Source organism: Stakelama flava (assembly GCF_019351405.1).
Taxonomy (GTDB): domain Bacteria; phylum Pseudomonadota; class Alphaproteobacteria; order Sphingomonadales; family Sphingomonadaceae; genus Sphingomonas; species Sphingomonas flava_A.
Genome location: NZ_JAHWZX010000011.1, coordinates 1 through 57,671 on the forward strand (window position 1 = coordinate 1; position 57,671 = coordinate 57,671).

Here is a 57,671-nt window from a genome sequence, read left to right on the forward strand (position 1 = left end):
CGTCTTGCGCCGCTCATCACCCAACAGGCCATCAAGGAACAGATTGGCCGATGCCGCTACCCGAGCCTGTGTGAACAGGCTGCCCATCCGCGCCTTCACATCGCGCAAAGACGTTGCCCATAGCTCCAGTGTCGTCTCGATTGATGCGCCCGTCATCCACGGCCCCCTCACCATGGAAACCTATTGATTCAGAGTTCCAATCAATATGCAACTGTAATGATAGATCAGCATCCGGATGCTGAAGGATATCCACACAGCCACCCATCCGGGGTGACCGATCGGCAAGCGCCGGCATGATGGCGGAGCGGACGATGCCGGCGATGAACGCGCCGCGCTGCTCGCCAGGCTCAATGAAGAGGCGGCTGAGGAAGAAGGTTAGGCCAGCACCTTCAGGCCATGCTTCTCAACGACAGACAGCAGCTTTAACGCCATGCCGCTGGGTCGCTTGGCACCGGTCTCCCACTTCTCGACCGTGGACTCGCTGGTGTTGAGATAGCGCGCGAATACGGGTTGGCTGACCTTGTTCGCCTCTCTCAGCCGCTGAATATCGCGCGGCGCGAAGGCGTGAACGGGAGCGAGGCAAGCCTCATCGAACTCGCGCATGGTCGCCTTGCCGATGGCCCCGACGCGGTGCAGCGCAGCTGCCGAACCGTGGATCGCCTCGAAGGCGTCGCTCTTGTAGACCTGCTTGCTCATCGTGCCGTCTCCGCTCGCGTGAAAACCTTGTCCTTGCATATCTCAATCCAGTCCTTGCCCTCGACCAGCGCCGCGACCTGTTCGTCGGTGAGGTCGGCATAGCTCTTGGCCAGCTTGCGGAAGGCCTTCAGCTCGTCGTCCTCGATGTTATCGCGGTCCTGCTTGGCGAAAAGGAACGCATAGACCCACCAGGTGCCACCGCGCGCCAGCACGATCGAACGATACTGGTTGTTCGACAGCCGCTTCTTGTAGACGCCGCCACCCAGATCGTCGGCCTGACCCTTCATCACCTGCTCGATCGCCTTGCCACAGCGCGGCATCGGTGATCTTGGCCTTCCTCGCGGCCTTGGCGAACCAGGCAGACTTGAAGGCACGAGGGTGAACCGGATCGGACATACCAAAATATAGCACTGGGTGCTATGATAATCAAGATAGGGCATCGTCTGCTGGCGCTCCACGCGCCCGCGCGCTACCCCTTGCGCCTATGACCACCGGGCACGCCCTTGCGATCGAGCCGCGCCGCATCATGGCGAACGCGACCTCGCGCCCAAAACCCGCCTCTGGGGGTCTTCGGCCTATCCTCCATCGCCGTCTCAGCCGCTGGCGCCTGCAAGGCGCTGGTGCGCCAGGGAAAATGCGACCAGGCTACGATCGAGCGCGATGGGTGAACCGCGCCGGGTTTGTCGGAGGCCTGAACTCCTGAGAGTAAGGGGCTATGACAAGCAAGACGACGAACAAGTTTTCACCTGAGGTCCGCGCCCGGGCGGTGCGGATGGTGCTGGAGCACGAGAAGGACCACCCGTCGCGCTGGGCAGCGTTAGTGTCGATCGCAGCGAAGATCGGCTGTGCAGCGTCTGCGCTGCACGAGTGGGTGAAGAAGGCGGAGGTCGATAGTGGCGCCCGCGCCGGCGTGCCGAGCGATGTCGCGGCGCAGTTGAAGGCCCTGGAACGCGAGAACCGCGAGTTGCGCCAGGCGAACGAGATTCTGCGCAAGGCGTCGGCATATTTTGCTCAGGCGGAGCGAGCCAGAGACCATTGGCGCCCGTTCAAGCGATGATCGCGTTCATCGACGATCAGCGTGCTGTTCATGGGGTCGAGCCGATCTGTAAGGTGCTGCCGATCGCCCCATCAACCTACCACGCCCATGTCGCGCAGCGACGGGATCCACTGCGCCTGTCGGCGCGGGCGCGTCGCGATGCTGCGCTCAGGATCGAGGTGCGGCGCGTGTTCGAGGCCAACTTCCGGGTCTATGGTGTCCGCAAGGTCTGGCGGCAGTTGCAGCGCGAGGGGTTCGATGTCGCCCGCTGCACGGTCGCGCGGCTGATGCGTACGATGGGACTGGCGGGCGTGATCCGCGGCAAGCCGATGCGCACCACGGTCGGCGATCGATCAGCACCTTGTCCGCTCGACCGCGTCAACCGGCAGTTCCGCGCGCCGGCGCCGAACATGCTCTGGGTCTCGGACTTCACCTATGTCGCGACCTGGGCCGGGTTCGTCTACGTCGCCTTCGTCATCGATACGTTCGCCAGGCGGATCGTCGGATGGCGAGCGAGCCGAACCGCCCATGTTGGCTTCGTTCTCGACGCCCTCGAGCAGGCACTTTACGATCGCCGACCGGCGCGTAGCGGCGGTCTCATCCATCACTCCGATCGCGGTAGCCAATACGTCTCGATTAAATACAGTGAACGGCTTGCCGAAGCCGGGATCGAGCCGTCGGTCGGCAGTGTCGGCGACAGCTATGACAATGCTTTGGCCGAGACGATCAACGGACTCTACAAGGCTGAGGTGATCCACCGGCGTGGCCCGTGGCGCAGCTTCGAAGCCGTCGAATACGCGACGCTCGAGTGGGTCGATTGGTTCAACCATCGCCGCTTGCTCGAGCCCATCGGCAACATCCCGCCCGCCGAAGCCGAAGAACAATATTATGCTGCCGCGGACAACATCGATATGGCAGCGTGACTCACATCCAATGGCCTCCGGCAAACCCGGCGCGGTTCAGTCCGCTACTGGCCGGTCGACAATGCGCCCCAATATCGGTCGTTCGGCGGCTACGCGGACCGTCCTGGAAGTTGCCTTTCGTTCATTTGCCAGTGGCGGCCAACGCGAACGGCCGACATTCAGGACTTACAGCTGTTCCGCCTCCAGAGGGCAGACTCTTGGCTCTGACACAGCCGGGCCTGGCATCGCCTTCCGACTGTTGCGAATCCGCAGTCACGATTTTCACTGGTAGGTGAGGGCCAATGCGCGCTTATTCACGCGATGTGATATTGGCATCGGCAGGAGGTGGCGTGACCTTCATTGATTTCCTTCAAGAATTGAAGGGCTGGCAACCTCTCATTGGAACCGTGCTCGGTTTTGGCGCCCTTACATGGGGTGCCCTCTATAACTATCGACTCGGGCGGAAGCGGGATGACGCCATACGGGAGAGGGAGGCTCTCGCCGTTGCGCTGGCTCTATACAGCGAGATCGGCTTGATTATTAACGAACTGGCGAGGCTCGCCAATGCAGTTGGCGGTTGGTATCTTCGGTTTGGCCCATCGGGCGATAATGTCCCGGCACACTTCTCCGACAGTTTTGTATTTCCCGAGCCGACCTTGTTCAAAGCGCTTGCTCCGAAAACCGGAATGTTGTCGCCTGACGTTTTACTGCTAGTCACTCGATTCTACGGTTATTACGGCGAGACCGTTGGTCATTTCCCCCATTCTCGAGGACAAGGAGCGGACGATCAATTACGGCGTGGAATGGGTCTTGGGCCCGGCGATCAGCGCCATCGATAAGGTCCAGCCGGCTCTGCGCGAGATCGAGCGTATCGCCGGCATCTTGCCGCGGGAATCCGGACCTGACCTCGCAAAGGCGCGAAAAGCGAAGGCATTGGAAGAAGATATGCGACCGGACTAGGGCCCGGAGCGGCAACAGACGCGTCGCCACCGAACATCTCAACTTGGTGCCGGAGCGGCGCGCTATCGAAAGGAGGGCAATGTGCCCGCCGTGAACGACGCAAACCTGCTGGCTTTTGGGAAGATCGTCCACCTCTATGCGGAGATCGAATGGGGCGTTCGATGCGTGCTCGCCGGCATATTGGAAATTCCGCTGGTCGAGGCGTTGGTTGCAAGTGACCCATATTCGGCGTCGACGCTGAAGAACGTCGTGAAGAGCGCGACGAAACTCTCGCGGCTCTCGAAGGGCGAACAGGAAGAGATCATCCAGATTGTGGGGAATTGGGGGGCGTTTGCTGGCCTGCGCAACGCCATCGCACATAGGCGTTGGGAGGCCGGGACGAGACCCGACTCCATCCGGCCCGTGGGTGTCCATATTCGCTCTGGCAAGCCGGTGATGATCGGCGACACGGAGGATCGCGATTGGATCGAAGCCGAACTGGTAGCTGAGGCCCAGAAACTGTATGAACTCAACCAGCGCGCGCTAGCCTTCTATCACGGCTCGGGCATGGCGGATGTGGTCGGCGCGCGGAACAAGGAGCGCGAAAATACGGCTACCTAGGTGCGATGCGGACCGTGACGGCACGCGGAGGCGACAATAACGATTGAAAAGGTGGCGACTTGGGCGCGGAGCCGAGCCGGAAGATGTGGTGGATGTGCCGCGGTCGGACGGCTGGGAGAGCTGTGGCAAAGGGGCGCACGTGATCGCCAATCTGCTGCTCAAACGGCAACTGCTGGAATGGTTCGGAGCTGCCAATGCTGGAGCATTGCCGACGGGCGGCAGCTATCGCCATTCTTGTTTTTGGCTACTGCGAGTTCGCTAACGGCTCACGGGCGTCGGAAGGCCCTCGAATCGGAGGCTTGTTCCTGCAAGGGAATGCGAAATCTGTCCGATGGGATGCCACGCGATGCCACTAGAGCCACGAAAATGTGTGGGACGAAAAGTGGGCACGGGTTTCGCCAAATTGCCCAAAAGGGCATAGTTCCGCCATTTTCCGCTTGACGATGGTGACCCCTACGGGAATCGAACCCGTGTTTCAGCCGTGAAAGGGCCGCGTCCTAGACCGCTAGACGAAGGGGCCATGCCGAAGCGTGGAAGCGGCGAACTAGATAAATGGAGCGGTTCGGTCAACCACCCGGCGAAGAAAAATTTCAATCGGCCCATGCCGCGTCATCGACGTGCAACTCCGCGGCGGGGCGGGGGCCCCAGTCATCGATTCGTGCGCGGCCGGCCAGCCACAATTTGCGATGTTTCGGCGCGCCCAGCAGTGCGAGGCCAAGCGGCGTTTCCGCCTGGCGAAAGGCCATTGCCTTGATGCTGCGCCCGTCATCGCCCGAAACGATCGCGCGGACATGATCCGATCCGACCACATCGGCTTTTATGATGCGTACCGGCCCGGCGGCGACGCGCGGGGAGGGCCAGCCCATGCCATAGGGACCGCCGGAGTCCATCGCCTCCACCAGCGCGGGGTTGACCCCGCCGGGAGCAAGCACGGCGTCGAGCAGCAGCGCCCGGTCACGCATCGCGCCTTTAACCGCATCGGCCAGCCAGTCGTTGAGGAAGCGCGTAAAATCGTCGATTGCGTCTGCCGCGATGGTAATGCCTGCCGCCATGGCATGGCCGCCGCCGGCGATAAGCAGGCCGCTATCCTTTGCCGCAAGGATTGCCGCGCCCAGATCGACACCGGGAATCGAGCGGCCCGATCCCTTGCCGATGCCGTTTTCATCGATTGCGATGACGATCGCAGGACGACCGAACTTCTCTTTCAATCGGCCGGCGACGATGCCGATAACGCCGGCGTGCCACCCCTTGGCGGCGACCACGGCTACCGCATGCTCGCCTGCCGCCACGCACAGGGCCTCTGCGCCTTCCTGAACCATCGCCTCGATCGCGCGGCGTTCTTCGTTCAGCCGATCGAGTTCGGTGGCGATCGAACGCGCTTCTTCGGGATCGCGGGTGGTGAGCAGCCGAACGCCCAGGTCCGATTTACCCACCCGGCCGCCCGCATTGATACGCGGTCCCAGTGCGAACCCCAGATCGGTTGCGGTTGGCGCGCGGGTGAGGCGCGATGCTTCGATCAGCGCATTCATGCCGATATTGCGTCGCTGCGCCATGACCTTCAGCCCCTGCGCGACAAAAGCGCGATTAAGGCCTTTGAGCGAAGCGACATCGGCCACTGTCCCCAGTGCGACGAGATCGAGCAGATCGAGCAGGCGCGGCTCTTTGTGGGCCGCAAAAAATCCGCGTCCCCGTAACTCGCGCAGCAATGCTGCCCCCAGCAGGAAGGCGACCCCGACCGCGGCCAGATGCCCGTGCGCACGCCCATCGGTTTCGTCCAGCCGGTTTGGGTTGACCAGGGCATGGGCATAGGGAAGCGCGGTCGCGCATTTGTGGTGGTCGACGACGATCACTTCCACCCCCGCATCGCGCGCCATATCAAGCGCTTCGAACGCCTGCGCTCCGCAATCGACGGTGATAACAAGGTCCGATCCCTGTTCTTTAAGGCGGACCAGCGCCTCGCCCGATGGGCCATAGCCCTCCATCAGCCGATCGGGGATGTAGTACCCCGCCTCCACGCCCAGATCGCGCAACAGGCGGATCATGAGCGCGGCTGAAGTGGCCCCGTCGACGTCATAATCTCCGAAAACGGTGATCGTTTCGGAAGCGGCGATGGCGTCGGCGATGCGCACGGCCGCACGGTCCATATCGCGAAAGATCGAGGGGTCCGGCATAAATCCGCGAATGCTGGGCATGCGATGCGCATCGAGTTCTTCGCGCGGGCAGCCGCGCGACAAAAGCAACTGAGTCACCAGATCGTCGGGCGCAAAACCGGGATCACGCGCATCAGCCGCCAGCCCGCGCCACGCCCAGCGCTGCCCCAGAATCGACGCCGAAATGTTGAGAACGCTGTCCATGCGCTATCCTAGGACAAAGCAAGGAAAAGACCCAGCGATTTGCCTGCCCCTGATCGGGTCAGCGAATCCACGCACCTTCGCGAAACCACTTGGTGACAATATATTTGGTCCCCTTGGTCACCGACACGCCTTCGTGAAGCGTGTTTTCGTTGGGACTGCCGTCCAGCGCCATATTGTTCCAGATGAGAAGCAGGCCGCGCTCCGGCTTCACCCGGATGCCCGCCTGCGGGAACCATGTCGATCCGCCCTCTTCGACATCGTTGAGATAGATCATCGCGGTCCAGGTGCGCTGACCGCCCTGCGCCTTCATCGCTTCCCAATAGCTTTGCGATTCGTGGAAGAAATCGTGATGGGCGCGGAACTGCTGGCCGGGGGAATAGCGCTGCCCCTGGATCGTCTCGCCATTTTCGGCCGGAATGCCGAGCAGCATCGACAGGCGTTCGTCGATCGCATGAATGTCGGGAGACCAGCGGTCGAGGTCACAACTGTCGCTGGTGCGAAAATCGGGATCGGAACTGTCGGAAAGCAACGTCGAGCGGCGGCTTCCCTCATCCATCTTCGTCATCAGCATGTCGCAGTCGCGATCGCTGAGATAGCCGGGGATGTAATAAATCTGTGCGCCGCTGACCTTTGCCTTTTTGGCTGCGGGGTTGTTGTCCAGCCGTTCGGCGACCTGACGCCCGATACGGGCGCGAAGCGGGGAGGGGGTGCCGTGGCGGCGCGTGCGGGGGGAAGCTGTCGTACTCACGCGCAACAATCTGCAAAGACTGCGCACAATTGCAAGAGGCCCGGTACCGGCAAACGGCACCGGGCGTTGCGCAAGAACGGTTACCAGAAGATATCGTACACGACGTCGACGACGATGCCGCTGCGAATATCGACCAGTAGCGCATCGTTATAATAGCGCACCCAGCGATATGGGCCATAGGCGGGCGGCAGGCGATAATAACCCGGATCGCCGATCCAGTAATTCTGTCCGAACAATACCGAACCCAGCGTCACGCCGATTGAAAAGCGACGATATCCGTAATTCCATCCGCGCGGCGAATAATAACGCGGCAGATGATAGGCATAGCGGTTGCGCGCGCGGTAATCGCGCCAGTCATAGCGATTGTCGTGACGCCAGCCATTGTCCCAGCGGCCGCGATCGCCCCGATTGCCCCGATCGCCCTGCCATCCATATCGGTCGCCGCGGCGGTCGCCGTTCCAGCCATAGCGCTGCCCCTGACGGTCGTTACGAATGTTGCGGTTGTCGTCATCGCGATATCCGCGTTGGCTGTCGCGCCGATCATCGCGACGGTCGCGATAGTCCGCGCGCTCGCTGCGGCTGCGCGTATCAGGCGTCGTATCGCGCCGGTCGGGGCGCTGGGTGTACCGGTTGTCCTGCGCGCCGCGGTCGGTTTGCCTGTATGCCGCTCGCGGATCGCGCTGCACCTCTACCCGGTCGGCGCTGGGACGACGGTTGGCGGAGGGCGGGGCGCGATGGGTGGCGCCGCGTTCCCTGTCGCCACGAGTCTGGGCGGTTTGCGCAGGGGCACCGCGATCGGATCGCTCCCGCGCGGAAACGGCGACCGGCGCCAGCGCCGTGGCTGCGATCAGGGCCACAAAAATATGCTTCTTCATTTCGTGCTCTCCGCTGACCGGCGCATGCCGGTGTAAGTAAAGACGGGTATGCGCCTGCGGGGCTGAGCCGTGGCTGAATTGCGTTGAAAGCTGTCAGTCAGCTTTGTCGACGTCTTCTCTCTGTCCGGCACGCATTGCGGGGACGCTGCGTGCCGCCCCGCTTTCGTCGGTTCCGGGCCGGGGCGGCGGTTCGACCCGTTCGTCGCCGCGTGCGATCCGTGCCGCCCGACGGATCGCATCGGTAAGCCGGGGATAGATGCCGCAGCGGCAAAGGTTCGAAATGGCCTCGGCAATCTCCGTTTCGCCCGGATCGTGCTTTTCCCGCAGCAATGCTGACGCCGCCATGACGATACCGGGGATGCAATAGCCGCATTGCGAAACGTTCGAAGCGATCAGCGCCTGCTGGACCGGATGGCTGCGATCGCGCGACAGTCCTTCGATCGTCGTGACGAACGTGCCCTCGATCGCGCCGATCGTTACCTGGCAGGACCGGACGGCCTTGCCGTCGATATCGACGGTGCACGCGCCGCATTCCCCCGTGCCGCAGCCATATTTGGTGCCGGTAAGGTTGGATGCGTCGCGCAGCGCCCATAAGAGTGGCGTTTCCGGGTCCATGTCATAGGCAACCGGCTGATTGTTGACCGTAAAGCGCGTCATCCCGCCCGTTTAGCGCGAGCGGGCGGCAAGGCAAAGCGGATGCGATATCGTCAATTGCGCCAGCCGGTATCCGTCCGGTCGACCAGGCGAACCATTGCATCGAAATCGGCCTTACCCGGCCCGCCGGGAACTTGCGCCTTGAACAGATCGCGCTGATGCACCGCGACAACATCGTCCGAAACCTGAAGCGGGGTGCCCATTGCGGCGGTGGCAAGCTGAATTTCGCATGCGCGTTGCAGCGCCCAATGCTTGATGAACGCCTCCGGCACGGTGCGCCCCATCACCAGTATGCCATGGTTGCGAAGAAGCATGATGCGGCGATCGCCCAGATTGGCGATCAGCCGCTGGCCTTCCTCGGTGCGGACCGTCACGCCTTCGAAATCGTGATAGGCGATCTGACCGGCGAAATTGCAGGCGTAGAAATTGATCGGCTTCAGTCCGCCTTCCACCGAACTTACCGCCATGCCCGCGGTGGTGTGGGTGTGCGCGATGCAATGGGCGTCCGGCAAGTGCCGGTGAAAGACCGAATGCTGGGTGAAGCCGGCGAGATTGACCGGGTAGGGATTGTCGTCCAGCTTGTTCCCGTCGATGTCGATCTTGACGAGGTTTGATGCGCAAACTTCGCTGAAATGCAATCCGAACGGGTTGATCAGGAACGCGCCTTCCTCACCCGGCACTTTCAGCGTGATATGATTATAGATCATTTCGGACCAGCCGAGCATGTCGAATACCCGATAGCAGGCGGCGAGTTGCTGACGCGCCTCCCACTCGGCTTCGTGCATGCCGGTCTTTTGCACAGCGGCGGTCGCCATTATCCTCTCCATTCGTATAGATATTTTATAGATGACAAAGTATCGCAGATCGCTGAGAGGACGGCAAACCAATGAATGACGATCCGATTTTGCTGCGCGAACACCATGAAGACGTGCTGGTGTTGACGTTGAACCGCCCGGATCGGCTGAATGCTGCGCCACCCGCGATGTTCGACCGGCTGCGTGAGGCGCTGGGCGAACTCGATGGCGCGCGCGCCGTGGTTGTTCAGGGATCGGGGCGCGCATTTTGCTCGGGTGCCGATATCGGCGACGGCAGCGCAGGCACAGATGATCCGCAGGCTGCGGTTCGCAACGCGCTCAACGATCATTACAATCCGGCCATTCAGGCGATTTTCGATCTGGATGTGCCGGTGGTGACGGCGGTGCAGGGTGCGGCTGCGGGTATCGGGTGCAGCCTCGCGCTTGCAGGCGATTTCTGCATTGCCGCCAGTTCGGCGTATTTCCTGCAGGCATTCGTGAATATCGGGTTGGTACCCGATGGCGGGGCGAGCTGGATGCTGCCGCGGCTGGTGGGGCGATCACGCGCAATAGAGATGATGATGCTGGGGGAACGCATACCGGCGGAGCGGGCGCTTGATTGGGGAATGATCCATCGCATGGTGTCCAGCGATGTCCTTGAACAGGAAGCGCTTGCCTTTGCCCAGCGGCTGGCGGCCGGCCCGACGGTCGCGCTTGGCCTGATGCGGCGTGATATCAGCTACGCCATGGACCATTCGCTGACCGAGGCAATGGCGCATGAGGCGGAAAGCCAAGGCATCGCGCGCGGAACCGCGGATTCGGCCGAGGGTGCACAGGCTTTCATCGAAAAGCGCAAGCCTGATTTTCGCGGTAAATAAGCCATTTCTCTATTGTGAACGCGCGCGTTTCGGATTATCGGGCGGCCATGCTGCGGCGCAAAATCGGCCTGGTTCGTGGATATCGGATGGCTTGGGCGGCGCGGCCCGTATATTTGTTCAACGCCGCGGCTGGTGGCCGGCTTCGCTGAAAAGGGACTTTCTTCCTTGCAACGCAATCGCTCCTCGCTCGGATATTTTCCGATTCGCCGCGTGGTCCGGCTGACGGCCCCTGTTCTTGCCTGCGCGCTGCTCGCTTCTTGCGGTTCGTCGGACGATCAGGCGGGGCAAGCCGGTCAAGGGCAGGGACAAGGCGGAGCGCCGGTTCCTGTGGGCGTCGTGACCGTCAAACAGGCCAATGTTCCGCTGATCACCGATCTTGCCGGGCGCACCAGCGCGTATGAAAGCTCCGAAGTGCGGCCGCAGGTGTCGGGAGTCATCCGCAAACGGTTGTTTACCCAAGGGTCGATCGTGCGCGCCGGGCAGACCTTGTACCGGATTGATCCCGCGCCTTACGAAGCTGATGTGCAGCAGGCGCAGGCCAATCTGCAAAGCGCGCAGGCGACGCTGAAAGCGGCGAAAGTGAAGGCCGACCGATACGAACCGCTCGCGAAGATGCAGGCGATCAGCCAGCAGGATTATACCGATGCGCAGGCGCAGGCGAATGAAGCCGCAGCCTCCGTCGCACAGGCCAAGGCAGCGTTGCGCACCGCCAAAATCAACCTCAACCGTACCACTGTTCCCGCGCCGATAACGGGACGGATCGGCCGGTCGGTGGCAACGGTGGGTGCGTTGGTGACCGAGAACCAGTCAGACGCGCTGACGACCATCCAGCGGCTCGATCCGATCTATGTCGATATCCGGCAATCGAGCGGCGACATATTGGCGCTGCGCCGTGCGCTGGGGAAGGGCGACACCGTGGCGTCCAAAGCGAATGTTCGCCTGACGCTTGAAGATGGCGAGGATTACGGCAGGGTCGGCACTGTCGATTTCGCTGAACCCACTGTCGATGAAAGCACCGGCACGGTAACGCTGCGCGCGACCTTCCCCAATCCCGAAGGGCTGTTGCTTCCGGGCATGTACGTCACCGCGCATATCGCACAGGCGATCCAGCGCGATGCCATCCTTGTCCCGCAACAGGGCGTGACCCGCGATCCGAAGGGCAACGCGACGGTGCTGGTCGTGGGCGATGGCAACAAGGTGGTTTCGCGCTCCGTGAAGGCGCCGCGCACGCAAGGTGCCTATTGGGTGGTGACCAGCGGTCTCAATCCCGGCGACAAGGTGATCGTGCAGGGCACTGCCAAGGTGCGGCCGGGGCAGCCGGTTAAGCCCGTCCCTGCCGATACGCCGCAAAAACTGACCACTGGCACAAAGGGTGCGGGCGGCGGCGGCAATTCCAGCGCCGGGGCCGGGAGCTGACGCCGCCATGTTATCGCGTGTATTCATCGAACGGCCGATTTTCGCCTGGGTCGTCGCCATCATCGTCATGCTGCTTGGCGCGGGTGCGATCTATACGCTGCCGATCGCACAATATCCGGATGTTGCGCCGCCGCAGGTGAACATCCGCGCCACCTATCCCGGCGCTTCGGCGGAAACGCTCGAAAACAGCGTAACCCAGGTGATCGAACAGCAACTGACCGGCATTGACGGGCTGATCTATTTCAGTTCCTCGTCCAGTTCGCGCGGACAGGCGACGATCACGGCCACGTTCGAAAAGGGTACCGATCCCGACATTGCGCAGGTGCAGGTGCAGAACAAGGTACAGCAGGCGGTGCCGCGCTTGCCGCAGCAGGTTCAGCAACAAGGGCTGACGGTTACCAAATCGAACCCCGACTTCCTGTTGATCATCGCGGTGTATGACAAGACCGACCAGCGCACCAATCAGGATGTCTCGGATTATCTGGTTTCGAATCTTCAGGACCCGCTTGCCCGCGTAAGCGGTGTGGGAGAAACCCAGGTTTTTGGTTCGCAATATGCCATGCGCATCTGGCTCGATCCGGCCAAGCTGAACAGCTACAGCCTGGTTCCGGGCGATGTCATATCAGCGATTCAGGCGCAGAATGCCGAGGTCGCGGCGGGTGAGATCGGCGGTCAGCCGATGCCCGACAGTCAGATGCTGAACGCCACGGTGACCGCGCAATCGCGCCTCCAGACGCCGGAACAGTTCGCCAACATCATCGTAAAGACCGAGCAGACCGGCGCGACGGTGAAGCTGAGCGATGTCGCCCGCGTCGAACTGGGTTCGGAAAGCTATGGTGTTACCAGCCGGGTCAACGGGCACCCGGGCGCGGGCATTGCCATATCGCTTGCTCCCGGCGCGGATGCGCTGAGCACCGCCGCAGCGGTGAAGGATAAGGTGTCCGAACTGGCCAAGGGGTTCCCGCAGGGACTGGAAGTCGCATATCCGCGCGACAGCACGACCTTTATCAAGCTTTCCATCGAAGAAGTCGTCAAAACGCTGATCGAGGCGATCATCCTCGTCATCATCGTAATGTTCGTCTTCCTGCAGAACTGGCGGGCGACGTTGATCCCGTCGATCGCGGTGCCGGTGGTGCTGCTCGGCACCTTCGCGATCCTTGCCGGGTTCGGATTTTCGATCAACACCATGACATTGTTCGGGCTGGTGCTGGCGATCGGCCTTCTGGTCGACGACGCAATCGTCGTGGTCGAAAATGTCGAACGATTGATGGATGAAAATCCCGATCTTACCCCGCGTGAGGCGACGATCGAATCGATGCGCGAGATACAGGTCGCGCTGGTGGCAATCGCGCTGGTATTGTCGGCGGTGTTTCTGCCGATGGCGTTTTTCGGCGGGTCGACGGGCGTTATCTATCGCCAGTTTTCGGTGACCATCGTCTCGGCGATGGCGCTGTCGGTCGCGGTCGCGCTGATCCTGACGCCTGCGCTGACCGCCACGATGCTGAAGCGCAGGACTGACGAGGACGAACGCGGCAGCTGGCTGGACCGCCACGTTCCGGCGGTGAGCCGCCGAATGCATGCCTTTCATGCATGGTTCAACAACGGGTTCGAAACGCTGAGCGACAAGTACAGCAATTCGGTCCGCACCGTGGTCGACCGCAAATTCATCTTCCTCGTCATCTACGCGCTGGTCGTTGGCCTGCTGGTCATCCTGTTCATGCGCCTTCCCACCGGCTTTCTGCCGACCGAGGATCAGGGCAGCGCGTTCATCCAGTATCGCCTGCCGCCGGGCGCCACCGCCGCGCGCAGCGACGAGGTTGCCCGCGCGATAGAGAAATATATGCAGGAGGAGGAGGCCGATAATATCGACACCTTCTTCACCGCGACCGGTTTCGGCGGTGGTGGTGGGTCGGGCGGCCAGAATATCGGTATCGCCTATATGGCGCTTGCCGACTGGTCCGATCGCAAGGGTTCCGAAAACAGCGCTTCGGCTATTGTCGGTCGCGCCGGCAAGGCGTTGGCCGGCATTCGCGACGCGCAGGTATTCGCACTGGTGCCGCCGGCGATCCGTGGGCTTGGCGACAGCAGCGGCTTCACGATGGAGCTTCAGAACACCAGCGGGATGAGCCACGACGCATTCAACGCGGCCCGCGACAAATTGCTGGGCGCGGCGAATCAGGATCCGAAACTCGTCGGCGTGCGCCCCAGCGAATTGCCCGACGTCCCCACGCTGCATGTCGATATGGACCAGCAGAAGCTGAACGTGCTTGGCCTGGACCAGTCCAGCGTGAATACCACGCTGTCGACCGCCTGGGGCGGCACATATGTCAACGATTTCATCGATCGCGGCCGGGTGAAGCGGGTATATGTTCAGGGCGATGCGCCGTATCGCGATGACCCAAGCGATCTGTACCAATGGTATGCCCGCGCGTCCGATGGACAGATGGCGCCGTTTTCTTCCTTCGCGAAGACCTCGTGGGATCAGGCGCCGACCGCATTGTCCCGCTTTGAGGGGCAGCCTTCGTTCGAAATTCAGGGTTCGGCAGCGCCGGGCGTGAGTTCGGGCGATGCGATGGCGGAGATTTCCAAGCTCGCGGCCAAGATACCCGGAACCTCGATCGCATGGTCGGGCATCAGCTATCAGGAGCGCCTGTCCTCCGGTCAGGCCCCGCTGCTGTACGGCATGTCACTGCTCGTCGTTTTCCTGTGCCTTGCCGCGCTGTATGAAAGCTGGTCGATTCCCGTGGCGGTGCTGCTCGTCATCCCGCTCGGGCTGGTGGGCGCGGTCTTCGCGGTAACGCTGCGCGGGCTGGAGAATGACGTATATATGCAGATCGGCCTGCTGACGACGATGGGCCTTGCCGCCAAAAACGCGATTTTGATGATCGAATTCGCCGAACAGGCGGAAAAACAGGGCAAGCGCGTGATCGACGCCGCTTTGGAAGCAGCGCGCATCCGGCTTCGTCCTATCCTGATGACCAGCTTCGCCTTTATCTTCGGTGTGCTGCCGCTGGCGATTTCCACCGGCGCGGGTGCCGAAAGCCGGGTGGAAATCGGTACGGCGGTGATCGGCGGTATGCTCACGGCAACGATCCTCGCCATCTTCTACATCCCGCTCTTCTTCGTACTGGTCCGGCGCGGCGTGCGCGACGGACTGAAGGCGCTGCGTGAAGGCGGTCATCGTACCGACAGCGAGGCGAATACATGAAACGGCTAATCGCATTCCTGACCGCCGGATCGCTGCTGGCCGGCTGTTCGATGGAGCCGAGCTATGTCCGCCCCGATGCGCCGATCCCCGCATCCTGGCCACAAGGGGACGCCTATCTGAAGCAGTCGGAGCGTGGCCTCGCCTCGGTCGATTTCGAACAGGTGTTCGCCGATCCGCGCCTGCAATCGCTGATCGGGCAGGCGCTGATCAACAATCGCGACCTTCGCGAAGCGGCGGCGAACATCGCTTCGGCACGTGCGCAATATCGGATTCAGCGCGCCGACCTGCTGCCCACGATCAGCGCCTCGGCGGGATCGACCACCTCCAACGGCTCTACCAGCAGCTATGCAACCAGCGGCAACGGTACGGGAACGGGCTCGGTCACGGCCGATAATGGCGGTGACGACACGCAAACCTATTACACCGCCAATGTCGGAACGACATCGTTCGAAATCGACCTGTTCGGCCGCGTGCGCTCGTTGAGCGACGCCGCGCTGAATCAGTATTTCGCAACCGAGGCGGCTGCCCGTTCGACGCGTCTGGCGCTGGTCGGCGACATCGCGACCGGCTGGGTCACCTATGGTGCGGATAAAAGCCTGCTCGCCATCGCGCAGGATACGCTGGAGAGCGCGCAGAAGAGCGTCGAACTGACGCGTGCGCGCCTGCAGGGCGGGGTCGCGCCGCGCACCGATCTGCGTCAGGCCGAAACGGTCGCTGAACAGGCGCGGGCCGACCTTGCGCAACAGCGCACGGCGCTGGCGCAGGACATCAACCGGTTGCGGCTGCTGATCGGCGCGGATTTCGATACCGATGCCTTGCCCGGTTCGATCGACGATGCGACGGCAAAGCTGGGTGATGTGCCTGCGGGACTGGATTCCAGCGTGCTGCTGCGCCGGCCCGATGTGGTTCAGGCCGAATATCAGTTGCGGTCGATGAATGGTCAGATCGGCGCTGCGCGCGCTGCGCTGTTTCCCACCATTTCGCTGACCGCGCTGGTCGGGATCGCGAGCGATTCGCTGTCGGGCCTTTTCGATGGCGACAACTTCACCTGGCAGGTTTCGCCCAGCGCTACCTATTCGATTTTCCAGGCAGGGGCCGCGCGCGCAAATGTCGCGCAGGCGGAAGCGGAACAGCAGGCTGCGCTCGCAACCTATGAAAAGACCATCCAGACCGCGTTTCGCGAAGTCGCCGACGCGCTGGCCCGGCGCGGCACGATCGACGATCAGGTCGCGGCGGTTCGTGCGTTGACCGACGCGACCCAGGATACCTACAATCTGGCATTTGCCCGGTACAGGGGCGGCATTGACACCTTTCTGGCGACGCTCGACGCGCAGCGGTCGCTATACTCCGCACGGCAATCGCTGGTGCAGGTGAAACTCACCCGCGCGACCAATCTTGCCACGCTGTATCAGGCGCTTGGCGGCGATTCGACGCTGGTCGCAACGGCCAACGGCCCGGTCGCCCCCGAAACAGCCGGGGATGCAGCTGGCGCATCAGGCGAGCAGCAATAATCGCATCAGCCATAGCGGGCGGGGCGCATCATCGGCAGGTGCCGGGCGTTCGCGGACCGGCCGCTTTTCGCTCAACACTACGCTGCCCACGCTTTGCAGTGCCGATTGCGCCGGCCGCCTGCGCCGCTTGCCACCGATCATCGGAAGCCGCCGACCAAAGTCGCTGGGCACCGCATGGCGGCGATATCCGGTGGCCCACACAACGCGATAGCCATGCGGCACCCTGCGCCATGGCCCTTCCTGCCGGATGACATCATGGCCGCAGCGCGTGCAGGTGGAGAAATAATAGCCCTCGTTCCAGGTGATGAACGTCGATGGCGTATGCCCCGTCAGCATGCAGCGCAGGGTCATGACTGATCCTCCGCAGCGTCGATGGTCATCGCCGACCGGGCGAGAGCGCGAAGCGTTTCATCCGGAGAATCCATGGCTTCCTCGATCGCCCACACTTCGAACGTCTCGCCGGTGCCCACGAACAATGCGGTTTCCCGAATTCCGGTGATCGTGCGCCCCCAGCCGGGCAGGGTTACGAAGCCATCGGGTCGGTGAAATTCCTCGCAAAAGCCGAAAAGGCGGCGCGCGGTCTTGGGCGGCGGTGCATCGACCGGGCGCTCGGACGGCAGGAAGCGATGCGTGTCGAGCGTCAGGGTAAGGCGCTGCCACCATAACAGGCTGGAGCCGATCAGGCAGTTATTGTCGCCGTGCATGCCCAGGAACAGGCCAGTTCCTTTTACATCCGAATTGCGGCGAACGAACCAGGGGAGGCGAACCGTACCATTTGACTTTACCCTTGCCAGGCAATGGCCGACATACGGGGCGGCCCCGCCCAGCGGAACCGAATGTTCGAAACCTTCGGGACGACGCGAGAGAAGAAATTTGGAAACGGCGCTGGAAAAACTGCCGGGGCAATCGTCCTGCGCGTTCGGGATGGGCCATGGCATGACGGCGCTACGCAAGGTTCCTTCAAGCACGATCGGGCTCCTTTACTCACCAGTTAAGAGTGAAGGATCATCGAAACTTGGTTAATCGCCAATATGTGGATTCTACCCACCGCGTTTTTACAGCAGGCAATTAGGGGTTAATACGGTAAAGATTGCGAGGGCAGGGGGCATGTCGCCTGGCCGACAATGTTATTGCACTGACGGTACGGCATCCGCAGTAAAGAAGTCATATACTATCCGATTGCGATAGATCGATCCGGGATCGAGCCGCGCAGAGGGAAAGTCGGGCTGGTTGGGGCTATCGGGGAAAAGCTGCGGTTCGAAGGCAATGCCATCGCCCTGACGATACAGGGTGCCGCCTTTCCCGACGATCGTCCCGTCGAGGAAATTACCCGAATAGAATTGCATTCCCGGTGCTGTAGTCGAAAGTTCGACCACTCGGCCTGATTGCGGGTCTTCCAGCCGCGCCGCGCGGCGAAGCGTTCCGGCTTCTCCACTCAGCACCATATTCTGGTCATATCCGCGCGCGATCCGGAGTTGTTCGCAGCCGGCATCGCGCACACGGGCGGCCGGTCGCACCCCGGCGCGAAAGTCGAACGGCGTGTCTTCCACGCGGCGAATCTCCCCGGTCGGGATCAGCGTTTCATCGACGGGAGTGAAATAATCGGCGTCGAGCGTGAGCAGCGATTCAAGTGCGCTTCTGTCGGCATCCGCCCCGGCGAGGTTGAAATAGCTGTGATTGGTAAGGCTGACGATCGTTGGCGCATCGGTAGCCGCTTCATATTCGATGGCCAGCCGCCCCTGATCGTCGAGCGAATAGGTCGCAGTGATATCCAGATTGCCGGGAAAACCCTGATCGCCATCCACGCTGCGATAATGCAGAACGACGCTTGCGGGCGGGCCGTCGCTCATCGATTTGATGGCCCAGACGCGTTTGTCGAACCCATTCCCCCCGTGCAGGCAATTCGGGTCGTCATTCACCGGAAGCTGATATCGTTTCCCGTCCAGCATAAATGTGCCGCCCGCGATGCGATTGGCGTAGCGCCCGATGCTGCCGCCGAAAAAGCAGGAACCGGACATATATTCCAATGGCGTATCGTGGCCGAGTACGACATCCGCGAACAGGCCGTCACGATCGGGGAGCAGGAGCGATTGAAGCGCCGCGCCCAATGTGATCACCTTTGCGGTGATGCCTGCCCGATTTTTCAGCGTGACCATCTCGATAGCGGTACCATCCTCCAAGATGCCGAACTGTTCACGCGTTGCTTCCATGATTGCCGTTCCCGTCTTCTGTTCCTGCGGTGCTATAGGCCTGACCCGGTGGCTGAACCACCAGCAATATACGTGCATGCGAGCATAGCGGAGGCTGCAAGACATATCGGTATTCCGATCAGCGCTTGTGCTGTTATAGCCGCGGCAGATCGGAAGCATGGAGCAGGGCATGGCGAATCTCGCCCTATTGAACAGCGTCGACCATCATGACCTGTATATCCGCACCGGCCATTCGGCGGAACTGGGCGATGCGATATCGCAGGTGCAGGTCTTCCCCACCGAATTCGAAGCGATAAGTCGCGAATATCCCATTTTCTTTCGCAAGGATGCGGCCGACACGTTTCAGGCGGTGGCGCTGCTCGGCCTTGAACCGAAAGAAAATCTTTTCCTTACCGACACCGGTTGGGACGCGCGCTATATTCCGGCGATTCAGCAGCGCGGCCCGTTCTCGATCGGGCTTCACCGGGCGGAAGCAGGCGACGGGCCGGGCGAACCGATGATTCAGATCGACCTTGATCATCCGCGTGTCAGTCTGGACGATGGCATGCCGATTTTTGCCGAAGCGGGCGAGGACAGCCCGTTGCTCGAAGGAATTACGGCTGCGCTGAGGCGGCTGTATATCGGCCTTGAACATACCCGGCCGATGTTCGACGCCTTTGTCGAGAACGAGTTGATCGAACCGGTTTCGCTGGACGGTATCGTGCGCGGGGAAGAGCGGGACGGTCTTTCGGGCTATTATACCATCGGCGAGGAACGGTTCGCCACACTGGATGGAGATGCGCTGGCCCGATTGAACGCGGAGGGGTTTTTGCGCCCCGCCGTCTGGGCGATGTCGTCGATCGGCAATGTCGAACAGCTTATCGAACGCAAAAATCGCCGGGATCAGGAAGAGTGATCGTACCTGTCACAGGCGGCGGCAGGCAGTGGCGGGCGGACGTGTAAAGCATTGGCATAGCGGTTTCGATAGCGCTATCATCGAAAAAATTTAGGGAGGATTGATGCTGAAGATTTCGCTAGGGCTTGCGGCAACCGCGCTGCTCGCCACCACCACCGCCACGCCCGCGCAGACGCCGCCTCAGGCAACCGCGCATCCGGACCAATGGCCGAAGATCAGCGTGCCGCAAACGATCGTCCCGACAGTCGAAGCCCGGATCGACAAGATCATGGCGCGCATGTCGATTTCCGACAAGGTCGGTCAGCTTATTCAGGCCGACATCGCGACGGTGAAGCCCGAAGACCTTGTCACCTACAAGCTGGGATCGGTGCTGAACGGCGGCAATTCCTCGCCCGGCAATGACGAACTCGCGCCGCCTTCGGAATGGTTGAAGACGGCCGACGCCTATTATGATGCGTCGATGAAGCGTTCCGACGGGCACCCGAAAATCCCCATGATCTGGGGCACAGACGCGGTGCACGGGAACAACAACCTGATCGGTGCGACGCTGTTTCCGCATAATATCGGCCTCGGCGCTGCCCGCGACCCTGAACTGATGCAGGAAATCGGGCAGGTGACGGCGGCGGAAACCGCCGCTGCCGGTCTCGACTGGAGCTTCGCCCCGACCCTTGCCGTGGTTCAGGACGATCGTTGGGGTCGGACCTATGAAAGCTATTCAGAAGATCCGGCCATCGTAGCCGACTATGCCGGGCGGGTCGTAACCGGACTGCAGGGCAAGCTGGGGACGAAGGCATTCATGGCACCGGGGCATGTCATCGCGACGGCCAAGCATTTTCTGGGCGATGGCGGAACCGGCGGCAAGGATCAGGGCGATGCCCGCGTTTCGGAAGAGGTGCTGCGCGATATCCACAATGCCGGCTACCCCCCGGCGATAAAAGCCGGGGCGCTGACCATCATGACCAGTTTTTCCAGCTGGAACGGTGAAAAGATGGTCGCGAACAAAAGCCTGGTCACCGATGTGTTGAAAAAACAGATGGGCTTCAATGGCTTTGTCGTGGGCGACTGGAATGCGCATGCGCAGGTGCCGGGATGTTCGGTTACCGATTGCCCGGAAGCGATCAATGCCGGGCTGGACATGTTCATGGTCTCCGGCGACTGGAAAACGCTGTACAAGAACACGCTGGCAGAGGCGAAATCGGGCAAGATTCCTATGACGCGCCTGAACGATGCGGTTCGCCGCATCCTGCGTGTGAAAATGCTGGCCGGTGTGTTCGATGCGGGACGGCCTTCCTCTCGCCCCTATGCCGGCAAGTTCGATTTGATCGGCGCGCCCGAACATCGCGCGATCGCACGCAAGGCGGTGCGCGAATCGCTGGTGCTGCTGAAAAACAACGGCAACATCCTGCCACTCAATCCGACCGGGAATATACTGGTCGCGGGTGAGGGTGCGAATGATATCGCGCAGCAATCGGGCGGCTGGTCGATCAGCTGGCAGGGCACCGATGTTCCTCCGCGCGGCTTTCCCAATGCCCAATCGATCTGGAGCGGATTGAAGCAAGAGATTGAGAGCGCTGGAGGTCATGCGCAATATTCGGCGGACGGAAGCTTCACGACAAAGCCTGATGCGGCGATCGTGGTGTTCGGCGAAAAGCCCTATGCCGAATTTATGGGTGACCGACCCAATCTGGAATTCAGCCCCGGCGACAAATCATCGCTGGCGCTTCTGAAGAAGTTGAAAGGAGAGGGCATACCGGTGGTCGCCGTATTTCTCTCCGGCCGGCCGATGTGGGTAAATGCCGAGATGAACGCATCGGATGCATTTGTCGCGGCATTCCTGCCGGGGAGCGAAGGCGGCGGCGTCGCCGATGTGCTGTTGGCGAAAAAGGACGGCGCGCCGCACTATGATTTTACCGGCAAGCTATCCTTTTCCTGGCCCAAGCGCCCTGACCAATATGTGCTGAACCGGCGCGATGCCAATTACGATCCGCTGTTCGCGTTCGGCTATGGCCTGACCTATGCCGATCATCGCAGCGTGCCGCAGCTTGATGAAACCAGGCCTGTGGGTATGGACATGGGCGCGTCAGGTCCGTTCTTCACAAAGGGACGGGTGCCGATGAACTGGACCCTGTCGCTGATGTCGGATGGGAACGCCCAGGCGGTGACGGGTAACGACGCGCGAACCGCGAATGGTGCGCTGGTTATGACAGGCGTCGATCGCAACGCGCAGGAGGATTCGCGCCGATTCACGTGGAGCGGACCTGCCACCGTGCGCATCGCCTCCCCCAAGCCGCTCGACCTGCGTCGTCAGACCAATGGCGAACTGAGCCTTGTCGTCGATTATCGCGTTGACAGCACACCGACCGGCAAGGTCGTGATCGGCATGGGGGCAGCGGGGGGCACGACCAGCATGGTGCCGGTTACCGGCGCGCTGAAAGCCGCTAAGCCGGGGCAATGGTCCAGTCTGGCCATCCCGCTGCGCTGTTTTGAAAACGCCACCATGACGATGGCCGATGTGAATGCGCCGGTGCTGCTGACCAGCCAGGGCACGCTTACGCTATCGGTATCGAAGATTGAACTGGCGAGCGCACAGGTGCCGATGAACGCCTGCGGCGGAGAATAGGTAAAAAAAGCGCCGGACCGGGCCAGTTGATTGCCCGATCCGGCGCTTTGCTTTCAACCTTGGTGCGTTTCTCAAACTCGCTTCGGACGCGCGATTCTAATACCGCAGGTGGAAGAGAGGGCCGTGTCAGCCCTCGACTTCACCATCGACGGTGCGCGGCAGGCCCAGCGGATTGCCATGCTTCACCGCCTTGGGCAGGATCGCGTCGGGCAGGTCCTGATAGCAGACCGGACGGAGATACCGTTCGATAGCCGCCGTACCGACAGATGTCGTTCGCGGATCGGACGTGGCGGGGAAGGGGCCGCCATGGACCATCGCGTAGGAAACCTCGACCCCCGTGGGCCAGCCATTGGCCAGAATCCGTCCCGCCTTCCGCTCGGCGATCGGCAGCACGGCCTTGGCCGCGTCCATATCGGCGTCGTCCATCTGGAAAGTAATGGTAAGTTGCCCTTCCATTTCGGACAGTACGCGCTTCAGTTCGTCCATGTCGGCGCATTTGACGATGATCGACGCGGCGCCGAACACTTCCTCCGCCAGATTGGGGTTGGCAAGGAATGCCTTGCCGCTGGTGGCGAACAGCGCCGCCTGACCGCGGTTGCAGCCGGTACCCTCCGCGCCGCGCGCCAGAGTCTCGACGTCCGCTTCGCCGGTTAGTTTCTCGACGCCTTTGTCGTAATTGGCATGGATGCCGCTGGTCAGCATCACCTGCGGCTGGGCTTCGGCCAGCGCATCGGCCGCGGTCTTCGCGAACGCATCAAGGTCAGGCCCGTCAATGCCGAGAACGACACCGGGATTGGTGCAGAACTGCCCCGCGCCCATGGTTAGCGAACCGACATACGCCTTGCCCAGATCGGTCCCGCGCGCCTTCAATGCTTCGGGGAACAGCAGCACCGGATTCACCGCCGACATTTCGGCGTATACCGGGATCGGCTCGGGACGCGCCTGGGCAAGCTTCATCAGCGCCAGTCCGCCACCGCGCGAACCGGTGAAGCCGACGGCTTTGATCCGCGGATCCTCGACCAGCGCCTTGCCCAGATCGTTGCTCGGCCCCTGGATCAGGGAGAAGACACCTTCATGCAGGCCACATTTCTTAATCGCGTTGCGGATTGCCTGACCGACCAGCACCGACGTGCCGGGATGGGCGGGGTGGCCCTTGCAGACGACCGGGCACCCGGCGGCGAGCGCGCTGGCGGTGTCGCCGCCTGCTACCGAAAAGGCGAGGGGGAAGTTGGACGCACCGAATACCGCAACCGGTCCGACGGCTATACGGCGCTGACGCAGATCGGCGCGCGGCAATGGCTGGCGGTCGGGCATGGCGTTGTCGACAACGACATTTTCCCACCGCCCCTGCCGCAACAGCTTGGCGAAGAGGCGAAGCTGGCCACAAGTCCTGCCGCGCTCACCGGTCAGCCGGCCCTCGGGGAGGCCGCTTTCCGCCATGGCGCGCTCAACCAGCCCGTCAGTGGCCTCGATTTCATCCGCCACCGTTTCCAGGAAAACCGCGCGTGTTTCAGGATCGAGTTCGCGGAAGCTGTCAAAGGCGGCATCGGCCAGCTTGCACGCCTCGGCGACATGGCCGGTGGTGGAAACGGCGAAATCGGTGTCCAGCGCTTCGTCGGTTGCGGGGTTCATTGCGCGAAACGTGTTGTCCGTGGTTTCGCTTTTCGACCCGATCAGAAAGCTTCCGTCCATATTACTCGATCTCCCTCATGTTAGCGTTCGTCAGACTAGGTAAGCGGTGGCGGAACGCATTCAACCGTCATGCCGGGCGGGGCGGGGCGGATATTCGGTGGTCGGAGAGATCGGCCAGCCTCGTGTGACGCTTTGATAGCGCTGCCGGAATTGGCCAGGCCGCTTCTGTACGAAGGCGGTCCACACTGGACGGGAAGCGCGTTCCTGTTGCATGGCGTGTGATCTGTCCTGCCGTGCAGGGCTGCGTTGTGTAAGGGGGAATGCGCCATGGCCACGACAAGACAGCGGCGACGCGGGAGCGGGGCGAATGGCGCTCCGACCATAGCCGATGTCGCGCGTGTCGCCGGGGTGTCGGCGATGACGGTGTCGCGGGTCATAAACGCCGAAACCAATGTACGCGCGTCTACTCGAGAAGCGGTGAAGGCGGCGATTGCGCAGCTTAATTATCAGCCCAATTCGGCGGCGCGGACGCTGGCCGGAGCGATGAAACGCCGCATCGGCCTGCTCTACAGCAACCCCAGCGCCAATTATCTGAGCGAATTTCTGGTCGGCAGCCTTGAACAGGCAAGCCGAAGCGATGTCCAACTGGTCGTCGAAAAATGCGAACTGGGGGACCATGAACTTGAGGTCGCCCGGCATTTGATCAACAGCGGGATCGACGCGCTGCTGCTGCCGCCGCCATTGTGCGATTCGCCCGCGCTTCTGGAATTGGTGCAGGCGCGTGGTATTCCCTTCGTCCTGGTGGGGACGGGGCAGCCGGACGGCGCGCTGAACACGGTGCGTATCGACGACTTCGCGGCGGCGCGCGCGATGACCGATCACATCTTGGCGCTGGGCCATCGGCGGATCGGGTTCATCAAGGGAAATTCGGCGCTTTCAGTCAGCGCCCTGCGGCTGGAGGGATATTGCGCCGCGCTTGAGGCTGCCGGGGTGGCGCGCGATGAATCGCTGATCGTGCAGGGGCATTTCACTTATCGGTCCGGCCTTGATGGGGCCGAAGAACTGCTGGACGCCGACAATCCGCCAACCGCGATCTTCGCGGGAAATGACGATATGGCGGCAGCGACCGTGGCGGTGGCGCATCGCCGCGGGCTGGACGTGCCGGGCGACCTTACCGTGTGCGGGTTCGACGATACGACGCTCGCCACCGCGATCTGGCCGGAACTGACAACCATTTGTCAGCCCATTGCCGAAATGGCGCGCGCTGCGGTCGACCTGCTGGTGCGCATGCTGGGCGGCAATGGCGACGATACCCAAGGCAACAAGCTGCAGCTGAATTTCGATCTGATCCGGCGTCAGTCGGATGCCGCGCCGCGCCGTCGCCCGTCCTCCGGGCGGTCGCGCTGAACAGAGCGAATATATTACCGCTACGATAAGCCTCGGAACGCGGCGACGGGCAGCCGTCGCCGCGCCCGAACGAGATTATCCCTCCATTTCCTCCAGTTCGCGTCCGCGGGTTTCATTGACCATCGCGCGAACGAAGAAAAAGGACAGGAACGCCGCCGTCGCGTAAAAGCCATAGGTCACCGGCAGGCCGACACCGGCGGCCAGCGCGGGGAAGCTGACGCTGATCAGGAAATTTGCCGCCCATTGAGCAAAGCCCGCGACGGCAAGGCCCGACCCGCGGATCTGATTGGGGAACATTTCGCCCAGCATCACCCACATCACCGGCCCCCAGCTGCCGTTGAAGAAAATGACGTACAAATTGGCCGCGATCAGCGCGACGGTGCCGTTCGCATCTGAAAGATGCAGCGACCCGTCGACGAAACTGCCGGTCGAAAACATCGCCGCGACTACGGCCAGCGTGACCGTCATCCCCGCCGAACCGATCAGCAGCAACGGTTTGCGCCCGATCTTGTCGACCGTGAAAACCGTGAAGAGACATGCCAGAATGGAAAGCGCGCCGGACAGGATGTTGATGAGCAGCGAATCGTTTTCGCTGAAGCCCACCGACTGCCAAAGCACCGATCCGTAATAGAAAACGATGTTGATGCCGACGAATTGCTGGAAAATGGCAAGGCCGATTCCCGCCCACACGATCTTGCGAACGCGACCGCTGTTCCTGTCGATCAGGTCCGACATTCGCGGGCGGTGCTGATCCTTCGACAGCGATGCGCGGATTTCGTCCGTTTTCTGTTTTGCAACGCCGAAGCCCAGAATTCGGCCCAGAACCTGTTCCGCTTCGGCATATCTGCCGCGCATCACCAGAAAGCGCGGACTGTCCGGTATCAGGAACAGCGTAAGCAGATAGATTCCGGCGGGAATAACCTGTGCCCAGAACATCCAGCGCCAGGCCGGATAGCCCCACCAGAAGATTGCGGTCGAATGCCCCGCCGTGCTGGCCAGCCAGTAATTGACCAGAAACGCGCCGGTCAGGCCGGAAATAATCATGATCTGCTGTAGCGTGGCGAGCCGCCCGCGTATCGCCGCAGGGGTCACTTCGCTGATATAAACGGGTGCAAGCACACTGGCAGCACCAACCGCAAGACCGGCCGCGACGCGCGAAATGATGAACATCGTCGCCGATGATGCGGCACCCGCGACGAAGGCGGAGATGATGAAGACGAGTGCCGAAAGCATCATTACGTTGCGCCGGCCCATGCTGTCGGCCAGTCGCCCGGCCAGGAACGCGCCGACCGCGCAGCCGGGCAGCAGTGCAGCGACCGCGACACCAAGTCCCACCTCGCCAAGGTCGAAAGCCGCTTTGAGTCCGTCCTGGGTTCCGTTGATGACGCCTGAATCATAGCCGAACATGAACCCGCCGATGGTCGCGACGATCACGATTAGCGCGATCAGCCCGCGATTCAGGCGCTCTTCGCCCATGGTTTCCGTATTCATTCCCGCCTCTCTCCTCCTCGATCGGTTCGCGACCGGATCGTTATGGTTTCACATTGGCCGATGTGACCGGAATTCCCGGAATATCGACGCGAAAATGGAACAGATGTCCGGCCAGCGGCTGCTGCGCCAGTTCGGCATCGTTCAGCCCCTTGCGCGCGGTGGTGGCATAGGCATCGCATCCATCCTCGCCGCCGAGCGCGATCTTGGTAATGTTGGCCACCGGGAAATCAATCTGATGGGTTAGGGTGCCCGAACTGTCATAGCGGCGTACCGCCCAGCCGCCATAAAATGCGACCCAGACACCGCCTTGTGAATCGCAGATCGCGCCGTCGGGATTGCCCTTCACGCTGTCGTCGAATGCGATGAAGCACCGCCCGTCCGACAGGGTGCCGTCATGGGCGATGGTGTGTGCGTGGATTTGCTTACCCATCGTGTCGACCGCGTACAGCGTCCCTCCATCGGGCGCGATAGCCGGGCCGTTGGTGATCGTTACGGGGGCAAGCCCGCTATCGACCACAATGCCGTCTTCAAAGCGGTATAGCTTTCCGGTTCGCAATTCCTCACCATTGTCCATCGACCCGAACCAGATGCGGCCTTGCCGATCGGTGGCCGCATCGTTCAGCCGGTTGTCGGGCAGATGGGGTTCGGCGTCACGCAGTTTGGCGAAGCCTTCGCCCTCCGGCTCGAAACGGTAGAGGCCATCCGCCACACCAGCGACGAAGCCGCCGTCACTGGCGGGAAGGACCCAGCCTATCTCTCCCGGTGCGTCCCATCGCTTTGCATCGCCCGATGCTGGATCGAAGCGATGAACGTGCCGCGATTTTATGTCGACGAACCACAGCGCGTTGTCGCGGGGCACCCATACCGGCCCTTCGCCAAGAGTGGCGCCGACAGCGAGTACCAGATGCGGTTCGCTTCCCACTGCCTCAGCGCCAGCCGGCGTCGACGAAATAGTCGTGCGCGCTGCACAGCCACGCGTCATCGGAAGCAAGGAACAGTGCCATGGCCGCAATATCGCGCGGATGAAGACGCCCGTCCAGACATTGTGCGGCGACAATTTCCGCCTCGCCTTCGGGCGTGTACCATTTTTCCTGCCGCGGCGTTTTGACATTGCCCGGAACGATCGTGTTGACCCGGATCTTGTCGCGGCCGAGATCGCGCGCAAGCGACCGGGTAAGCCCTTCTATTGCCGCCTTCGCGGTCTGATAGCAGATGAGGTCGGGCAGGCCGAGATGCCAGCTGATCGACCCCATATTGATGATCGAGCCACCGCCCGCGCGCCGCATCGCGGGTACGACCGCCTGGGTTGCGAAAAACTGATGACGCAGGTTCACCGCCATGCGGTCGTCCCAATATTCGGGGGTGATGTCCCCGATCGAATGGCGATCGTCATTGGCGGCGTTGTTGATGAGCACGTCCACTTTTCCGGCCGCTTGTTCGATTTGCGCGATTGCCGCCTTGAACCGGTCGAGATCGGTGATGTCGCATTCGTGAAACGCGGGTGCGTGACGGGCATCGTCGCTGAGCCGCGCTACCAGTGCCTCACTGGAGTCGCGCGCAATATCGATGAACGCCACGCGTGCGCCCTGCGCGACGAATGCCTCGACCAGCCCGGCGCCGATCCCCGATCCGCCCCCGGTGATCAGCACGCTCTTGTCCTGCAGGCTGGGATAGACGGCGCGTTGTGACAATGGTGTTTCCTTAAGCGTAAAAGAATTTCGAGGGGCAATGGCGGGCCGTGCGCGCAGATCAGGCAAGAAGGCCGCGTCTGGCCAGATTGCGCATCAAAGCGCCGATACCCATCGTCCAGGGCGGCGCGTCCTTCGATGTGGTCACCGGGTTGACCAGCGCGCCGAGCCGCTGCGAACGGATGGTGACGACATCGCCCATCTTGTGCGTGAAACCGCGGCCGGGATTGTCGCGATCCTGCACCGGTGCGAACAGCGTGCCCAGGAAGAGGATGAATCCGTCGGGATAGTGATGCTCGCTCATCGCCTGCCGCATCAGATCGGCCGGATCGCGACTGATTTCCGACATCGAACTGACGCCGTCGAGAATATAGCCGTCTTCACCCTCGATGCGCAGCGTCACTTCGCACCGCCGGACATCGTCCAGCGTGAAGGCATCGTCGAACAGGCGGACGAACGGACCCAGCGAAGCCGAAGCGTTATTGTCCTTCGCCTTGCTGAGCAGCAGTGCGGAGCGCCCTTCGAAATCGCGCAGATTGACGTCGTTGCCCAGCGTCGCCCCCACCGCATTGCCGTGCGCGTCAGCCAGCAGCGCGACCTCCGGTTCCGGGTTGTTCCAGGCGGAATCGGACCGTACCCCGATATGTGCGCCCCAGCCGACAGTGGACAAGGCGGGAGATTTGCTGAAAATCTCCGCATCCGGCCCGATCGCTACTTCCAGATATTGCGACCACATGCCGTCCTCGATCAGCGTGGCCTTCAATGCCATCGCTTCTTTCGATCCCGGCACGACCGATCGGATCGATCCGCCGATGCGATCTTCCAGCTTGTCGCGAATGGCTTGCGCCGCGCCCGAATCGCCGCGCGCACGCTCTTCTATGACGCGTTCGATCGCGGAGATGGCGAAGGTGACGCCCGCCGCTTTGACGCATTGCAGGTCGATGGGCGAAAGCAACCGGCACGGGGCGTCGTGCGCCGCTGACAGGCCGAGTTTTTCCAAGGGGCCGAGCGCGGTTCCGGCGGCAGCGTCACAGCGTCCGTCTTCGATCAGCATCGACACCGTCGGCGCCGCGCGGCTCATATCGTAAACCTCGCCAGCCGCGATCAGAACGGGTGAGGGACCCTCTCCCATATCGATCCGGCCGAGGAGTTTCGCTTCACGCCAATCGGCCGGAAGCGATGCTTCCAGCCTGCCCCAATCGCTATCGCTCACCTTGTCACCACCTTTGTTTGTTAGCGATAACGTAATTGCTTGACCGAAGCAGCGTCAAGCAAACTCTGATGCCGCGACGCGATGGCTATTCGATGCGGCGTTTTTCCAGCTTTCGCGCCAGCGTTCGCCGATGCATGCCGAGTCGCCGGGCGGTTTCGGAAATGTTGAATCCGGTTTCGGCGAGCGTCTGGTGAATAATCTCCCATTCGCGGGTTTTTACCGACTTTGTCTCGCGTTCTCCCACCGATACCGCGCTGTCGCCCTCCGCCTTCGTAAACGCCGCTTCAATATCGTCGCTGTTGGATGGTTTGGGAAGATAATGGGTGGCCCCCAGCTTGATCGCCTCGACCGCCGTCGAGACGCTGGCATAGCCGGTAAGTACGACGATAACGGTATCGGCGGAGCTGGATGCGAGCGTCTTCACACATGGCAGGCCCGACTCCGCGCCGAGTTTCAGGTCGACCACGGCATAGTCGGGCGCGCCATGCGCCAGCATCGCATCGACCTCGCCGGGGGCGGCAGCGAGTGACACCGTATAGCCGCGCCGTTCGAACGAGCGTTTGAGTGTCCGCGCGAAATCGGTATCGTCTTCCACGATCAGAAGGGTGGGGGAGCTCTTGTCGGTCAATCCTCGGTCCATTCCAGCATGTCGAGCGGCCATACCAACGTAACGATCGCGCCCGCCGACGGATCATTCCGCGCATCGACCCAGCCGCCCATCTTGCGCATGGCATTGACAACCAGAAACAGCCCCAGCCCGCCGCCGCGCCGTCCCTTTGTCGATTGATAGGGCTTTCCAAGATTGTCGAGAATGGCTCGATCGAACCCCGGGCCGTCATCGATCACCGAAAGCGTGAGCAGTTCGTCCTTTCGGTTCAGGATAACGCTCACCGTATTTCCCGATGCTTCGCGGCCGTTATCGAGTATATTCCACACGATCTGCTTCAAGGTGCTGTCCGAAACGATGCGGGGATCGGTCGACAACCGGTTGTCGAAACGTAGCGAATCGCTGCCGTGTCGTCGTCGCCATTCCTCCAGCGCGTCGGCAAAAAACGCCCCGGCGGTGGTGATTGCGATATCGCCGCCGCGCGGATCGCCCGCAGACATTAAAATGCCGCTGACGATCGCCTTGCACCGTTCGACGGCGACTCGCATCTCTTCCAGTTCCTCGGCAAGCGCCGGGTTGTCGGTTAACTGCCGCATCCGGCCCCAGTCGTTGATGATCACCGACAGCGATGCCAGGGGGGTACCCAGTTCATGCGCCGCGCCCGAAGCGAGCAAGCCCATTCGGACGATGTGATCTTCCTCCGCCGCCTGCTGTCGCATTGCGGCCAGCCGCGCGTCGCGCGAACGAAGATTGTAGTTGATCCGGGTGATGAACAGCAAAAGCAGCCCCGCGATAAGCGCGAAGCTGATGAGCGAGCCAAGGACATACAGGCCGAACAATCCCACCGTGATGTGCTGCGGCAGCATCAGCGGATAATGCACGACGGCGAGCAGGATGAACGCTGCGCTGGTAACCGACACGACGATGCAGGCGGAAAGCACGCGCAGCAGAACCGCCGCCAGCACCACCTGCAACAGGAACAGCCATACGAACGGGTTGGTCGCGCCCCCCGCAAAATAGAGCAGACCGGTCAGCGCGGCGACATCGAGCAAAAGCGCGATGAGCAGTTCGCGCTCGCCCACGCGCCAGCCGCGCCGCAGCGCGATCATGCTGGAGATGTTGAGCGCGACCAGTCCGCCGACGATCGCAAACATCGCGACGATGGGCAGCGGTACGCCCAATATCGAAAAAACGAGCTGGATCGTGGCATATTGCCCGATCACCGCCAGCCAGCGCAGCGCAATCAGCTGACGCATATTGTCGGTGCCGCTCGGATCCCTCCGTTTTGCGCGTGGTTCGGCCATCAGTCCTTTTGGGGCCGGAACCGCTCCCGGATCAACAGCGCCGTACCGGCCAGCGTCATCAGCGCAAGGCCAAACCATGTGATCGCATAGACAAGATGGTTGTTTGGAAAGCGGATGACGGTCAGCCCGCCGACCGGCCCGCTGGCATCGTCCTGCCCTTTATCGGCATCGATGAAATAGGGTGCAACCGTACCCAGGCCTCTCGTTCTGGCAATGGCTGCGACATCGCGCGAATACCAGCGATCCTCGCCGGGGTGGTTCGAACGCAGAAAGCCGCCGCCCGGTTCGGTGATGCGCAACAGCCCGGTGATCGTCCGCTGTCCGCCGGGCGTTGTGACCGCTTTCCGATCGGGCACGAACCCGCGATTGACAAGAACAGTGAAGCCGCGCCTGCTTTCAAAGGGCGTCAATACCCAGAAACCCGATCCGAGATCCGTAGCGGCCTGAACCAGCGTGTCGCTGCCGCTGCGATAGCGCCCCGTCACCCGGACATGGCGGTATTCGGCGCGCTTCGCGTTTATATCGCGCCATTGTGCGGGACCGGGAGCGGGGGAGGGCGGCGCCGTCACCCGGGCATCGACCCGGGCGATCAGCGCCTCTTTCCAGTGCAGCCGGTGAACCTGCCATATACCCAGCGCGATCAGCGCCGCGAATATCAGCGCGAGCAGCGCCAGTAACAGGCCAAAGCCGGTGCGGCCGCGGATCATCCGCCGAATTGGGCGGCGGCCTGTCGCGGCGTCATCGGCATCATGTTGGTGTTCATGTGATACATGACCCAGATCGACCCGGCGAGGGTGATCAGAACGAACACGATGGTGAAGATCAGCGCCAGCATCGACCAGCCCCCCTCCGTCTTCGTGTTCATATGGAGGAAATACACCATGTGAACAAAGATCTGGACCACCGCCATGGCGAAGATCGCGACCACAGTCGAATTCTTGTCCAGCGCGCCGGTCATCACCAGTGCGAACGGTATCGCTGTCAGGATGACCGACAGGATGAAACCGATCATATAGCCTTTGAAGGAGCCGTGCGGTTCTTCATGCCCGTGATGGGCGTCATGATCGTGGTCGTGCGCGGCGTGACCGTGCGTTTCGGCGGGGGTGGCGCTCATCGGGCGACTCCCATCAGATAGACAAAGGTGAAGACGCCGATCCATACGACGTCGAGAAAGTGCCAGAACATGCTGAGGCACATCAGGCGGCGCTTGTTGGCGGGGATCAGCCCCTTGCGGCCGACCTGCACCATCAGCGTAATCAGCCAGACGATACCCACCGTCACGTGCAGGCCGTGCGTGCCGACCAGCGTGAAGAAGGATGACAGGAACGCGCTCGATTGCGGCGTCGCGCCTTCATGGATCAGGTGGGAGAATTCGTACAGTTCGATGCTGAGGAACGCCGCGCCGAACAGACCGGTAATCGCGAGCCACAACAGCGTGGCGCCCTTGTTGCCCTTTTCCATCACCAGCATGGCAAAGCCGTAGGTGATCGAGGAGAAGAGCAGCATCGCGGTATTGAGCGCGACCAGCGGCAGTTCGAACAGTTCCTTGGGCCCCGGCCCGCCGCCGAAGCTCTGCGCCGTTGTCGCATACATCGCGAACAGGGCGGCGAAGATGAGGCAGTCGCTCATCAGATACAGCCAGAAGCCCAGCATGGTGCTGTGCCCGTCGGGATGATGCGGCTCTTCGGCCAGGTGGAACAGCGGACGATCGCCGTCGTAGAGGGATGGTGTCGTGGTGCTCATGAAAACCCTTAACCCTGCGCTGCGAGAGCGCTGGTGCGCGCGTCCTCGGTCTCGACCACTTCCCGCGCAGGGATGTGATAGTCGCGGTCATAATTGAACGTATGGCCGATGGCGACGACGATCATGCCGACAAAGCCCAGCGCGGCCAGCCACCAGATGTGCCAGACCATTGCGAAGCCGAACGCCACGCTGATGCCGGCCAGGATGATGCCCGCTGCCGTATTCTTGGGCATGTGAATATCCTGGAAGCCTTCGCGCGGACGTTCATAGCCGCTGCGCTTCATGTCCCACCAGGCTTCGCTGTCATGCACGACCGGCGTGAAGGCGAAGTTATAGTCGGGCGGTGGCGAGGAGGTCGACCATTCGAGCGTGCGGCCGTTCCAGGGATCGCCGGTGATGTCCATATTGTCCTTGCGATCGCGGATGCTCACCGCGAACTGGATAAGCATGCAGGCAATGCCGCCGGCAATCAGCACTGCACCGAAGGCGGCGATCACGAACCAGATTTGCAGCGACGGATCGTTGAAATGCTGCATGCGGCGGGTAACGCCCATCAGGCCGAGCACGTACAGCGGCATGAAAGCGAAATAGAAACCGCTGACCCACAGCCAGAACGAGCGCATTCCCCATGTCTTGTTCAGGGTGAAACCCATCGCCTTCGGCCACCAGTAGTTGATCGCCGCGAACATGCCGAACAGCACGCCGCCGATGATGACATTGTGGAAATGCGCGATCAGGAACAGCGAGTTGTGGAGGACGAAGTCCGCCGGGGGAACCGCCAGCATCACGCCCGACATACCGCCGATAACGAAGGTGAGCATGAAGGCGAGCGCCCACATCATGGGGGGTTCGAACCGGATTCGCCCGCGATACATGGTGAACAGCCAGTTGAACATCTTCGCTCCTGTCGGGATCGAGATGATCATCGTGGTGATGCCGAAGAAGCTGTTGACGCTGGCACCCGACCCCATGGTGAAGAAGTGATGCAGCCAGACGAGATAGGCGAGGATCGCGATGACGATCGTGGCATAGACCATCGAGGTATAGCCGAACAGGCGCTTGCCCGAGAAGGTCGAGACGACTTCCGAATATACGCCGAATGCGGGCAGGATGAGGATGTAAACCTCCGGATGGCCCCAGATCCAGATCATGTTCACGTACATCATCGGGTTGCCGCCCAGCGTGTTCGTAAAGAACTGCGTTCCGACATAACGGTCGAGGCTGAGCAGCGCGAGAACGGCGGTCAGAACCGGGAAGGAGGCGACGATCAGGACGTTGGTGGCGAGCGCGGTCCAGGTGAAGACCGGCATCTTCATCAGGCGCATGCCGGGCGCGCGCATCTTAAGGATCGTCGCGATCAGGTTCACGCCCGACAGCAAGGTGCCGATACCCGCTATCTGCAGGCCCCATATATAGTAATCGACGCCCACTCCGGGGCTGGCGGTGATGTCCGACAGCGGCGGAAAGGCGAGCCAGCCGGTCCGCGCATATTCCCCGATGAAAAGCGAGATCATCGTCAGAACCGCACCGGACGCGGTCATCCAGAAGCTGAAATTGTTAAGGAAGGGGAACGACACGTCGCGCGCGCCGATCTGCAACGGGACGACATAGTTCATTAGCCCCGTCACCATCGGCATCGCCACGAAGAAGATCATGATGACGCCGTGCGCGGTGAATATCTGATTATAATGTTCGGGCGGCAGGTATCCGGCATTGTCGCCGAACGCGATCGCCTGCTGCGCGCGCATCATCAACGCGTCGGCAAAGCCGCGCAAGAACATGATCAGGCCCAGCACCATGTACATGATGCCGATCTTCTTGTGATCGATCGAGGTGAACCAGTCGCGCCACAGCATGCCCCACCATTTGAAATAGGTGATGGCGCCCAGCACCGCAGTGGCGCCAAGCACCACGCCGATGAAAGTCACGATCAGGATCGGTTCGTGGAACGGCAGCGATTCGAACGTCAGCCGGCCGAAAATGGGATTAGTGGTAAGCGGTGCATGGGACATGATGGATACCAGATTCAAAGTTTGTCGGCGACGGGCGTGGAGGACGATGCCTCGGCGGTCATCGTGGGCGCCTGTTTGCGTCCCGGCGGAACAAGACCGGCTCCGCGCAGCGGCAGCAATGCAGTAGCATTGGCTGCCGGGTTCGCTTTGGGTCCCTCCGCGGGGCGCTGCATATTCATGCCGCGCATATTGGTAGCACCGCCATTTTCCTCACCACCGGCCGCGGTTGCGGCGTCGGCGGCCATCATGTCGCGCATGCATATCGACCCGGGCGCTACGCAATGGTTCATGACCTTGTCGTACAGTTGCGGAGCGACACCGGAATACAGCGTGACTGGTTCGTCCTCGCTCGGCTGGGCCAGTTTCATATAACCGGCCTCGTCCAGTTTACGGCCGCTCTGGCGCGCAGTGGCGATCCATTTGTCGAAGTCGGCGTCGGTCAGGCCGTGGAAGCGAAAATCCATGTCCGCAAAGCCGTCGCCGCTGAAATTCGCGCTGAAGCCTTCATAGTCGCCGGGCTTGTTGATCACGGCGTTCAGCTTCGTCTCCATGCTTGGCATGGTATAGATCATCCCGGCAAGCGCGGGCACGTAGAATGCGTTCATGACCGATGAAGAGGTGAGGTGGAAAGTGATCGGACGATCCACCGGTGCCGCGACCTCGTTAATCGTGGCGATGCCGTATTCGGGATAAATGAACAGCCATTTCCAGTCGAGCGAAACGACCTGCACGTCGAGCGGCTTGACGTTCTTGTCGATCTGCCGCCCGGGCTGAAGTCGTTCGATCGGCCGATAGGGATCAAGCCGGTGCGTGCTGGTCCAGGTAACCGCGCCAAGGCAGATGATGATCAGCAGCGGGGCCGACCAGATAAGCAGTTCAAGGCCGGTCGAATGGTCCCAGTCGGGATCATATTCGGCCTCGGACGCTTCGCTGCCTGCGCGATATTTGCGGGCGAACAGCACGGTGAGAACCATCACCGGCACGATGATGATCAGCATCAGAACGGTTGCGATGATGATCAGGTCACGCTGCTGCTGCGCGACATCGCCCGACGGGCTCAGCACCACGGCGCTGCAGCCGCTGACAAGCGGCATCAGGCCAAGTGCGGCAATCGACGCGAGGAGCCGGCCCCGCGCGTGGTGAAACGGAAATGCTGTCATGGTGCGGGGCCTTACGGGCAATTGCCGCACCGCGACATTGGACATTTTGTCCAATCCCGTAATTGTCGTGCATACGGTATCGGGCGCTTTGCGTTATATTATTTGCGGCTGTCGGCGCGCGGGAAACTCCTGCGCGCCCGCGGCCGTCCGGAGCAGGTTTTACATGGCAGCAGAACAGGCGTTGAATTCTGAGCATATCGAGCGGGATGCCCGGCGTGTAAACGCGCGCGATCATAAGGTGTCGCCCAGCGAGATCGCGATCGGCGTCATCATCGGGCGCACGTCGGAATTCTTTGATTTCTTCGTGTTCGCCATCGCTTCGGTTCTGGTTTTTCCGGCGCTGGTCTTCCCCTTTGCCGATCCGCTTCGCGGCACGTTGTATTCGTTCGCGGTGTTCGCGCTTGCCTTTATCGCGCGTCCTATCGGATCGCTGATCTTCATGGCGATCGACCGCAATCACGGTCGCGGTACCAAGCTGACGGTGGCGTTGTTCCTGCTGGGCGTCTCGACCGTGGGGGTCGCCTTCCTGCCTTCCTATGACGATGTGGGCTGGTGGTCGATCCTGCTGCTGTGCATTTTCCGCATCGGTCAGGGGCTTGCGCTTGGCGGCGCATGGGACGGGCTTGCCTCGCTTCTTGCGCTCAACGTGCCCGAAAACCGGCGGGGCTGGTATGCCATGGTGCCGCAGCTCGGCGCGCCGATCGGGATGATCGTGGCGAGCGCGCTGTTCGCCTATTTCGTCGGCACGCTGTCGGCGGGCGATTTTCTCAGCTGGGGCTGGCGCTATCCGTTCTTCGTGGCGTTCGCGATCAACGTCGTGGCGCTGTTCGCGCGGTTGCGTATCGTCAGCACCCCCGATTACGCGCATCTGTTCGAAAGCCGCGACCTTCAGCCTGCGCCGGTGCTGTCCACTGTCCGTCAGGAAGGGCGCAACATCATCATCGGCGCATTCGCTCCGCTGGCCAGCTTCGCGCTGTTCCACATGGTGACCGTGTTCCCGCTGTCGTGGATTTTCCTGTTCACCCGCGAGGTGCCGTCGCGCTTTCTGCTCATTGAAACCGTGGCCGGAGTATTCGGCGTCGGCGCGATCATCGCATCTGGCTATCTTGCTGATCGGTTCGGACGCCGCGCGCTTCTTGGTGCAGGGGCGGCCGCAATCGCGGTATTCAGTGGATTCGCGCCGCAAATGCTCGATTCGGGCAATCTGGGCGAAATTACCTATATGATCGTCGGTTTCGTGCTTCTCGGCCTGTCGTTCGGGCAGAGTTCGGGTGCGGTCGCCTCCAATTTCTCGGGCAATGCGCGCTATACCAGTTCGGCGCTGACCTCCGACCTTGCATGGCTGTTCGGTGCCGGTTTCGCGCCGCTGGCAGCGCTGTTTCTGGCGACCAATTTCGGCCTGCTCGCCGCAGGGGGATATCTGCTCTCCGGCGCGGTGCTCACGCTGGTCGCGCTGGTAATCAACGAAGAGCTGGTCCGCAAGAATTGAGACCGGGCGGGCGGGGGCCGGCGGGCCCCGCCCGTGTCGACAGGGTTAAAGCTCGGCAATCGTCGCCAGTGCGCCTTTTTGCTCAAGCAGCGACAGCCAACTGATAAGCGCACGTTCGAAATGAGTGTCGGCGGCAAGTGAAGCGGGGAAGATCGCCCCGATCGCCAGCAAGGCGCGAACGCGTTCCGCGCTATCGGAGCAATCTTTCAGCGCCGCTGCGGTTTGACCGGCAAGCGGATCATCGACGACGAAAGGCTCGTCCGCATCATCGATCCCGCTCTGCCATCGCATCCACGCCGCAACCGCCAACGACAGCGCGGGCGAGGTGAACCCTTCCTCGCTCCGTGCCGCAATGGTGGCGAGCAAACGTTGCGGCAGCTTTTGCGATCCGTCCATCGCAATCTGGCGGGTTCGGTGTTGCAGGGCTGAGTTTTCGAACCGGCGCATCAGTTCGTTGCGGTAGGACCGAATGTCGAGCCCCGGCGGCGGTGAAAGGGTCGCCTGTGCTTCATCCCACAAGCGCTCGACAAAGCCGCGAACTTCGGGATGCGCCACCATCTGATGAATATAATCGACGCCGGCCAACCCGCCCAGATAGGCGAGCCCCGAATGCGCACCGTTGAGCAGGCGCAGCTTCGCATCCTCCCAGGGCGGCACCGAGTCGGTCAATTGTACGCCAAGTGAAGCGAAGTCGGGCCGCTCACCCGCGAAATGATCCTCGATCACCCATTGAAGGAACGGTTCGGTCTTGACCATGCCGCAATCCTCCACCCCCAAAGTGTCGGATACGGAAGCGACATCCGGCGACGTGGTGGCGGGTACGATGCGATCGACCATGGTTTGCGGAAAGGCGCACTCCGCCTCGATCCAGCGGGCCAGTTCGGCGTCATACACCTGCGCCATGGTGAGCACCGCCATGCGTAATCGTTGACCGTTATGGGGCAGATTGTCGCAACTGATCGCAGTGAAAGGCGGCAGTCCGGCCGCCTTTCGCCGGGCAAGTGCTGCCACGAGAAACCCCGGAGCGGTGCGCGGCGCATCAAGGCTTTCAAGGTCCGCGGCGACATCGGCGTCATCTTCACGCAGCCGTCCGGTTGCCGGATCGAGCTTATAGCCCTTTTCGGTAACCGTTAGCGTCACGATATGCGTGTCGGCCGCTGCCAGACTGTCGACCACTGCGACCGGGTTTTCGGGCGCGACCAGAACCGTATCCACCGCGCCGATGACACGGATATGCTGCGCCTCCCCATCGCGCACGACAAGGCTGTACAACCCGTCCTGCGGGGCGAGCTGGTCACGAACGCCCCCAGATCGCAACGAAACGCCAGTAATGCCCCAGCGCAGATCGCCGCTGCTGAGCGCCGCGTCGAATATTGCGGCCTGATGCGCGCGGTGAAACGCGCCGATGCCCAGATGCACGACACCCTGACGCACTTCGGCGCGATCATAGGCCGGGCGCACGACATCGTTGGGAAGGCTGTCGAGCGTAGCGGTGGAAAGGCGCTGCATCACAGCTTGTACGCTTTTTTGACCAGACCATAGGTCAGCGCATGGGCGACCTCATGCGCTTCGTCTTCCGGAAGCCGGTGCTCCGCGACCAGCCGGGCGAGGAAAGCGCAGTCCATACGCCGCGCGACATCGTGGCGCGCCGGAATTGACAGGAAAGCGCGGGTATCGTCGTTGAACCCGACCGTGTTGTAGAAACCGGCGGTTTCGGTCGCACGCTCGCGAAAGCGGCGCATCCCCTCCGGACTGTCATGAAACCACCAGGGCGGCCCCAATTTCAACGCCGGGTAATGACCCGCCAACGGGGCGAGTTCGCGGCTATAGCTGTCCTCGTCCAGCGTGAAGATCACGATGCTGAGCGCAGGATCCGACCCATAACGGCCGAGCAGCGGCTGAAGCGCTTCGACATAATCGGTCTGGGTGGGGATATCGGCGCCCTTGTCGCGGCCGAATGCCTTCATCACCATGTCATTATGGTTGCGGTGTGATCCGGGATGGATTTGCAGCACCATACCGTCCTCAATGCTCATGCGCGCCATTTCGGTAAGCATTTGGGCGCGAAACAGTTCCGCCTCGGCCGGGGTGAAATCGCCTGAGCGAACCTTGGCGTACAGGCTTTGCGCCTCGGCGGGGGAAAGGTCGGCGGTCCTAGCGGTGGGATGCCCGTGATCGCTTGCCGTGGCGCCGCCGACCTCTCGGAAATAGGCGCGACGGTTTCTGTGCGCGTTCAGATAGCCTTGCCAGGTCGCCACATCTTCGCCCGTCATTTCTCCCAGCGTTACGAGATTTTCGCTAAAGCCTTCATATTCTGGATCGACGACCGCGTCGGGCCGATAGGTAGTGATAACGCGTCCCCGCCACCCGCTTTCAGCGATACGACGATGATGATCGAGCGGGTCGAGCGCGCTTTCGGTGGTGGCAAGGGCCTCCATCCGAAACCGTTCGAACAAGGTGCGCGGGCGAAATGCGTCGGTGGCAAGTGCGTCGCCGATCGCATCATAATAAAGGTCGGCGGTGTCGCTGTTCAGAAGCTCGGTCATTCCGAACATTTCGGAAAATACCCAGTCGAGCCACATGCGCGACGGCGTGCCGCGAAACAGATAATATTTTTCGGCGAAGCGGCGCCAGATCGCGCGGTGGTCGCCCTCGGTCCAACCGCCATCGACGCGCGGCACGCCAAGCTCTTCCAGCTTCACCCCCTGGCTGAACAGCATGCGGAAAACATAATGATCGGGAATGATAAGCAGGCTGGCCGCATCCGTGAACGGCTTGTTCTCATCAAACCAGGCAGGATCGGTATGTCCGTGCGGGCTGATGATCGGCAGGTCGGCGACCTCCGCATAAAGCCGGCGTGCGATGGCACGCGTCGTCGCTTCGGCCGGGAAAAGGCGGTCGGGGTGTAAGCTGAGTTGTGCCATGCATCCTTCCTTTGATCTTATGTCTGTGTACAGTCCCGTCCGCTGCCTGGATTTTCAGGCAAGAAGCGACGAATCGACCTGAGCAATCGTGCGCGTGCCGGTCAGTGCCATCGCAACCCGCATCTCCTTTTCGATCAGGTTGAGAAGCTGGCACACGCCGGCTTCGCCACGGGCGGCCAGGGCATAGACCCACGCCCTGCCGAGCAGCACGCCGCGTGCCCCCAGCGCGAGCATGCGAACCACGTCCAGCCCGGAGCGAACACCCGAATCCGCCAATACGGTCAGCCGGTCGCCCACCGCATCGGCGATGGGGGGCAGGGCGCGGGCGGTGGACAATGCGCCGTCCAGCTGCCGTCCGCCATGGTTCGATACGACGATGCCGTCGGCCCCGATCGCCGCCGCTTCGCGCGCATCGTCGGGATCGAGAATCCCCTTGATGATCAACGGACCGTCCCATTCCGCGCGTATCCAGTCGAGGTCTTTCCAGGCGATCGACGGATCGAAATTCGCGCCCAGCCAGCCCATATAATCGTTCATCCCGCTTGCCTTGCCCAGCACCGGTTCAAGATTGCCCAGCCGGTGCGGACGGCCATGCAATCCGACGTCCCAGGCCCAGCGTGGATGCGTGATCGCCTGCATCACCCGGCGCAGCGGTGCGTTCGGGCCGGACATGCCCGAATGCGCATCGCGGTATCGCGCGCCGGGAACCGGCATATCGACCGTGAAGACGAGCGCTTCAGCCCCTTTCTCCCGTGCGGTAGCGAGCAGGTCGCGCATAAAGGCGCGGTCGCGAATGACATAAAGCTGGAACCAGATCGGCGAGGGTACGGCGCGGGTCACTTCGTCCAGCGAACACAGCCCGACCGTGGAAAGGCAGAATGGCACCCCGACCTTCGCGGCCGCACGCGCCGCTTGCACCTCTCCGCGACGCCGGTACATTCCGCTGATTCCGACGGGTCCGAGCGCCACCGGCAGCGGCATGCGTTTGCCGAACCAGTCGGTTGAAAGGTCCAGATCATCGACATCGCGCAAAACACGCTGGCGAAGCGCGATATCGGAAAGGTCCGCGACGTTGCGGGCAAGCGTGCGTTCGGCATAGGCGCCGCCATCGGCATAATCGAAGAGAAACGGCGGCAGACGCCGCTTCGCCGCTTCACGAAAGTCCAGCGTGGAAGAAATTATCACTGGTCTTCAACCCTCATCTTAGCATGATACGGCGCAACACCGATCGAGATATAAAGCGAAATCAACAGGATATCGGCTGGAAATGGCACCGATATTCAACGATCCAGACCGTAAAATTCTCGCGCGGCATCGAGGAACAGTCGTTGCTCGTCAAACCGTTGGTTGTTTCTAGCTAGCGCGTACGCGTCGCGCACCCAGTCGCGATACGCGTCACCCGCATGCAGCAGGACGGGCCAGTCGCTGCCCCACATGACCCGTTCGCCGAACAGCGTCAAAATTTGATCGACATAAGAGGCGAGCGCGGCAGGGTCCTGTCCCGGCGCCTGTTCGGTGCGAAGTCCGGACAGTTTGCACCAGACATTGGGTAGCGCTGCGAGTGCGGCGAGGTCGGATCGCCATGGTTCCAGCTGGCCGGAAGCTGCCGGGGGCTTGGCGCCATGATCGATGACGATGGGCAAGGCGGGCCAAGCTGAGGCGAAGCGCTGCAGCGCGCGAAGGTGACGCGGTTGCACCAGCGCATCGAAGCGCAGGCCATGCGCCACCATCGTGGCGATCGCGGGGTGCAGCGCTTCGCTGTCGATCCAGTCGCTGTCATCGATCGCCTGAAGCATCGGGCGGATTCCCACCACCTTTTCGCGTGCCGCGAGCAGCGCGATGCGTTCGGGCGCGTCCTCGCTCGCAAGGTTGGCCCAGACTACCAACCCCCGCACCAGCGAATCGCGACCGACGGTTTCGCACATCCAGTCGGTGTCGCGATCATCGGCCTGGGATTGGACAAGGATGGTTCCGGCAAGATCAAGACCCTGCGTTGCATCGCGAAGGTCATCGGGGCCGAAATCGCGATGGATTTCGGGCCAATCGGCATCCGGCCAGGACTGACCCGGGCCGCCGATCGTCCAGAAATGCTGATGTGCGTCGAATATCCGCATGGCGTTCAGCAATGACGTAACGGCGTGGCGCTCGCAAGGACGGCGTTACTCCCCGAATGCATGCGGCAGCGCCATGGAAAGCCAGGGGATATAGGTGACGAAGATAAGGGCGATGACAAGCGCGCCATAGAACGGCCAGATCGTTCTTACAGCGCGCTCTACAGGAATTTTGCCCACTGCCGAACCGACGAAAAGCACTGATCCAACCGGCGGCGTGACAAGGCCAATGCCTAGATTGAGAATCATGATAACGCCGAAATGAATTGGATCGATGCCCAGCGGCATGACGACGGGAAGAAAGATCGGGGTCGTGATGACAATCAGAGGTGCCATGTCCATGAACGTGCCAAGCACCAGCAGCATGACATTGATCATCAGCAGGATGGCGACGGGGTTGTCCGAAATCGCTGTCATCACCTGTGACAATTGCTTTGGCACTTCCAGAATTGCGAGCGCGTAACCAAAGGCGGTGGCCGCGCTGATGATCAGCAGCACCATCGCCGCGGTTCGCACCGATTGCACTGCGGCAGCGAAAAAGTCCTTCCATCCCAGCGTGCGATATCCGAACGCGCCGATGACGATCGTATAGATCACGGCGATCGCTGAGCTTTCGGTTGCGGTGAACACCCCGCTTAAAATTCCGCCCATGATGATTACCGCGGTCAGCATACCGGGAACCGCGCCGAAAAAGGCAATGATGAACGGACGCCAGCCGGGGAAGACGCCGGCCGGATAGTTTCGCCTCACCGCCACGAGCCAGGCGACGACCATGAGCAGCGCGCCGGTAAGGACGCCCGGAACGATGCCGGCAAGGAACAGTGCGCCGATCGACACGCCGGTGCCTGATGCCGCGGCATAGATGATCATATTGTGGCTGGGCGGGATCAGCAGGCCGACGATCGCGGCGGTTACGGTTACGTTGACCGCGTAATCGGCGTCATAGCCCTTTTCCTTCATCAGCGGCACGAGCGTGGATCCCATCGCCGAGGCGCTGGCGATCGCCGAACCCGACACCGCGCCAAAAAGCATCGACGCGCCGACATCGACCTGGCCCAACCCGCCGCGCGCGCGGCCGAACATCGCTTCGGCAACCTGCATCAGCCGACGGGCGATACCGGCGCGATACATCAGATCGCCCGCGAATATGAAAAACGGGATTGCCATTAGTGTGAACACGCTGATGCCGGCGGCCATACGCTGCATCGCGACGACCATCGGGATGTCGAGCCACGCAAAGGTGGCAAGCGCGGCGGCCATCAGTGCGAAGGCCACGGGAACGCCGAGTGCCAGGAGCACGAACAGCGTGAGGATCAGGATTGTCAGGGCCATGCGTCAGTCCGCGCTCGCTTCGTCTTCAAAATCGCCGGCGGGATCGCCGCGCATCAGATGTTCGATCGAAAACAGGATTATCAGCACGCCCGAAAGCGGCAGCGGCAGGTATGCGAATCCGCGCGACAGCCCCAGAGTTGGAATTTCATGGCCCCAGGTCAGTGCGACCAGTTCGCTTCCCCAGATGGCGAGCGAAAGACCGGCAAGTGCCACGCAGGCATGGATAAAAAAGCGCATCGCGCGCCGGATTTCTGGTGCCACCACATTTTCCAGCGCGGTGATACGGATATGAAACTGTTCGCGCACGCCAGCGGCAGCGGCGAAGAAGACGTACCAGATCATCAAAAGGAGTGAGGCTTCCTCCGCCCAAGAGGGGCTGGCGCGAAGGACATAGCGCCCGAATACCTGATACCCGATGATCGCTGTCATCGCGATCAGTCCGACCGCCCCTGCGCAAAGCATGAAGCTGCTGCCGCGTGCGGGCCATGGCCCCATCGGGTCACGCATCGCCTTCTCCCATGTCCTGAATTTGCCGGACCAGTGCGCGGCCGTGATCGCTGGTCACGAAGCGATCCCATAACGGGTGCGTGAGCGCGCGAAACGATGCGCGATCGACCGGGTTCGCCTTCACACCCGCCGCGATCACGTCCTTGCGGGCGCTGATAACACGCGCATCCCATAGCTTGCGCATATAAGGGACCGATTCCCGTGCGCTTTCGATGATGATTTCACGGTCGGATGACGACAGTTTGTCCCAGCGCGCCTTCGACATCAGCAGCACTTCGGGCGCCATCACATGCTGGGTTTCGCTGTAAAAAGGCGCGACTTCGAAATGCCGTTCTGATTGATAGGAAGGCCAGTTGTTCTCCGCCCCGTCAATGACTCCCTGCACAAGGCCCTGATACACTTCGCCAAGCCCCATCGGGGTTGCGTCGGCTCCCAGCGCCTTGATCATGCCGACATACAGGTCGGAATTCTGGACGCGGAATTTCCATCCGCGCATATCGTCAGGTGTCCGAACGGGATGATGTGTATTGTAAAAGCTGCGCGCGCCCGAATCATAATAGCAAAGGCCGATCAGCCCGTGCGGAGCCAGCGATTCGAGGATCGCACGGCCCGGTGCCCCATCAAGCGCGCGTCGGCTATGCGCGATAGAATCAAAGAGGAAAGGAAGTGACGGGATCATCGTCAGCGGTTCGATCGCGTTTAACGGCGCGATGTTGACGCGATTGATATCCAACCCTCCGAACGCCGTGATTTCGAGCGTATCACGCTCCGAACCGAGCTGTCCGCCAGCGAACATCTTTATTGACAGGCGCCCGTCGCTGCGCCGCGTGATCAGGTCGCCGAAATACTCCACCGCGCGAACCGTGGGATAATCCGCCGGATGCGTATCGTTCGCAAACATCTGCGTGCGCGGCGCGCGGTTGCATGCCGCGAGCATGCACAAGGAACCCAATACGAACTCGCGTCGTCCCGTTCGCAGCATATCTCTCCCTCGCACCGGCATTCACCGATACTGTTTTGCCGGTCGTGGTGCCGGCTGTCGTTTTCGCTCCGATACTGCACGTCAATCGGTGCATTGTCATCGTGCTGATTCTGTCTTAGGCCTAACGAATGATGACACCGGTTACCAGTTCTTTTCCCTTATGGGCTGGCAAGGCCGGGCACCGCCGCAAAAATGGCAGAAAAGGAGAGCGAAGTGTCGAAACGGGCTGGATGGAATCGACTGAATGTCGGGTTGGGGGCATTGGCACTGGCAATCGCGCCGACACCGTTTGCCACACCGCCTGCCGCGGCAGCCGCGCAACAGGCGACGCCCAGCCGCCAGCAAATTCTGGATACGATGAAACGCGCTACCCGATTCATGGTGGAGGATGTCAGCACAAGGGGCGGGTATGTCTGGTCGTACCTGCCGGATATGTCGCGCCGTTGGGGCGAACTGGAAGCCAGGCCGAGCATGATCTGGGTGCAGCCCCCGGGGACGCCGGATATGGGGAATCTGTTCCTTGACGCCTATCATGCGACGGGGGACGAATATTATTACGAAGCGGCAGAAAAGGCTGCCGACGCATTGATTGCCGGGGAAATTTCCACCGGCGGCTGGAATTACTTCATCGATTTCGCGGGTGAGGCGTCGACCCGGCAATTTTATGACACCATCGGCAAGAATGCGTGGCGGATGGAGGAATTTCAGCATTATTGGGGCAACGCCACCTTCGACGATGACGGCACCGCTCAGGCGATGAAATTCATCCTTCGCCTGTACGCCGAAAAATTCGATTCGAAATACAAGGCCGAAGTGATGCGAAACATCGACTTCGTGCTGAAAAGCCAATATCCCAATGGCGGATGGCCGCAGCGCTGGCCGCTGAAGCACGAATTCGTGCACCACGGACTGGCCGATTATACATCCTACATCACGTTCAACGACAATGTGACGGCGGAGAATGTCGATTACCTGATCGACTGTTTCCAGACGCTGTCTGACGAACGGCTGCTGCCCGCAATCTATCGCGGCATGGACATCTACCTGCTCACCCAGCAGGGCGAGCCGCAGCCGGGTTGGGCGTTGCAGTACACGCCAGTGACGTTGGAACCCGCAGCGGCGCGCAGTTACGAACCCAAGGCGCTGGCGACGCACACCACGGCATCAGCTGTTGAACAATTGATGCGGTTTTATCGCCTTACCGGTGACAGCCGCTATCTGGCGCGGATACCCAAAGCGCTCGATTGGCTTGAATCGGTGAAATTGCCGGATGATCAGGCCACGGCCAAGGGCGCCTATCCGACTTTCATTGAAATCGGGACGGGCAAGCCGCTTTACCTCCACCGGCGCGGCTCCAATTCGGCCAATGGCGAATATTACACCAGCAGCAAGCCCGATCATGTGATCGGCCATTATTCCTCCTATCGCGATCTCGATGTCGATGCGCTGCGGCGTGAATATGCGCGGGTGAAGGCGATGTCGCCCGAACAGGCGCGCGCTGATTCACCGCTTTTTCATGCGCGGGCGAGGGCATTTCCCCGCTTCGTCGAAACCGACACCTCCGGCACATCGGATTTGAACGATGCCGCTGCGGGGCAGGATATCGGTGCGCTGATCGCGCGATTGAACGCGCAGGGTTGGTGGCCGACCGAGCTCAAGGCGACGAGCAACCCCTATGCCGGCGATCCCGACGACGCGCCGTCGAAGCGCGACTATGAAACCGCACGGGTCGGGGACAAATACGACACGTCGCCCTATTACGCCGAAAAGCCGGTGATCGGCATTTCGACGGCGACCTATCTCAACAATATGGGCGAACTGATCGCCGCGCTTGAAAAGCGTCGTGGCGGATAAGTGACGCTTATGTCGAGGCGGTATCGCGGGGCAGTGCTACAGGTGCCCCCGACGCCGCCTTCGGCATGCTTTTATGAAAGACGCATTGCAGGTGGCGGAGTGCACGACCGCAGCGATCCGCCGGAACCGGCGAAGAGCGGCGCATATCGAGCGTAATTTGTGGCGGCGGGTGCCGCCGCCTCGGCGATTGTCAGGCGCCGCCAGCCGCCACGAAATTGCACTCCAGAAGATCATGGCCGTTGAAGCGTGCGGCGAAACGATCACCGACTGCCACCGGGTGAACGCCTGTCAGCGCGCCGGAGGAAATCCACTGCCCCGGTTCGACCGCGATGCCCCGCCGCGCCAGTAGTTGGAAGAGGAAGCGCGCTGCACCGATCGGACCGTCCAGCATTGCGGACGCACGCGCGCCGCCCACCACCGTATCATTATGATAAGCGGTAATGTCCCATTGCAAGAACGCGGTATCACGCCATTCCGGCACGGCGTCGCCTATCAACAACCCGTAATTATTGCCGAAATCAGAAATTGTGACGCCGGGTCCATGATCGTTGATGCCGGGGAAAGGCGAACTGGCCACCTCTATCCCGAGATGGACGGCATCGATCAGCGATTTTGCTTCGTCCAGCGTGAATTCGGTTTTCCCTGCCGGCGGGGGACTGCCTATACGCAGCAGGAATTCGGCCTCTCCGGCAGCGAAACCGTCTGCAAATATGGGCATTGCGTTCGAAGCGGATGCCCGGGTGACGGTAAAGATCGGTCCGGCGAGGCGGTCAGCGCCATATTCCTCGTCGAGAGGCGGCATGATCCGTCCGACCTTCCAGCCGAGGATATCCTGCCGGTTCAACATGATCGCCTGATCCTGTACGCGATATGCATCTTCCAGTGTTGTCGGCGCAGAACCCGGATATTCGGATAGTGCGTTCGCAGAGCGGCGCGCATTCACGAACCGTTCCGCGATCGCCTTGGCGCTCGCGCTCATTCGGCATCTCCCTTTCTTCGGCCGCGATAATAAAGTTCTGCGCGCCGGTTCATCCTCGTTATGGGAAACCGGTGTCACAAGCAAGGATATGTTGGCAACATGCTCCGGGACGGCGTGAAAGCTTGCTTTTCGGCGATGTTGGCATAAGCAGGACGGATACACTGAACAGGGTTGTTCCGGCCGATTGTCCGGGCGTCAGGCCCGACCCAAAGGAGTGCTATGGCCGCGAAAAACAGGGAAGGGGGATCCCAGCCGACCATCAATGACGTGGCGCGTATTGCAGGCGTATCCAAGAAAACGGTCAGCCGGGTCATCAATGGTTCGCCGCTGTTGAACGAGGATACCCGCAAGCGCGTACAGGAAGTGATACGCGAATTGGGCTATGTCCCCAACCCGCAGGCCCGCGCCTTGGCATTGCGGCGGAATTTCCTGATCGGTCTGGTGCACGACAACCCGAACGCGCAGACTGTGCTGAAGGTGCAACAGGGTATATTGGAGGCAATTCGCGACACCGAATTCGAACTCGTGGTCCGTCCTGTCGATCGCGGCATGGTCAACATGCTTGACGATATTCGCCAATTTCTCGAGCGGCAGCGACTGTTCGGCGTAGTGTTGATGCCGCCGATATCGGAAAATGATTCGCTCGCAGAACTGTGTCGTCAGATCGGATGCCGTTATGTCCGCATGGGATCCGCTGAACTCGACGACCCCACCAATATGGTCGCGTCGAACGACCGCGAAGCGGTGCGTGACGCGATCCGCTATCTGATCGGCGAAGGGCACAGGCGAATAGGGTTCGTTTCGGGGCCGCACGGTTTCCGGTCTGCGCTGGAACGTCGTCTCGGGTTCGAAGAGGCGCTGGAAGAAGCCGACCTGAAGCTGCCGCGAAGCATGGTTGCCGACGGAAATTATACATTCGAATCAGGTCTTTTGGCGGCCGAGCGTCTGCTCGATCTTTCGCCGCGGCCCACCGCGATTTTTGCGAGCAACGATGAAATGGCAACCGGCGTATTGCAGGCGGCGCGCCGACGCGGGATGGATGTTCCGCGCGATCTGTCGATCGTAGGATTCGATGACACTCCGATTGCCAGCCATATATGGCCGCCGCTGACGACGGTGCGCTGGCCCATCGCCACCATGGCGCGCTCGGCTGCGCTGAAGCTGACGGTCAGTGTGACGGAAGGCGAGCAGGAGGTCGATGAACCGTCGATGTTTCTTTCGACCCTGATTCGACGTGGTTCGGTGGCGGCTCCGCCGCATAACTGAAAATCCCACCGATTATCGCGAAGCGCCCTTGCGTCATAACCTGACACCGGTTACCCAATAGTCGGACTCGGAATTATCGGGCCGATGAGGAGAGAAGGCATGCGGCGCTTTGTGCGCCGTGTGCATGCGAAGATGTGAAGCGCTCATCGGCTCGTGCGACCGCCCGCTGCGGTCCGGAACGCGAAACAGGAGCAGCCATGTTCGAGAAGACCTATCATGCAACGCACCCGGATATGATGGACCGGGTCGATAATGATGAACTGCGCGACCGCTATCTGGTCGGGGGCATGTTCGAGGACGGCAAGATCAAGCTGAATTACGCGCATAATGAGCGCTTTGTGATTGGCGGGGCGGTGCCCGGCGGTGGCGCGCTGAAGCTGCCCGACCAGACAGAGCCCGAAAGCGCGAAAGGGCACCCGTTTCTGGAACGGCGCGAAATGGGCGTGGTGAACATCGGGCAACCGGGCAGGATCAGCGTCGACGGCCAGGACTTCGACATGGCCAACAAGGACTGCCTGTATATCCCGATGGGATCGAAGGATGTGCAGTTTTTCGGAGACGGGGCGCGATATTATCTCGTGTCACTGCCGGCGCACAAAGCCTGCGAGTTGAAAAAGATATCGGTGTCCGAGGCCAACCCGCTCAAGAAAGGCGATCTAGAAAGCTCGAACGAGCGGACGATCTATCAGCTGATCATTCCCGGCATTTGCGAAAGCTCGCAACTGCTCATGGGCCTCACCATCCTGCAGCCGGGAAGTGTGTGGAACACGATGCCCCCCCACCTCCACGACCGGCGCAGCGAGATTTACCTGTATTTTGATCTCGAAGGGGACGACCGGGTGTTCCACTATATGGGGCAGCCCGATGCGATGCGGCACATCGTGATGGAGAATGAACAGGCGGTGATCAGTCCGCCCTGGTCAATCCATATGGGGTCGGGGACCAAGGCTTATACGTTCATCTGGGCTATGGGCGGGGAAAATCTCGACTATACCGACATGAACGTCCTCGACATCTGCCAGTTGAAATGAGCGTGTCGAAAACGACGGGGATGTTCGATCTGTCGGGAAAAGTGGCGGTGGTCACCGGCGCGAATACCGGCATCGGACAGGGTATCGCGCTGGCATTGGCCGAAGCGGGTGCCGACATCGCTGCGGTCGGTCGCACTCCGGCCGAGGAAACGGTCGCCAGGGCGCGCGACCTTGGCCGTCGGGCTGAGATCGTGTCGGCGGACCTTTCGACCATCGAGCCGGTCGGACGCGTCGTTGACGAAGCAGTCGGGAAACTCGGCGGATGCGATATTCTGGTCAATAATGCCGGGATCATCCGCCGCGCCGACAGTATCGATTTCACCGAAGCGGATTGGGACGCGGTGGTCGACACCAACATGAAGAGCGTGTTCTTCCTGTGTCAGGCGGCCGCGCGGCATATGCTGAAGCAAGGCAAGGGCAAGATTATAAACATCGCCTCGCTGCTGAGTTTTCAGGGCGGTATCCGCGTGCCCAGCTATACCGCGTCCAAAAGCGGCGTGGCCGGTTTGACGAAGATTCTGGCGAACGAATGGGCGGCGAAGGGCATCAACGTCAATGCCATCGCGCCGGGCTATATCACCACCAACAACACGCAGGCGCTGCGCGAGGATTCCGACAGGTCTAGGGCGATCCTCGACCGCATCCCGGCAGGACGTTGGGGCGACCCCAAGGATATGGGCGGCGCGGCGGTGTTTTTGGCGTCGAACGCTTCCGATTATGTCGACGGCCATGTGCTTGCCGTCGATGGCGGCTGGCTGGCGCGTTAGGCGCAGCGCAGGTGTCTATGGGGCGAGACGAAGTACGCGATCGATGCGATCCGCCGACAGAAGCGGACGTTTGGTGTCGCGGCGAAAGGAGGGGCAATGCAAGGACGCGATATAAAGCGGGGATGGCAACGGCGTGACCTGATCGGCGGCGTCGCCGGCATAGGAGCGGTTGCCGCCATTCCCCAACTGGCAAAGGCCTCGGACGACCCGACGGTCGATGCACCGACGGGGCGGTATCGGGGAACGCGGGAAAGTGGGCTGAGCGTCTTTCGCGGCATCCGCTATGGTCAGGATACGAGCGGCAGACGATTTCAGGCGCCGCTTGCGCCCGCTCCGACGCGCGACGTGCAGCAGGCGACCCGCTTCGCCGCCTCCTGTCCGCAGGCGGGCGATCATTATGCGGACCAGAGCGAGGACTGCCTGTTCCTCAATATCTGGACGCCAGGCGCAGATCCGCGCGCGAAGCGGCCGGTATTGCTCTACATCCATGGCGGCGCCTATTCCTCTGGCAGCGTCGTCGATCCATTGAATTATGGCGACCGGCTGGCCGCGCATGGCGATGCGGTGGTGGTTACGGTGAACCACCGGCTCAATGCGCTTGGCTATCTGTACCTCGCCCGGCTCGATCCGCGTTTTGCGGACAGCGGCAATGTCGGTCAGCTCGACCTGATCCTCGCGCTCAAATGGGTGCGCGCCAATATCGCGGCATTCGGTGGAGATCCCGATCGAGTCCTTGCGTTCGGCCAGTCGGGCGGCGGTGCGAAGATCGCAACGATGATGGGTATGCCCGCCGCAAAGGGGCTATTCCAGCGGGCGGCTACGATGAGCGGGCAGCAGGTGACGGCCTCCGGCCCGCTCAACGCCAGCGAACGAACGAGCGCCTATCTCGACGCTGTCGGTGTGAACCGCGACCATCTGTCACCGCTGTTGTCGATGCCGGTGGAAAAGCTGATGTCCGGTCTGGACGCGGTCGATCCGGTGCTTGGCGGTCATGTGTATTTTGGTCCGGTGCTCGATATGAAATGGCTGACGCGCCATCCTTTCTGGCCCGACGCGAACCCGCAATCCAACGCCATGCCAATGATTTTGGGCAATACGCATGACGAAACCCGTGCATTCATTCCGCCGGGGAGCGAAGCGGTTCGCGGCCTTACCTGGGACAATTTGCCGCAGCGGATGGCGCCGCAGCTGCGTATCGACATTCTGCCTGAATGGGTGGTGGCGCAATATCGCGAGCATTTTCCGCAAATGACGCCGACCGAGGTTTTTTATGCCGCAACGACGGCGGGTCGAAGTTGGCGCGGTCAGGTTATCGAGGCGGAGGCCAGGGCGCGGGCGGATACACCGACCTGGGTATACCAGCTGAATTTTGCCTCGCCTGTCGAACCGGAACGCGGGGCGCCGCACGCCCTGGATATTCCATTGGTCTTTGGCACGCTTGACGCGGCCGGTTCGATCACCGGCACGGGGGCGGCGGCACAACGCGTCAGCCGCCAGATGATGGACGCTTTTTTGGCATGCGCGCGTAGCGGCGATCCCAATCATGCGGGGCTTGGCACCTGGGCGCGATATAGCGTGCAGCGGCGCGAAACCATGGTCTTCGATACGCGATCCGGGTTGGCGGACGATCCGCGCCGGTGGCAGCGCGAACTGTTTGCGCGGGTCCCCTATATCCAACCGGGAAGCTGAACAAAGTCACATTGCGAAATACGCTTCTTGACAAGCAAAAAATGACTGCGCAGTGTTTATGACACCGGTTACTTAGAGCGCCAACGAGGGAGCGCTGCGGCCGGAAGAAAGAATAAAAGTCGCCAAAAAGGCGGCGGTACAGGAGAGGAGAATTGGCCGAATCGCGAAGGTTCGATCCCAATCTCCCGATATTCGCATCGGGTCGCGCCACGTGGCCCATAAAAACCGGTGTCATGCCGGGAGGAGCGTCGCGTCAATGACGGGTCGCCACAGGGAGATGGAACATGCGGGGTTCACGAATTTCGGGTGAAGTAAAACCGATGACGGCGAAACTGCTTTGCGCCGCGTCGTGCATGGTGCTCGCCATCGGCAGCGCACAGGCTCAGGCTCAGGACGAAGGCGATCAGGAGAGCGTAAATCCCGGCGCGCCCGCACCCTATCAGCAAAATAACGGTCCTACCGTGGGCGACCTTTCGCAGAGCGAGGATATCGTGGTCACCGGATATCGCGCCTCGCTGGCCGCGGCGCTCAACCTGAAACGCGAATCGACCTCGGCGGTGGACGCGATCGTTGCGGAGGATATCGCCAAATTTCCCGATCAAAACCTGGCTGAATCGCTGCAGCGAATCCCCGGCATCGCGATCGAACGCGACGCGGGCGAAGGTCGCGCGATCACCGTACGGGGGTTGGGGGCGCAATTCACCCGGGTCCGGGTCAATGGCATGGAAACCATTGCGACATCCACCGACGGCGCGTCGGCCAATCAGGACCGCGCGTTCGATTTCAACATTTTCGCTTCCGAACTTTTCTCCTCGATCGTGGTCCATAAAACCGCCGAAGCGGCGCTGGACGAAGGCTCGCTGGGCGCGGTGGTCGATCTCAATACCGGCAATCCGCTCGCCTATGGCGCCGGGGTAACGCTGACAGCAAATGCGCAGGCGCGTTATAATGATCTCAACGACAATTTCGGGCCGCGTCTGGCGGGGCTGCTGGGGTGGGTGAACAGCGACGAAACCTTCGGCGTGTCGGCGTCGGTCGCCTATTCGAAATACAAGACGGCCGAACTTGGCAATAACTCGGTACGTTGGGCGCAGGCGGATTTCGCGTCCGTCAACGGCGTTGATTGCGGTGCAAATCCGGACGATTCAGGATGTGCAGAGGTGTCGGACGCCTTTCACCCCCGTATTCCGCGCTACGGACTTGTTTCGCACGACAGGGAGCGGCTGGGCGCAACGGCTTCGCTCCAGTGGAAGCCCGGCGAGCGGACTACAATTGCGATCGACGGACTGTTCTCCGACTTTAAGGAGGAGCGCGACGAACATTGGGGCGAGGTTCTGCTGCGCAGCAATGAAGGCGGCATCGACGTTTCCAATTACACGGTCGACGGCGACAACAACATGATTTCGGCCGATCTCGACAATGTCTACGTCCGGACCGAGCGATACCACCGGGAAAGCGAGACGAAATTCTATCAGATTTCGGGCAAGATCGATCAACAGTTCACCGACGCGTTCAGCGCGACACTGCGCGGCGGGTTTTCCCGTTCGGATGCCGATATCCCGGTCGAAACATCGCTGATGTTCGATAATCGCGATGCGACCGGCTATAGCTATGATTACAGTGATATGAAGTCGCCGCTGCTCACTTTCGGGTCGGAGATAGAGGATCCTTCAGCGTTTCAGCTTGCCGAATTTCGCGATCGTCCGTCTTCGACGAAGAACAAGTTCCGCGCCGGCGCGCTCGACCTGAAATGGGAAGTTACCGACGGTTTCACGCTTTCGGGCGGTCCATTCTATCGGCGCTATGATTTCGACACGATCGGTTATCGGCGCGACAGCACCTATTGCGCCGCCTATGACTGTGCTGACGGCCAATATGGCGCGCCGGTGACGGACGCGCTGTCCGATATCTTCCACCTCGGAAGTGCGGGGCAGCCCTCAGGCAACACCAATGCCTGGGTGGAGCCCGATCTCGATGCGGTTACCGACTATCTTGATCTGTACGGCCGCGAAGCAACGCTGAACGAAGGCGACAGACGCTCGGTAACCGAAGAGGCCAGCGGCGGATGGTTCCAGGTCGATTATGAAACGCGGCTTTTGGGGCTTCGTATCACTGGTAATGCAGGCGTGCGGTACGCCAATACCGATCAGGCATCGCAAGGCTATGTCAGCGGCGAATATGTGAAGGTGAAGCGCAGCTATGACGACTGGCTGCCCGCGATGAATATCAATTTTCATCCCACCGACAATCTGATCATCCGCGGTGCGGTGGCGAAAGTGATGACCCGGCCCTCGCTTGGATCGCTCACCCCGGGTGGATCGGTCGATGAATTCAACTTCGCGATTTCATCGGGCAATCCGTTTATCGATCCGTATCGCGCCACCAACTATGACGCCGCGATCGAATGGTATTTCGCGCCCGGCGCGATCGCCTCCGTGGCCGTGTTCAAAAAAGATATTGTCAGCTTCCCGCTCTCCAGCACCAGGGAAGGGACCTATGCGTCCAGCGGGTTGCCGACCTCTATTCTGACCCCCGGCACGCCGGTATATGATCATGTCGTCAACGGTGCAGAGCCTGATCGCCTGTTCGAATTCCGCACGACCGTCAACGGCCCCGGCGCTTCGCTGAAAGGTGTCGAGATCGGCCTCAACCTGCCGTTTTCGGTCTTTTCCGATGCACTCCGCAATTTTGGCGTGTTGGGCAATGTGACGCTGGTCGACAGTGATGTTGACTACACTTTCAACATCGATGGCGACGAAATTGTATATACCCGCCCGCTGCTGGGCCTTTCGAAACGTTCGGCGAACGGAACGATCTATTACGACGATGGCAGTTTTTCGGTGCGCGTATCGGGCGCCTATCGCAGCGGATATCTGACCAGCACCAGCGGTAACGACAATATCTTCGAAGGCTATGGCGCCTCATTCAATCTCGATGCTTCGATCCGCTACACGGTCAACGATCATATCGAGCTTACGCTGGACGGGACGAACCTGACCGATGATTATCGCTACCGCTTCACGGATGATTTCGCGCGCCGCAATTACGAAAATAATCATTTCGGCCGCGTGATCATGGCGGGCGTTCGCTTCAAACTGTGAGCGGACGGGCTCCCAGACGCTTCCCCGAACTGGCCGACGCGTGACCTGTCCCGCGTCGGCACCGTTTTTTGATCAAGGGGCAATGATGTTTGATCGACGCAATACGCTAAAATCAATCGGCTTTGCGGGCTGCTTGTCCTTCACACCCGGCAGGGCGTGGGCCCAAGGGTCGCGTGCTACCGCTTCGCTGGATCCGTATGCCGACATGCAGTGGGGGCATGGCTTCGAAGGCCAGCGCAAGGCCGATCTGGGCAACGGAATGTTCCTCAATCCGGTTTTCGCCGGCGATCATCCCGATCCGACGATACTTCGCGACGGAGACGATTATTATCTGACCTTTTCCAGCTTCGATGCCTATCCGGGGATCGTCATCTGGCACAGCCGTGATCTGGTTAACTGGCGTCCTGTTACCGCGGCGCTTGCAACCCCAATCGGATCAGTCTGGGCGCCGGAACTGGTCAAGCATGACGGCCGGTATTTCGTTTATATTCCTGCGCGCAGCCGGACCAAGAAATCGATTTACGTTATCCATTCCGACCGGATCGAAGGTCCATGGTCGGCACCCATTGATCTGAATTTGCCCGATCATATCGATCCCGGTCATGCGGTGGGGGAGGATGGCGCACGCTATCTTTTTCTGTCGGGCGGTGACCGGGTGAAGCTGACGCCCGACGGCCTGGCAAAGGCGGGGCCGGTCGAGCATGTCTACGACCCGTGGCATTATCCTGAAAACTGGGTGGTCGAAACCTTTGCGCCGGAGGGGCCGAAGATAACCCGCCACGGCAAATATTATTACATGACGCTTGCCGTCGGGGGGACGGCGGGGCCGCCCACCGGGCACATGGTCGTGATGGCCCGGTCCCGATCGATCGACGGACCTTGGGAGAATGATCCCGATAATCCGGTAATCAAAACGATGTCGGCGCGCGAAAAATGGTGGTCACGCGGACACGCAACACCATTTGAAGGGCCGGGCGGCCAGTGGTGGATGATCTATCACGGCTATGAAAACGGCTATTGGACGC

At 61.3% G+C, this 57,671-nt stretch carries 49 protein-coding genes, 1 tRNA gene, 1 pseudogene and 1 other annotated feature (1 of these 52 running past the window's edge); of the genes and pseudogenes, 19 read left to right on the top strand and 32 right to left on the bottom strand.

Annotated elements, in window-relative coordinates; all coding sequences use genetic code 11:
- From KY084_RS11900 to KY084_RS11910, 3 genes and pseudogenes are all read right to left on the bottom strand, one after another.
- Positions 1-174: pseudogene (locus KY084_RS11900) on the bottom strand (IS701 family transposase); the annotation flags it as partial.
- 201 nt (positions 175-375) lie between these two features.
- Positions 376-696 carry a helix-turn-helix domain-containing protein gene (locus KY084_RS11905; RefSeq protein WP_219238701.1) on the bottom strand — a complete coding sequence of 107 codons (321 nt, stop codon included), beginning with the start codon at positions 694-696 and terminating at the stop codon, positions 376-378.
- Positions 693-1,016, bottom strand: a complete 324-nt coding sequence (locus KY084_RS11910) for a type II toxin-antitoxin system RelE/ParE family toxin (RefSeq protein ID WP_219238702.1) — start codon at positions 1,014-1,016, stop codon at positions 693-695. The genes KY084_RS11905 and KY084_RS11910 overlap by 4 nt, the downstream gene beginning before the upstream one ends.
- Positions 1,017-1,411: 395 nt before the next feature.
- Between KY084_RS11910 and KY084_RS11915 the strand changes: the two genes are divergently transcribed.
- The 4 genes from KY084_RS11915 (at position 1,412) to KY084_RS16600 (ending at position 4,456) form a co-directional block, all read left to right on the top strand.
- Positions 1,412-2,655, top strand: a protein-coding gene (locus KY084_RS11915; RefSeq protein ID WP_219238703.1) for an IS3 family transposase whose coding sequence is annotated in 2 segments (ribosomal slippage) — positions 1,412-1,703 and positions 1,703-2,655 — 1,245 coding nt in all. Because the reading frame shifts where the segments join, the coding sequence is not laid out codon by codon here.
- Positions 1,696-1,824, top strand: a sequence feature (AL1L pseudoknot). (Overlaps the previous gene by 129 nt.)
- A 329-nt stretch (positions 2,656-2,984) precedes the next feature.
- Positions 2,985-3,473 carry a hypothetical protein gene (locus tag KY084_RS11920; RefSeq protein WP_219238704.1) on the top strand — a complete coding sequence of 163 codons (489 nt, stop codon included), beginning with the start codon at positions 2,985-2,987 and terminating at the stop codon, positions 3,471-3,473.
- Between the two features lie 202 nt (positions 3,474-3,675).
- Entirely contained in the window at positions 3,676-4,194 is a 519-nt protein-coding gene (locus KY084_RS11925; protein ID WP_219238705.1) for a hypothetical protein, read from the top strand.
- Between the two features lie 139 nt (positions 4,195-4,333).
- The gene (locus KY084_RS16600; protein WP_281421904.1) at positions 4,334-4,456 is read left to right on the top strand and encodes a hypothetical protein; all 123 of its coding nucleotides are present in this window, start codon (positions 4,334-4,336) and stop codon (positions 4,454-4,456) included.
- Between the two features lie 182 nt (positions 4,457-4,638).
- Here the strand turns inward: KY084_RS16600 and KY084_RS11930 are convergent.
- The 6 genes from KY084_RS11930 to KY084_RS11955 form a co-directional block, all read right to left on the bottom strand.
- Positions 4,639-4,714 (bottom strand) — tRNA-Glu (locus KY084_RS11930).
- Positions 4,715-4,784: 70 nt separating this feature from the next.
- Positions 4,785-6,548, bottom strand: a complete 1,764-nt coding sequence (recJ, locus tag KY084_RS11935; RefSeq protein WP_219238706.1) for a single-stranded-DNA-specific exonuclease RecJ — start codon at positions 6,546-6,548, stop codon at positions 4,785-4,787.
- A gap of 58 nt (positions 6,549-6,606) precedes the next feature.
- Positions 6,607-7,296, bottom strand: coding sequence for a 2OG-Fe(II) oxygenase (locus tag KY084_RS11940; RefSeq protein ID WP_219238707.1), 690 nt, complete (start codon positions 7,294-7,296; stop codon positions 6,607-6,609).
- An 80-nt stretch (positions 7,297-7,376) separates the two neighbouring features.
- Entirely contained in the window at positions 7,377-8,171 is a 795-nt protein-coding gene (locus tag KY084_RS11945; RefSeq protein WP_219238708.1) for an RcnB family protein, read from the bottom strand.
- A 93-nt stretch (positions 8,172-8,264) separates the two neighbouring features.
- Positions 8,265-8,828: a (2Fe-2S)-binding protein gene (locus tag KY084_RS11950; RefSeq protein ID WP_219238709.1), complete on the bottom strand. Its 564-nt coding sequence runs from the start codon at positions 8,826-8,828 to the stop codon at positions 8,265-8,267.
- Between the two features lie 50 nt (positions 8,829-8,878).
- Positions 8,879-9,640, bottom strand: a complete 762-nt coding sequence (locus KY084_RS11955; RefSeq protein WP_219238710.1) for a class II aldolase/adducin family protein — start codon at positions 9,638-9,640, stop codon at positions 8,879-8,881.
- Between the two features lie 71 nt (positions 9,641-9,711).
- On the opposite strand from KY084_RS11955, the gene KY084_RS11960 reads away from it, so the two are divergent.
- From KY084_RS11960 to KY084_RS11975, 4 genes are all read left to right on the top strand, one after another.
- Complete coding sequence (locus KY084_RS11960) at positions 9,712-10,497, top strand: enoyl-CoA hydratase-related protein (protein WP_219238711.1); 786 nt, start codon at positions 9,712-9,714, stop codon at positions 10,495-10,497.
- Positions 10,498-10,662: 165 nt separating this feature from the next.
- Positions 10,663-11,913, top strand: coding sequence for an efflux RND transporter periplasmic adaptor subunit (locus tag KY084_RS11965; protein ID WP_246587084.1), 1,251 nt, complete (start codon positions 10,663-10,665; stop codon positions 11,911-11,913).
- Positions 11,914-11,920: 7 nt separating this feature from the next.
- Positions 11,921-15,121 carry an efflux RND transporter permease subunit gene (locus KY084_RS11970; protein WP_219238712.1) on the top strand — a complete coding sequence of 1,067 codons (3,201 nt, stop codon included), beginning with the start codon at positions 11,921-11,923 and terminating at the stop codon, positions 15,119-15,121.
- Entirely contained in the window at positions 15,118-16,632 is a 1,515-nt protein-coding gene (locus KY084_RS11975; protein ID WP_219238713.1) for an efflux transporter outer membrane subunit, read from the top strand. The genes KY084_RS11970 and KY084_RS11975 overlap by 4 nt, the downstream gene beginning before the upstream one ends.
- Here the strand turns inward: KY084_RS11975 and KY084_RS11980 are convergent.
- From KY084_RS11980 to KY084_RS11990, 3 genes are all read right to left on the bottom strand, one after another.
- On the bottom strand, positions 16,615-16,983 hold the full coding sequence (locus KY084_RS11980; RefSeq protein WP_219238714.1) for a hypothetical protein: 369 nt from the start codon (positions 16,981-16,983) through the stop codon (positions 16,615-16,617). The genes KY084_RS11975 and KY084_RS11980 overlap by 18 nt on opposite strands.
- Positions 16,980-17,600 carry a hypothetical protein gene (locus tag KY084_RS11985; RefSeq protein WP_219238715.1) on the bottom strand — a complete coding sequence of 207 codons (621 nt, stop codon included), beginning with the start codon at positions 17,598-17,600 and terminating at the stop codon, positions 16,980-16,982. Before KY084_RS11985 ends, KY084_RS11980 begins: the two co-directional genes overlap by 4 nt.
- 159 nt (positions 17,601-17,759) lie before the next feature.
- A complete protein-coding gene (locus KY084_RS11990; protein ID WP_246587085.1) occupies positions 17,760-18,842 on the bottom strand; it encodes an aldose epimerase family protein in 1,083 nt (360 codons plus the stop codon).
- Between the two features lie 169 nt (positions 18,843-19,011).
- Between KY084_RS11990 and KY084_RS11995 the strand changes: the two genes are divergently transcribed.
- Together KY084_RS11995 and KY084_RS12000 are read left to right on the top strand one after the other, a co-directional pair.
- Positions 19,012-19,737, top strand: a complete 726-nt coding sequence (locus KY084_RS11995; protein WP_219238716.1) for a SapC family protein — start codon at positions 19,012-19,014, stop codon at positions 19,735-19,737.
- A gap of 103 nt (positions 19,738-19,840) precedes the next feature.
- Positions 19,841-22,357 (top strand): glycoside hydrolase family 3 protein, encoded by a 2,517-nt coding sequence (locus KY084_RS12000; protein ID WP_219238717.1) that lies wholly within the window; start codon positions 19,841-19,843, stop codon positions 22,355-22,357.
- 126 nt (positions 22,358-22,483) lie between these two features.
- Here KY084_RS12000 and KY084_RS12005 read toward each other — a convergent pair whose 3' ends face one another.
- The gene (locus KY084_RS12005; protein WP_219238718.1) at positions 22,484-24,049 is read right to left on the bottom strand and encodes an aldehyde dehydrogenase (NADP(+)); all 1,566 of its coding nucleotides are present in this window, start codon (positions 24,047-24,049) and stop codon (positions 22,484-22,486) included.
- 267 nt (positions 24,050-24,316) lie between these two features.
- Here KY084_RS12005 and KY084_RS12010 point away from each other — a divergent pair, with 267 nt between their 5' ends.
- A complete protein-coding gene (locus tag KY084_RS12010) occupies positions 24,317-25,396 on the top strand; it encodes a LacI family DNA-binding transcriptional regulator (protein WP_219238719.1) in 1,080 nt (359 codons plus the stop codon).
- Positions 25,397-25,471: 75 nt separating this feature from the next.
- On the opposite strand, the gene KY084_RS12015 is transcribed toward KY084_RS12010, so the two are convergent.
- From KY084_RS12015 to cyoA, 11 genes are all read right to left on the bottom strand, one after another.
- On the bottom strand, positions 25,472-26,887 hold the full coding sequence (locus KY084_RS12015) for a sugar porter family MFS transporter (protein ID WP_425516737.1): 1,416 nt from the start codon (positions 26,885-26,887) through the stop codon (positions 25,472-25,474).
- 40 nt (positions 26,888-26,927) lie between these two features.
- On the bottom strand, positions 26,928-27,809 hold the full coding sequence (locus KY084_RS12020; protein WP_343228007.1) for an SMP-30/gluconolactonase/LRE family protein: 882 nt from the start codon (positions 27,807-27,809) through the stop codon (positions 26,928-26,930).
- A gap of 4 nt (positions 27,810-27,813) precedes the next feature.
- A complete protein-coding gene (xylB, locus tag KY084_RS12025) occupies positions 27,814-28,578 on the bottom strand; it encodes a D-xylose 1-dehydrogenase (protein WP_219238720.1) in 765 nt (254 codons plus the stop codon).
- Between the two features lie 58 nt (positions 28,579-28,636).
- A complete protein-coding gene (locus KY084_RS12030; protein WP_219238778.1) occupies positions 28,637-29,707 on the bottom strand; it encodes a fumarylacetoacetate hydrolase family protein in 1,071 nt (356 codons plus the stop codon).
- Between the two features lie 166 nt (positions 29,708-29,873).
- Positions 29,874-30,416: a response regulator transcription factor gene (locus KY084_RS12035; RefSeq protein WP_246587086.1), complete on the bottom strand. Its 543-nt coding sequence runs from the start codon at positions 30,414-30,416 to the stop codon at positions 29,874-29,876.
- Positions 30,413-31,651, bottom strand: coding sequence for an ATP-binding protein (locus tag KY084_RS12040; RefSeq protein ID WP_219238722.1), 1,239 nt, complete (start codon positions 31,649-31,651; stop codon positions 30,413-30,415). Before KY084_RS12040 ends, KY084_RS12035 begins: the two co-directional genes overlap by 4 nt.
- A 47-nt stretch (positions 31,652-31,698) precedes the next feature.
- The gene (locus tag KY084_RS12045; RefSeq protein WP_219238723.1) at positions 31,699-32,406 is read right to left on the bottom strand and encodes an SURF1 family protein; all 708 of its coding nucleotides are present in this window, start codon (positions 32,404-32,406) and stop codon (positions 31,699-31,701) included.
- Positions 32,403-32,813 (bottom strand): cytochrome o ubiquinol oxidase subunit IV, encoded by a 411-nt coding sequence (gene cyoD, locus KY084_RS12050; protein ID WP_219238724.1) that lies wholly within the window; start codon positions 32,811-32,813, stop codon positions 32,403-32,405. The genes KY084_RS12045 and cyoD overlap by 4 nt, the downstream gene beginning before the upstream one ends.
- Positions 32,810-33,442 (bottom strand): cytochrome o ubiquinol oxidase subunit III, encoded by a 633-nt coding sequence (gene cyoC / locus KY084_RS12055; RefSeq protein WP_219238725.1) that lies wholly within the window; start codon positions 33,440-33,442, stop codon positions 32,810-32,812. Before cyoC ends, cyoD begins: the two co-directional genes overlap by 4 nt.
- Positions 33,443-33,450: 8 nt before the next feature.
- Positions 33,451-35,454 (bottom strand): cytochrome o ubiquinol oxidase subunit I, encoded by a 2,004-nt coding sequence (gene cyoB, locus KY084_RS12060; RefSeq protein WP_219238726.1) that lies wholly within the window; start codon positions 35,452-35,454, stop codon positions 33,451-33,453.
- Between the two features lie 14 nt (positions 35,455-35,468).
- Positions 35,469-36,614, bottom strand: coding sequence for a ubiquinol oxidase subunit II (gene cyoA / locus KY084_RS12065; RefSeq protein WP_219238727.1), 1,146 nt, complete (start codon positions 36,612-36,614; stop codon positions 35,469-35,471).
- Positions 36,615-36,777: 163 nt separating this feature from the next.
- Here cyoA and KY084_RS12070 point away from each other — a divergent pair, with 163 nt between their 5' ends.
- Entirely contained in the window at positions 36,778-38,103 is a 1,326-nt protein-coding gene (locus KY084_RS12070) for an MFS transporter (RefSeq protein ID WP_219238728.1), read from the top strand.
- Positions 38,104-38,148: 45 nt separating this feature from the next.
- Here KY084_RS12070 and KY084_RS12075 read toward each other — a convergent pair whose 3' ends face one another.
- The 7 genes from KY084_RS12075 to KY084_RS12105 form a co-directional block, all read right to left on the bottom strand.
- A complete protein-coding gene (locus KY084_RS12075; protein ID WP_219238729.1) occupies positions 38,149-39,612 on the bottom strand; it encodes a mannitol dehydrogenase family protein in 1,464 nt (487 codons plus the stop codon).
- Positions 39,612-41,027, bottom strand: a complete 1,416-nt coding sequence (gene uxaC, locus KY084_RS12080; RefSeq protein WP_219238730.1) for a glucuronate isomerase — start codon at positions 41,025-41,027, stop codon at positions 39,612-39,614. The genes KY084_RS12075 and uxaC overlap by 1 nt, the downstream gene beginning before the upstream one ends.
- 54 nt (positions 41,028-41,081) lie before the next feature.
- Positions 41,082-42,212, bottom strand: coding sequence for an FMN-dependent L-lactate dehydrogenase LldD (lldD, locus tag KY084_RS12085; protein WP_219238731.1), 1,131 nt, complete (start codon positions 42,210-42,212; stop codon positions 41,082-41,084).
- Between the two features lie 95 nt (positions 42,213-42,307).
- Positions 42,308-43,141: an amidohydrolase family protein gene (locus KY084_RS12090; RefSeq protein ID WP_219238732.1), complete on the bottom strand. Its 834-nt coding sequence runs from the start codon at positions 43,139-43,141 to the stop codon at positions 42,308-42,310.
- Between the two features lie 45 nt (positions 43,142-43,186).
- Positions 43,187-44,470 carry a TRAP transporter large permease gene (locus tag KY084_RS12095; protein WP_219238733.1) on the bottom strand — a complete coding sequence of 428 codons (1,284 nt, stop codon included), beginning with the start codon at positions 44,468-44,470 and terminating at the stop codon, positions 43,187-43,189.
- 3 nt (positions 44,471-44,473) lie between these two features.
- Complete coding sequence (locus tag KY084_RS12100; RefSeq protein ID WP_246587087.1) at positions 44,474-44,977, bottom strand: TRAP transporter small permease; 504 nt, start codon at positions 44,975-44,977, stop codon at positions 44,474-44,476.
- Entirely contained in the window at positions 44,970-45,878 is a 909-nt protein-coding gene (locus KY084_RS12105; protein ID WP_219238734.1) for a TRAP transporter substrate-binding protein, read from the bottom strand. Before KY084_RS12105 ends, KY084_RS12100 begins: the two co-directional genes overlap by 8 nt.
- Before the next feature lie 294 nt (positions 45,879-46,172).
- Here KY084_RS12105 and KY084_RS12110 point away from each other — a divergent pair, with 294 nt between their 5' ends.
- Positions 46,173-47,813, top strand: coding sequence for a pectate lyase (locus KY084_RS12110; RefSeq protein ID WP_219238735.1), 1,641 nt, complete (start codon positions 46,173-46,175; stop codon positions 47,811-47,813).
- 190 nt (positions 47,814-48,003) lie between these two features.
- Here the strand turns inward: KY084_RS12110 and KY084_RS12115 are convergent, their stop codons facing one another.
- On the bottom strand, positions 48,004-48,792 hold the full coding sequence (locus KY084_RS12115) for a 2-keto-4-pentenoate hydratase (RefSeq protein WP_219238736.1): 789 nt from the start codon (positions 48,790-48,792) through the stop codon (positions 48,004-48,006).
- A gap of 219 nt (positions 48,793-49,011) precedes the next feature.
- On the opposite strand from KY084_RS12115, the gene KY084_RS12120 reads away from it, so the two are divergent.
- The 6 genes from KY084_RS12120 to KY084_RS12145 form a co-directional block, all read left to right on the top strand.
- Complete coding sequence (locus KY084_RS12120; RefSeq protein ID WP_219238737.1) at positions 49,012-50,058, top strand: LacI family DNA-binding transcriptional regulator; 1,047 nt, start codon at positions 49,012-49,014, stop codon at positions 50,056-50,058.
- A 197-nt stretch (positions 50,059-50,255) separates the two neighbouring features.
- On the top strand, positions 50,256-51,089 hold the full coding sequence (gene kduI / locus KY084_RS12125) for a 5-dehydro-4-deoxy-D-glucuronate isomerase (protein ID WP_219238738.1): 834 nt from the start codon (positions 50,256-50,258) through the stop codon (positions 51,087-51,089).
- A gap of 20 nt (positions 51,090-51,109) precedes the next feature.
- Positions 51,110-51,856 carry a 2-dehydro-3-deoxy-D-gluconate 5-dehydrogenase KduD gene (gene kduD, locus KY084_RS12130; RefSeq protein WP_219238780.1) on the top strand — a complete coding sequence of 249 codons (747 nt, stop codon included), beginning with the start codon at positions 51,110-51,112 and terminating at the stop codon, positions 51,854-51,856.
- A 96-nt stretch (positions 51,857-51,952) separates the two neighbouring features.
- Positions 51,953-53,545 carry a carboxylesterase/lipase family protein gene (locus KY084_RS12135; RefSeq protein ID WP_219238739.1) on the top strand — a complete coding sequence of 531 codons (1,593 nt, stop codon included), beginning with the start codon at positions 51,953-51,955 and terminating at the stop codon, positions 53,543-53,545.
- Between the two features lie 284 nt (positions 53,546-53,829).
- Entirely contained in the window at positions 53,830-56,646 is a 2,817-nt protein-coding gene (locus KY084_RS12140) for a TonB-dependent receptor (RefSeq protein WP_246587088.1), read from the top strand.
- A gap of 82 nt (positions 56,647-56,728) precedes the next feature.
- Positions 56,729-57,671 carry the 5' portion of a family 43 glycosylhydrolase gene (locus KY084_RS12145; protein ID WP_425516738.1) on the top strand. 680 nt of this gene lie beyond the right edge of the window, so 943 of the gene's 1,623 nt are visible here — the first part of the coding sequence; it begins with the start codon at positions 56,729-56,731; its stop codon lies beyond the right edge, outside the window.

What these genes read in the sequence shown, in the direction of transcription:
- kduD (WP_219238780.1), top strand. Translation starts at nt 51,110, where the DNA reads ATGTTCGATCTGTCGGGAAAAGTGGCGGTGGTCACCGGCGCGAATACC.
- KY084_RS12010 (WP_219238719.1), top strand. Translation starts at nt 24,317, where the DNA reads ATGGCCACGACAAGACAGCGGCGACGCGGGAGCGGGGCGAATGGCGCT.
- KY084_RS12045 (WP_219238723.1), bottom strand. Translation starts at nt 32,406, where the DNA reads ATGATCCGCGGCCGCACCGGCTTTGGCCTGTTACTGGCGCTGCTCGCG.
- KY084_RS12075 (WP_219238729.1), bottom strand. Translation starts at nt 39,612, where the DNA reads ATGCAGCGCCTTTCCACCGCTACGCTCGACAGCCTTCCCAACGATGTC.
- KY084_RS12140 (WP_246587088.1), top strand. Translation starts at nt 53,830, where the DNA reads ATGCGGGGTTCACGAATTTCGGGTGAAGTAAAACCGATGACGGCGAAA.
- KY084_RS12070 (WP_219238728.1), top strand. Translation starts at nt 36,778, where the DNA reads ATGGCAGCAGAACAGGCGTTGAATTCTGAGCATATCGAGCGGGATGCC.
- KY084_RS12135 (WP_219238739.1), top strand. Translation starts at nt 51,953, where the DNA reads ATGCAAGGACGCGATATAAAGCGGGGATGGCAACGGCGTGACCTGATC.
- KY084_RS11905 (WP_219238701.1), bottom strand. Translation starts at nt 696, where the DNA reads ATGAGCAAGCAGGTCTACAAGAGCGACGCCTTCGAGGCGATCCACGGT.
- KY084_RS12105 (WP_219238734.1), bottom strand. Translation starts at nt 45,878, where the DNA reads ATGTTTGCGAACGATACGCATCCGGCGGATTATCCCACGGTTCGCGCG.
- KY084_RS12000 (WP_219238717.1), top strand. Translation starts at nt 19,841, where the DNA reads ATGCTGAAGATTTCGCTAGGGCTTGCGGCAACCGCGCTGCTCGCCACC.
- KY084_RS11975 (WP_219238713.1), top strand. Translation starts at nt 15,118, where the DNA reads ATGAAACGGCTAATCGCATTCCTGACCGCCGGATCGCTGCTGGCCGGC.
- KY084_RS12095 (WP_219238733.1), bottom strand. Translation starts at nt 44,470, where the DNA reads ATGGCCCTGACAATCCTGATCCTCACGCTGTTCGTGCTCCTGGCACTC.
- KY084_RS12005 (WP_219238718.1), bottom strand. Translation starts at nt 24,049, where the DNA reads ATGGACGGAAGCTTTCTGATCGGGTCGAAAAGCGAAACCACGGACAAC.
- KY084_RS11970 (WP_219238712.1), top strand. Translation starts at nt 11,921, where the DNA reads ATGTTATCGCGTGTATTCATCGAACGGCCGATTTTCGCCTGGGTCGTC.
- cyoA (WP_219238727.1), bottom strand. Translation starts at nt 36,614, where the DNA reads ATGACAGCATTTCCGTTTCACCACGCGCGGGGCCGGCTCCTCGCGTCG.
- KY084_RS12040 (WP_219238722.1), bottom strand. Translation starts at nt 31,651, where the DNA reads ATGCGTCAGCTGATTGCGCTGCGCTGGCTGGCGGTGATCGGGCAATAT.
- KY084_RS12120 (WP_219238737.1), top strand. Translation starts at nt 49,012, where the DNA reads ATGGCCGCGAAAAACAGGGAAGGGGGATCCCAGCCGACCATCAATGAC.
- KY084_RS12030 (WP_219238778.1), bottom strand. Translation starts at nt 29,707, where the DNA reads ATGGGAGAGGGTCCCTCACCCGTTCTGATCGCGGCTGGCGAGGTTTAC.
- KY084_RS11910 (WP_219238702.1), bottom strand. Translation starts at nt 1,016, where the DNA reads ATGCCGCGCTGTGGCAAGGCGATCGAGCAGGTGATGAAGGGTCAGGCC.
- KY084_RS11950 (WP_219238709.1), bottom strand. Translation starts at nt 8,828, where the DNA reads ATGACGCGCTTTACGGTCAACAATCAGCCGGTTGCCTATGACATGGAC.
- KY084_RS11955 (WP_219238710.1), bottom strand. Translation starts at nt 9,640, where the DNA reads ATGGCGACCGCCGCTGTGCAAAAGACCGGCATGCACGAAGCCGAGTGG.
- KY084_RS11960 (WP_219238711.1), top strand. Translation starts at nt 9,712, where the DNA reads ATGAATGACGATCCGATTTTGCTGCGCGAACACCATGAAGACGTGCTG.
- kduI (WP_219238738.1), top strand. Translation starts at nt 50,256, where the DNA reads ATGTTCGAGAAGACCTATCATGCAACGCACCCGGATATGATGGACCGG.
- KY084_RS11990 (WP_246587085.1), bottom strand. Translation starts at nt 18,842, where the DNA reads ATGGAAGCAACGCGTGAACAGTTCGGCATCTTGGAGGATGGTACCGCT.
- cyoD (WP_219238724.1), bottom strand. Translation starts at nt 32,813, where the DNA reads ATGAGCGCCACCCCCGCCGAAACGCACGGTCACGCCGCGCACGACCAC.
- KY084_RS12100 (WP_246587087.1), bottom strand. Translation starts at nt 44,977, where the DNA reads ATGCGTGACCCGATGGGGCCATGGCCCGCACGCGGCAGCAGCTTCATG.
- KY084_RS12090 (WP_219238732.1), bottom strand. Translation starts at nt 43,141, where the DNA reads ATGCGGATATTCGACGCACATCAGCATTTCTGGACGATCGGCGGCCCG.
- KY084_RS12115 (WP_219238736.1), bottom strand. Translation starts at nt 48,792, where the DNA reads ATGAGCGCGAGCGCCAAGGCGATCGCGGAACGGTTCGTGAATGCGCGC.
- KY084_RS11945 (WP_219238708.1), bottom strand. Translation starts at nt 8,171, where the DNA reads ATGAAGAAGCATATTTTTGTGGCCCTGATCGCAGCCACGGCGCTGGCG.
- KY084_RS12015 (WP_425516737.1), bottom strand. Translation starts at nt 26,887, where the DNA reads ATGAATACGGAAACCATGGGCGAAGAGCGCCTGAATCGCGGGCTGATC.
- KY084_RS11995 (WP_219238716.1), top strand. Translation starts at nt 19,012, where the DNA reads ATGGCGAATCTCGCCCTATTGAACAGCGTCGACCATCATGACCTGTAT.
- KY084_RS11980 (WP_219238714.1), bottom strand. Translation starts at nt 16,983, where the DNA reads ATGACCCTGCGCTGCATGCTGACGGGGCATACGCCATCGACGTTCATC.
- cyoB (WP_219238726.1), bottom strand. Translation starts at nt 35,454, where the DNA reads ATGTCCCATGCACCGCTTACCACTAATCCCATTTTCGGCCGGCTGACG.
- recJ (WP_219238706.1), bottom strand. Translation starts at nt 6,548, where the DNA reads ATGGACAGCGTTCTCAACATTTCGGCGTCGATTCTGGGGCAGCGCTGG.
- uxaC (WP_219238730.1), bottom strand. Translation starts at nt 41,027, where the DNA reads ATGGCACAACTCAGCTTACACCCCGACCGCCTTTTCCCGGCCGAAGCG.
- cyoC (WP_219238725.1), bottom strand. Translation starts at nt 33,442, where the DNA reads ATGAGCACCACGACACCATCCCTCTACGACGGCGATCGTCCGCTGTTC.